General features: G+C 69.2%; 50 protein-coding genes and 1 tRNA gene. 18 read left to right on the top strand and 33 right to left on the bottom strand.

Annotated elements, in window-relative coordinates:
- From QAR72_RS09765 to pcaD, 7 genes are all read right to left on the bottom strand, one after another.
- Positions 1–436, bottom strand: a 436-nt coding sequence (locus QAR72_RS09765) for a LysR family transcriptional regulator (RefSeq protein WP_304617183.1), incomplete at its 3' end; no start/stop codon positions are given.
- A 41-nt stretch (positions 437–477) separates the two neighbouring features.
- Positions 478–1,812 carry a lyase family protein gene (locus QAR72_RS09760; protein WP_304617182.1) on the bottom strand — a complete coding sequence of 445 codons (1,335 nt, stop codon included), beginning with the start codon at positions 1,810–1,812 and terminating at the stop codon, positions 478–480.
- Positions 1,809–2,651, bottom strand: a complete 843-nt coding sequence (locus tag QAR72_RS09755) for a 3-keto-5-aminohexanoate cleavage protein (protein ID WP_304617181.1) — start codon at positions 2,649–2,651, stop codon at positions 1,809–1,811. The genes QAR72_RS09760 and QAR72_RS09755 overlap by 4 nt, the downstream gene beginning before the upstream one ends.
- Entirely contained in the window at positions 2,644–3,201 is a 558-nt protein-coding gene (gene pcaG / locus QAR72_RS09750; protein WP_304617180.1) for a protocatechuate 3,4-dioxygenase subunit alpha, read from the bottom strand. The genes QAR72_RS09755 and pcaG overlap by 8 nt, the downstream gene beginning before the upstream one ends.
- A complete protein-coding gene (pcaH, locus tag QAR72_RS09745; RefSeq protein WP_304617179.1) occupies positions 3,201–3,914 on the bottom strand; it encodes a protocatechuate 3,4-dioxygenase subunit beta in 714 nt (237 codons plus the stop codon). The genes pcaG and pcaH overlap by 1 nt, the downstream gene beginning before the upstream one ends.
- Positions 3,911–4,306: a 4-carboxymuconolactone decarboxylase gene (gene pcaC / locus QAR72_RS09740; RefSeq protein WP_304617178.1), complete on the bottom strand. Its 396-nt coding sequence runs from the start codon at positions 4,304–4,306 to the stop codon at positions 3,911–3,913. The genes pcaH and pcaC overlap by 4 nt, the downstream gene beginning before the upstream one ends.
- Positions 4,303–5,076, bottom strand: a complete 774-nt coding sequence (gene pcaD / locus QAR72_RS09735) for a 3-oxoadipate enol-lactonase (protein ID WP_304617177.1) — start codon at positions 5,074–5,076, stop codon at positions 4,303–4,305. Before pcaD ends, pcaC begins: the two co-directional genes overlap by 4 nt.
- 83 nt (positions 5,077–5,159) lie before the next feature.
- Here pcaD and QAR72_RS09730 point away from each other — a divergent pair, with 83 nt between their 5' ends.
- Entirely contained in the window at positions 5,160–6,053 is an 894-nt protein-coding gene (locus QAR72_RS09730; RefSeq protein WP_304617176.1) for a LysR substrate-binding domain-containing protein, read from the top strand.
- Positions 6,054–6,074: 21 nt separating this feature from the next.
- Here QAR72_RS09730 and QAR72_RS09725 read toward each other — a convergent pair whose 3' ends face one another.
- The 4 genes from QAR72_RS09725 to dctP form a co-directional block, all read right to left on the bottom strand.
- Positions 6,075–6,908, bottom strand: coding sequence for a shikimate dehydrogenase family protein (locus QAR72_RS09725; protein ID WP_304617175.1), 834 nt, complete (start codon positions 6,906–6,908; stop codon positions 6,075–6,077).
- A gap of 22 nt (positions 6,909–6,930) precedes the next feature.
- Positions 6,931–8,226, bottom strand: a complete 1,296-nt coding sequence (locus tag QAR72_RS09720) for a TRAP transporter large permease (RefSeq protein ID WP_304617185.1) — start codon at positions 8,224–8,226, stop codon at positions 6,931–6,933.
- On the bottom strand, positions 8,208–8,783 hold the full coding sequence (locus QAR72_RS09715) for a TRAP transporter small permease (RefSeq protein WP_304617174.1): 576 nt from the start codon (positions 8,781–8,783) through the stop codon (positions 8,208–8,210). The genes QAR72_RS09720 and QAR72_RS09715 overlap by 19 nt, the downstream gene beginning before the upstream one ends.
- Before the next feature lie 66 nt (positions 8,784–8,849).
- Positions 8,850–9,851, bottom strand: a complete 1,002-nt coding sequence (gene dctP, locus QAR72_RS09710; protein ID WP_304617173.1) for a TRAP transporter substrate-binding protein DctP — start codon at positions 9,849–9,851, stop codon at positions 8,850–8,852.
- Positions 9,852–10,028: 177 nt separating this feature from the next.
- On the opposite strand from dctP, the gene QAR72_RS09705 reads away from it, so the two are divergent.
- Genes QAR72_RS09705 through QAR72_RS09675 form a run of 7 tightly spaced genes read left to right on the top strand, consistent with a single transcriptional unit; the run spans position 10,029 to position 15,067 of the window.
- Positions 10,029–10,730, top strand: coding sequence for a GntR family transcriptional regulator (locus QAR72_RS09705; protein ID WP_304617172.1), 702 nt, complete (start codon positions 10,029–10,031; stop codon positions 10,728–10,730).
- Positions 10,727–11,521, top strand: a complete 795-nt coding sequence (locus QAR72_RS09700; RefSeq protein WP_304617171.1) for a sugar phosphate isomerase/epimerase family protein — start codon at positions 10,727–10,729, stop codon at positions 11,519–11,521. Before QAR72_RS09705 ends, QAR72_RS09700 begins: the two co-directional genes overlap by 4 nt.
- Positions 11,518–11,964, top strand: a complete 447-nt coding sequence (gene aroQ / locus QAR72_RS09695) for a type II 3-dehydroquinate dehydratase (RefSeq protein WP_304617170.1) — start codon at positions 11,518–11,520, stop codon at positions 11,962–11,964. Before QAR72_RS09700 ends, aroQ begins: the two co-directional genes overlap by 4 nt.
- On the top strand, positions 11,961–12,854 hold the full coding sequence (locus tag QAR72_RS09690; RefSeq protein WP_304617169.1) for a dioxygenase family protein: 894 nt from the start codon (positions 11,961–11,963) through the stop codon (positions 12,852–12,854). Before aroQ ends, QAR72_RS09690 begins: the two co-directional genes overlap by 4 nt.
- Positions 12,855–12,861: 7 nt before the next feature.
- Positions 12,862–13,644: a 2-oxo-hept-4-ene-1,7-dioate hydratase gene (gene hpaH, locus QAR72_RS09685; RefSeq protein WP_304617168.1), complete on the top strand. Its 783-nt coding sequence runs from the start codon at positions 12,862–12,864 to the stop codon at positions 13,642–13,644.
- Positions 13,645–13,679: 35 nt separating this feature from the next.
- Positions 13,680–14,441 carry an HpcH/HpaI aldolase family protein gene (locus QAR72_RS09680; protein ID WP_304617167.1) on the top strand — a complete coding sequence of 254 codons (762 nt, stop codon included), beginning with the start codon at positions 13,680–13,682 and terminating at the stop codon, positions 14,439–14,441.
- Entirely contained in the window at positions 14,432–15,067 is a 636-nt protein-coding gene (locus QAR72_RS09675; protein WP_304617166.1) for a transporter substrate-binding domain-containing protein, read from the top strand. Before QAR72_RS09680 ends, QAR72_RS09675 begins: the two co-directional genes overlap by 10 nt.
- A 10-nt stretch (positions 15,068–15,077) precedes the next feature.
- Here QAR72_RS09675 and QAR72_RS09670 read toward each other — a convergent pair whose 3' ends face one another.
- The 3 genes from QAR72_RS09670 to QAR72_RS09660 are packed head-to-tail and all read right to left on the bottom strand — an operon-like array spanning position 15,078 to position 17,239.
- Positions 15,078–16,451 carry an FAD/NAD(P)-binding protein gene (locus tag QAR72_RS09670; protein WP_304617165.1) on the bottom strand — a complete coding sequence of 458 codons (1,374 nt, stop codon included), beginning with the start codon at positions 16,449–16,451 and terminating at the stop codon, positions 15,078–15,080.
- A gap of 30 nt (positions 16,452–16,481) precedes the next feature.
- On the bottom strand, positions 16,482–16,619 hold the full coding sequence (locus QAR72_RS09665) for a hypothetical protein (protein ID WP_304617164.1): 138 nt from the start codon (positions 16,617–16,619) through the stop codon (positions 16,482–16,484).
- A gap of 26 nt (positions 16,620–16,645) precedes the next feature.
- The gene (locus tag QAR72_RS09660) at positions 16,646–17,239 is read right to left on the bottom strand and encodes an RBBP9/YdeN family alpha/beta hydrolase (protein ID WP_304617163.1); all 594 of its coding nucleotides are present in this window, start codon (positions 17,237–17,239) and stop codon (positions 16,646–16,648) included.
- 209 nt (positions 17,240–17,448) lie between these two features.
- Between QAR72_RS09660 and chrA the strand changes: the two genes are divergently transcribed.
- Positions 17,449–18,816: a chromate efflux transporter gene (gene chrA, locus QAR72_RS09655; RefSeq protein ID WP_304617162.1), complete on the top strand. Its 1,368-nt coding sequence runs from the start codon at positions 17,449–17,451 to the stop codon at positions 18,814–18,816.
- 49 nt (positions 18,817–18,865) lie between these two features.
- Here chrA and QAR72_RS09650 read toward each other — a convergent pair whose 3' ends face one another.
- On the bottom strand, positions 18,866–20,125 hold the full coding sequence (locus tag QAR72_RS09650) for a hypothetical protein (RefSeq protein WP_304617161.1): 1,260 nt from the start codon (positions 20,123–20,125) through the stop codon (positions 18,866–18,868).
- 177 nt (positions 20,126–20,302) lie between these two features.
- Here QAR72_RS09650 and QAR72_RS09645 point away from each other — a divergent pair, with 177 nt between their 5' ends.
- On the top strand, positions 20,303–21,364 hold the full coding sequence (locus QAR72_RS09645) for a DUF2332 domain-containing protein (RefSeq protein ID WP_304617160.1): 1,062 nt from the start codon (positions 20,303–20,305) through the stop codon (positions 21,362–21,364).
- 96 nt (positions 21,365–21,460) lie between these two features.
- Complete coding sequence (locus QAR72_RS09640) at positions 21,461–22,480, top strand: nucleotidyltransferase family protein (RefSeq protein ID WP_304617159.1); 1,020 nt, start codon at positions 21,461–21,463, stop codon at positions 22,478–22,480.
- A gap of 628 nt (positions 22,481–23,108) precedes the next feature.
- Here QAR72_RS09640 and QAR72_RS09635 read toward each other — a convergent pair.
- The 6 genes from QAR72_RS09635 to QAR72_RS09610 all read right to left on the bottom strand — a co-directional run bounded on the left by QAR72_RS09635 (position 23,109) and on the right by QAR72_RS09610 (position 29,428).
- Positions 23,109–23,312 (bottom strand): hypothetical protein, encoded by a 204-nt coding sequence (locus tag QAR72_RS09635; RefSeq protein WP_304617158.1) that lies wholly within the window; start codon positions 23,310–23,312, stop codon positions 23,109–23,111.
- 149 nt (positions 23,313–23,461) lie between these two features.
- Positions 23,462–24,865, bottom strand: coding sequence for an aldehyde dehydrogenase family protein (locus tag QAR72_RS09630; RefSeq protein ID WP_304617157.1), 1,404 nt, complete (start codon positions 24,863–24,865; stop codon positions 23,462–23,464).
- Between the two features lie 160 nt (positions 24,866–25,025).
- Complete coding sequence (locus QAR72_RS09625; RefSeq protein WP_304617156.1) at positions 25,026–25,844, bottom strand: hypothetical protein; 819 nt, start codon at positions 25,842–25,844, stop codon at positions 25,026–25,028.
- Positions 25,841–27,415: an acyl-CoA synthetase gene (locus QAR72_RS09620; RefSeq protein ID WP_304617155.1), complete on the bottom strand. Its 1,575-nt coding sequence runs from the start codon at positions 27,413–27,415 to the stop codon at positions 25,841–25,843. Before QAR72_RS09620 ends, QAR72_RS09625 begins: the two co-directional genes overlap by 4 nt.
- On the bottom strand, positions 27,412–28,581 hold the full coding sequence (locus tag QAR72_RS09615) for an acetyl-CoA acetyltransferase (RefSeq protein ID WP_304617154.1): 1,170 nt from the start codon (positions 28,579–28,581) through the stop codon (positions 27,412–27,414). The genes QAR72_RS09620 and QAR72_RS09615 overlap by 4 nt, the downstream gene beginning before the upstream one ends.
- Before the next feature lie 25 nt (positions 28,582–28,606).
- Positions 28,607–29,428 (bottom strand): IclR family transcriptional regulator, encoded by an 822-nt coding sequence (locus tag QAR72_RS09610; protein ID WP_304617153.1) that lies wholly within the window; start codon positions 29,426–29,428, stop codon positions 28,607–28,609.
- 135 nt (positions 29,429–29,563) lie between these two features.
- Here QAR72_RS09610 and QAR72_RS09605 point away from each other — a divergent pair, with 135 nt between their 5' ends.
- From QAR72_RS09605 to QAR72_RS09590, 4 genes are all read left to right on the top strand, one after another.
- Entirely contained in the window at positions 29,564–30,571 is a 1,008-nt protein-coding gene (locus QAR72_RS09605; RefSeq protein WP_304617152.1) for a DctP family TRAP transporter solute-binding subunit, read from the top strand.
- A gap of 152 nt (positions 30,572–30,723) precedes the next feature.
- Entirely contained in the window at positions 30,724–31,200 is a 477-nt protein-coding gene (locus QAR72_RS09600) for a TRAP transporter small permease (RefSeq protein ID WP_304617151.1), read from the top strand.
- Positions 31,193–32,518 (top strand): TRAP transporter large permease, encoded by a 1,326-nt coding sequence (locus tag QAR72_RS09595; RefSeq protein WP_304617150.1) that lies wholly within the window; start codon positions 31,193–31,195, stop codon positions 32,516–32,518. The genes QAR72_RS09600 and QAR72_RS09595 overlap by 8 nt, the downstream gene beginning before the upstream one ends.
- Before the next feature lie 16 nt (positions 32,519–32,534).
- Entirely contained in the window at positions 32,535–33,290 is a 756-nt protein-coding gene (locus QAR72_RS09590; protein ID WP_304617149.1) for an SDR family NAD(P)-dependent oxidoreductase, read from the top strand.
- Positions 33,291–33,468: 178 nt separating this feature from the next.
- Here QAR72_RS09590 and QAR72_RS09585 read toward each other — a convergent pair whose 3' ends face one another.
- The 4 genes from QAR72_RS09585 to QAR72_RS09570 all read right to left on the bottom strand — a co-directional run bounded on the left by QAR72_RS09585 (position 33,469) and on the right by QAR72_RS09570 (position 37,380).
- Positions 33,469–34,644 (bottom strand): DUF1501 domain-containing protein, encoded by a 1,176-nt coding sequence (locus QAR72_RS09585; protein ID WP_304617148.1) that lies wholly within the window; start codon positions 34,642–34,644, stop codon positions 33,469–33,471.
- Positions 34,645–34,648: 4 nt separating this feature from the next.
- Positions 34,649–36,019 carry a DUF1800 domain-containing protein gene (locus QAR72_RS09580; protein WP_304617147.1) on the bottom strand — a complete coding sequence of 457 codons (1,371 nt, stop codon included), beginning with the start codon at positions 36,017–36,019 and terminating at the stop codon, positions 34,649–34,651.
- 61 nt (positions 36,020–36,080) lie between these two features.
- Positions 36,081–36,992: a LysR family transcriptional regulator gene (locus QAR72_RS09575; RefSeq protein ID WP_304617146.1), complete on the bottom strand. Its 912-nt coding sequence runs from the start codon at positions 36,990–36,992 to the stop codon at positions 36,081–36,083.
- Between the two features lie 121 nt (positions 36,993–37,113).
- Positions 37,114–37,380: a hypothetical protein gene (locus tag QAR72_RS09570; protein WP_304617145.1), complete on the bottom strand. Its 267-nt coding sequence runs from the start codon at positions 37,378–37,380 to the stop codon at positions 37,114–37,116.
- A gap of 204 nt (positions 37,381–37,584) precedes the next feature.
- On the opposite strand from QAR72_RS09570, the gene QAR72_RS09565 reads away from it, so the two are divergent.
- On the top strand, positions 37,585–38,706 hold the full coding sequence (locus tag QAR72_RS09565) for an alpha/beta hydrolase (protein ID WP_304617144.1): 1,122 nt from the start codon (positions 37,585–37,587) through the stop codon (positions 38,704–38,706).
- A 112-nt stretch (positions 38,707–38,818) separates the two neighbouring features.
- Positions 38,819–39,850: an MBL fold metallo-hydrolase gene (locus tag QAR72_RS09560; protein ID WP_304617143.1), complete on the top strand. Its 1,032-nt coding sequence runs from the start codon at positions 38,819–38,821 to the stop codon at positions 39,848–39,850.
- 41 nt (positions 39,851–39,891) lie between these two features.
- Here the strand turns inward: QAR72_RS09560 and QAR72_RS09555 are convergent, their stop codons facing one another.
- The 7 genes from QAR72_RS09555 to QAR72_RS09525 all read right to left on the bottom strand — a co-directional run bounded on the left by QAR72_RS09555 (position 39,892) and on the right by QAR72_RS09525 (position 49,887).
- On the bottom strand, positions 39,892–41,889 hold the full coding sequence (locus QAR72_RS09555) for a TonB-dependent receptor plug domain-containing protein (RefSeq protein ID WP_304617142.1): 1,998 nt from the start codon (positions 41,887–41,889) through the stop codon (positions 39,892–39,894).
- Between the two features lie 159 nt (positions 41,890–42,048).
- Positions 42,049–42,810: an ABC transporter permease gene (locus tag QAR72_RS09550; RefSeq protein WP_304617141.1), complete on the bottom strand. Its 762-nt coding sequence runs from the start codon at positions 42,808–42,810 to the stop codon at positions 42,049–42,051.
- Positions 42,807–43,595, bottom strand: a complete 789-nt coding sequence (locus QAR72_RS09545) for an ABC transporter ATP-binding protein (RefSeq protein WP_304617140.1) — start codon at positions 43,593–43,595, stop codon at positions 42,807–42,809. The genes QAR72_RS09550 and QAR72_RS09545 overlap by 4 nt, the downstream gene beginning before the upstream one ends.
- 6 nt (positions 43,596–43,601) lie before the next feature.
- Positions 43,602–44,606 (bottom strand): ABC transporter substrate-binding protein, encoded by a 1,005-nt coding sequence (locus QAR72_RS09540; protein WP_304617139.1) that lies wholly within the window; start codon positions 44,604–44,606, stop codon positions 43,602–43,604.
- 110 nt (positions 44,607–44,716) lie between these two features.
- Complete coding sequence (locus QAR72_RS09535; RefSeq protein WP_304617138.1) at positions 44,717–46,486, bottom strand: acetate/propionate family kinase; 1,770 nt, start codon at positions 46,484–46,486, stop codon at positions 44,717–44,719.
- The gene (locus tag QAR72_RS09530) at positions 46,483–49,113 is read right to left on the bottom strand and encodes a cation-translocating P-type ATPase (protein WP_304617137.1); all 2,631 of its coding nucleotides are present in this window, start codon (positions 49,111–49,113) and stop codon (positions 46,483–46,485) included. The genes QAR72_RS09535 and QAR72_RS09530 overlap by 4 nt, the downstream gene beginning before the upstream one ends.
- A gap of 9 nt (positions 49,114–49,122) precedes the next feature.
- A complete protein-coding gene (locus tag QAR72_RS09525) occupies positions 49,123–49,887 on the bottom strand; it encodes an SDR family NAD(P)-dependent oxidoreductase (RefSeq protein WP_331497651.1) in 765 nt (254 codons plus the stop codon).
- Between the two features lie 236 nt (positions 49,888–50,123).
- Here QAR72_RS09525 and QAR72_RS09520 point away from each other — a divergent pair.
- Positions 50,124–50,213, top strand: a tRNA-Ser gene (locus QAR72_RS09520).
- A gap of 130 nt (positions 50,214–50,343) precedes the next feature.
- On the opposite strand, the gene QAR72_RS09515 is transcribed toward QAR72_RS09520, so the two are convergent.
- Positions 50,344–50,857 (bottom strand): hypothetical protein (locus QAR72_RS09515; RefSeq protein ID WP_304617136.1); only part of this gene is annotated, 514 nt, incomplete at its 5' end.

Raw genomic sequence — 50,857 nt, 5'->3', positions numbered from 1 at the left:
TCTCGCCGCGCTCCAGCAGCAGATAGTCCAGCGTCTCCTCGATCTTCAGGATGTCCAGCTCGATCCCCAGATCCGGCAGGCGCTGGCGCAGGCCGCGGATCACGCGGGCGGTGATGAACTGCGCGATCGAGGGGGCCGAGGCGAAGGATAGCGTGAATTCCTGCCCCTTGCGCAGCGCCTCGACGGCGGCGTTCAGGTTGTCGATCTGCTTGTGGACCTGCTGGATCATCGCAAAGATCGCATGGGCCTCGGCGGCGGGCACGAAGACGCCCGCGCGCCGTTCGAACAGGCGCACGCCAAGGCCCTGTTCGGTATGCTTGATCAGCCGGCTGACACCCGGCGCCGAGACATGCAGCAGGGCCGCCGCGCCCTGGATCGTCCCGGCGATCATGACGGCGCGGATGACCTCGACCTGGCGGAGCGTCAGTTCCTTCATTCCGGCAGTCTAGAAAGCCGCGCGACATGTTGCCAGTGGCCTCAGGCCGACGGCGGGCGGCCGCCCCGGCCGGTGCCGGCGGCCTGCCGGAAGGCGCGGGCCTCATCGGGCGCGGTGCCCAGCATGCGCCGGTGCAAGGCCCTGCGCCAGTCGATGCCGGGCCATTCGGCCTCGGCCAAGGTCAGAAGCTCGCGCCCCTCGGCCAGGGCGAGGCGGCTCAGCGCGCCGATGCGCGACGCGGCGCGGTCGCGCGGCAGCAGACCGGCCTCGGTCACGGCGAAGGTCAGCGCCTCGGCATGGATCGTGCCGTGACCGGCCTCAAGATCGGCGGCCATGGCCAGAGGATCGGGCGACAGCCGGGCCAACACCTCGGACGCGCGCAGCAGCATCGCCCCGATGCCGAGGGCCAGCTGCGGCAGGACCAGCCATTCGGTGAACCAGGCCGCCCCGTCCCGCTGCTGGCGATGCGCGCCGGTCCCCTGCAGCACGGCGGCCGCGCCGAGCGTCGCCCGCGACAGCGCCGCCAGCGCCGAGGGGCCGACCGGGTTCTGCTTCTGGGGCATGGTCGAGGAGCCGCCCGCGCCCTCGATCCGCACGAGGGCGAGGCCCGATTGCGTCATCAGCAGCAGGTCCTCGGCCAGCTTCCCCAGGGAGGCGGCCAGCCCCGCGGCCCAACCCGCCAGCGCCACCACTCCCGCGCGGTCGCTGTGCCAGCTGCGGCCGGGATCGGACAGGTCCAGCGCCTCGGCCAGGGCGGCGCGAACCTCCGGCCCCCCCGGCCCCATGGCCGAGAGCGTCCCCGCCGCCCCGGACAGCGAGACGCGCAAGAGCCGGGGGCGCAGCGCCTCCAGCGCCTGTGTGTGGTCCAGAAGCGGCCAGCCCCAGCCCGCCGCCACCGCGCCGAAGCTGGTCGGCACCGCGACCTGCGCATAGGTCCGTGCGGCCATCGGCAGATCGGCATGCTCGTCCGCCAGCCGGGCCAGCGCTGCCGTGAGAGCCGCCAGCCGCCCCTCCCACAGGGACAGCATGTCCCGCAGCCGCAGGGCCAGCGCGGTGTCGACGATGTCCTGGCTCGTCGCGCCCCAATGCAGATACTGCGCCGCCTCGCCGCCGATCGCCGCGCGCATCGCCTTGACGAGGCCCGGCACCGGCACGCCGTCCTTGGCCGCCGCCTCGGACAGGCTGTCGGGCGTGATGGTCAGCGCGGCGCAGGCGGCGGCGATCTCGCGCGCCGCGGCAGTGGGGATCAGACCGAGCCGCCCCTGCACCTCGGCCAGCGCCGCCTCGACGCGGATCATCGCGGCGATCTCGGCCTCGGGGGACAGAAGCGCCTGGATCTCGGGATCGCCGAAAAGGCCCGCATGCAGCGGGTTCATGCGGCGACCGGCTGCTTCAGCCCCAGGATCGCGCGCGCCTGCTGCCATGTCGCGACGGGCCGGCCGTTCCGCGCGCAGATCTCGGCCGCGCGCGTCACCAGCGCCGCGTTCGAGGGCGCAAGCGTGTCGCGGTCGAGGCGCACGTTGTCCTCCAGTCCCGTGCGCGCATGGCCGCCCGCGCCGATGGCCCATTCGTTCAGCGTCAGCTGATGCGCGCCGATCCCGGCGGCGCACCAGGGCGCGTCCTCGCCGAAGAGCCGTTTCACCGTGCGGATGTAGTAGTCGAAGACGTCGCGGTCGACCGGCATCGCGTTCTTCACCCCCATCACGAATTGCACATAGGGACGCGTCTTCAGCCGCCCGTCCTTCCACATCGCATGGGCCTGAAGGATGTGGCTGAGGTCAAAAGCCTCGATCTCGGGCATCACGCCATGGCTCGCCATCTCGGCCGCCAGCCAGTCCACGAGGTCGGGCGCGTTCTCGTAGACCCGCGTCGGGAAGTTGTTCGACCCGACCGCGAGGCTCGCCATGTCCGGCGACAGCCGCAGCATCCCGCCGCGCTCCTTGCCGGCACCGGACCGGCCGCCGGTCGAGAGCTGCACGATCATGCCGGGGCAATGCTGGCGGATGCCGTCCAGCAGGCGCGCGAAGCGTTCGGGGTCGGAGGTCGGGCGCCCCTCGTCGTCGCGGACATGGGCGTGGACGATGCTGGCGCCGGCCTCGAAGGCCTCGTGGGTGGATTCGATCTGCTCGGCGATGGTGATCGGGACGGCGGGGTTGTTCGCCTTGGTCGGCAGGCTGCCGGTGATGGCGACGCAGAGGATGCAGGGATCAGACATCGAGGAACACCGTCTCTTTCTCGCCTTGCAGATGGATGTCGAAATCGTAGCTGCCCTTCCCGCCGGTGGCGATGAGGGTCGCGCGGCGATGGGGCTGCTCGATCAGGTTCAGGACCGGGTCGGCGGAATTGTCCGCGTCGGGGAAGTACATCCGCGTCTGAAGGCCCACGTTGATCCCCCGCGCGACCAGCCACAGCGACAGATGCGGCGCTTGCCGGCCGTTGGCACCGGGGCGGATCGTGTTCAGCGTGAAGACGCCCGTCTCGAAGTCAGGGACCACGCGGAACCAGCCGCGGAAGCCCTCGGCGCCGTCCGCGTAGCGGCCCGAGGCATCCGCCTGCCAGACCTCGATCAGCACGTCCTTGACCGGCGCGCCCATGCCGTCGATCACGCGGCCGGTGACGGTGATCCGCTCGCCCGGCACGTCCTCGGAGACCGGATCGAAGCCCAGTTCATGCTCGTAGATGTCGAAGCCCGCCGCCGCCGGGGCGAGGCCGATATGGACATAGGGCCCCGCCGTCTGCGAGGGCGTTTCCTTCAGGTAATCCATCAATTCCCCTCCGGCCGGTTCTCGAAGAAGGTCGAGCGGCGGCCCCTCAGCACGATGTCGAAGCGGTAGGCGAGGCAGTCGAGCGGCTTTGCCTCGTTCAGGTCCAGCGGCGCGATCAGCGCCTCGATGGCGCGGGGGTCGGGGATCGACTTCACGATGGGGCAATGGGCGATCAGCGGGTCGCCCTCGAAATACATTTGGGTGATGAGGCGCTGCGCGAAGCTGTGCCCGAAGACCGACACATGGATATGCGCGGGCCGCCAGTTGTTCACCCAGTTGCGCCAGGGATAGGCACCGGGCTTGATGGTGCGGAAGGCATAGCGGCCGTCGGCGTCCGTCAGGGTCCGCCCGCAGCCGCCGAAATTCGGGTCGATCGCGGCCAGATACTGGTCCTTCTTGTGGCGGTAGCGCCCGCCCGCATTGGCCTGCCAGATCTCGACCAGCGTGTGCGGCACGGGGCGGCGGTTCTCGTCCAGCACGCGGCCGTGGACGATGATCCGCTCGCCCACCGGATCGCCGCCCTTCGCGTAGTTCGTGATCAGGTCGTTGTCGCCCGGCGCGATGTCGGAATGGCCGAAACGGGGGCCGCTGAGTTCGGACGCCGTCGCCTCCAGCGACAGCATCGCCTGGCGCGGGCTGCGCGCGACCGAGGTCTTGTAGTCGGGCGCCAGCGCCGGCGGGTGCCAGGTCCGGTCGCGTTGATAGAGGGTCATTCGGCGCCTCCTTCGGCTGTCGCGTCGGCCTCGGCGAAGATCTCCTTGGCCAGCTTGATCGCATGGTTGGCGCGGGGCACGCCCGCATAGATGGCGACGTGCAGAAGCGCCTCCATCACGTCGTCGCGGCTGGCCCCGGTGTTCGGGATCGCGCGCAGATGCAGCGCCAGCTCGCCGTCGTTGCCCAGACCCGCCAGCAGCGCGATGGTCATCATCGACCGCTCGCGGTCCGAGATCGTGCCCCGCGACCAGACATGGCCCCAGGCCGCGTCGGTGATGAGCGCCTGGAAGGGCGCGTCGAAGGGCGTCTCGGCGGCCTGCGCGCGGGCGACATGGGCGGCGCCCAGGATGCGGCGGCGGGTGGCGGTGCCGGTCTCGGACAGCTGGCTCATGCGTGCCTTTCCAGAAAGGGGATGAGGAGGGCGACCATCGCGGCCGGGGTCTCGACGCAGGGAAGATGCCCGGCGCCGGGGATCAGGTGGTACTCCGCGCCGGCGATTAGCCCGGCCGTGGCGCGGACGAGGTCGGGCGGCGAGGCGCCGTCCTCGGCGCCCGCGATGACCAGCGCGGGCAGGCGCAGCGCGCGCGTCGCCTCGGTCTGGTCGCCCGAGGCCAGCGCGCGGCAGGCGGCGGTGTAGCCGGGCGCGGCGGTGCGGGCCAGCATGTTGCGCCAGAGCGCGAGGTCCGGCGAAGCGCGGAAGGGGGCGGCGAACCACCGCTCCATCACCGCATCGGCGATGGATTCGGTGCCGCCCGCCTCGACCGCCGCGATGCGCTGGTTCCAGCTTTCGGCCGTGCCCAGCTTGGCGGCGCTGTTCGACAGGACCAGCGCGCGCGCCAGATCGGGGCGCGCGGCCGCGACCGCCTGCGCGATCAGCCCGCCGATCGAGCAGCCGACCAGCGTGACCGGCGCGCCCGCTGCCTCGATCACGGCGACCGCATCGGCGGCGTGATCGGCGATGCTGGTCCCGTCCCACAGGTCCGACAGCCCATGCCCCTGCTTGTCGTAGCGGATCACGCGGAAGCCCCGCAGATGCGGCATCAGCCCGTCCCAAAGCCGCAGGTCGGTGCCGAGCGAGTTCAGCATCAGCAGCCTCGGGGCATCGGCGGGACCGTCGATGCGGATATGCAGCGCGCCGCCGGGGCGCATCAGGGCTTGCATGGGCTCTCCTCCTGTCCATAACCTATCACGGGTAAAATGCGCCCGATAATGCAAAATACGCCGCCATCCATAACCACACGATCATGCATCCTGCCATCAAGCTGCGCCATCTGCGCGCCTTCCTCGACATCGCGGCCAGCGGCAGCCTGACGGCGGCGGCCCGCGCGCAGGGGATCACCCAGCCCGCCCTCAGCCGCAGCCTGGCCGAGCTGGAGGACCTGCTGGGCGCGCCCCTGTTCCTGCGCCAGGGCCGCCGGCTGCATCTGACCGAGGCGGGCGCGCAGTTCCGCGAGACCGCCTCGCGCGCGCTGCAGATGCTGGATGCGGGCGCGGCGGCCCTGCGGCCCGGCGCCGCGGCGGGACGGCTGCGCGTGGGCGTGCTGCCGACGGCGGCGGGGCAGCTGTTCCCGCGCGTCGCGCTGGCCTTTGCCGAGCGCGCGCCGCAGATCACGCTGGCGGTCGAGACGGGGCCGCATTCGCATCTGCTGGCGCTGCTGCGCGCGGGCGAGATCGACCTGATGATCGGCCGCCTGCCCGAGGCGCAGGACATGGCGGGCCTGCGCTTCGATCACCTCTACGAGGACCGGATCGCGCTGGTCTCGCGCGCGGGTCATCCGCGGATCGGCCAGCCGGCCGAGGCGGCGCTGGCGGCCTGCCCGCTGATCCTGCCGCCGCAATCCGCGCTGATCCGCCGCGCGGTCGAGGATTACCTGCTGGCCCGCAACCTGCGCGCCGCCCCGATGATCGAGACCGCCGCGCTGGCGGTGGGGCGGGGCGTGGTGGCCGGCTCGGACGCGCTGTGGTTCATCTCGCATGGCGTCGTCGCGGACGAGCTGGCGCGGGGCGTGCTGGTCGAATGGCCGACCGGGGCGGCCTCGCTTTCGGGGGCGGTGGGGCTGACGCTGCGGCAGGCCGCGCCGCCCAATGCGGCGCTGGACCTGCTGCTGACCCTGACCCGGCATCTGGCGCGGGCCTGAGATCGGTCAGGGCGCCGCCGGTCAGTAGCGGATCTGCGCCACCTCGCGCAGTTCTTCGGCGGTCGTGGTGCGAAAGCCGAAGAATTCCAGATAGGCCGGGATCTGTTCGAACAGCATGTCGGTGCCGACCTGAAAGGCGCAGCCGCGTTCGCGCGCGGCGGCGAGGAAGGGCGTGATCTCGTGCTTCATCACCACCTCTCCGACGAACGTCGTGGACGCGATGCGGCCGACATCCATCGGCAGCGGGTCGCCCTCGGCCATGCCGAGCGGCGTCGCGTTCACCACCACGTCGAACCCGTCCGGATCGTTCGAGCCGGTCTTGACGATCAGCGCCGGGTAATGCTGGCGCAGCCGGGCGGCCAAGGCTTCGGCCGTCGCCGCGTTGAAATCGTGGACCGCCAGTTCGCGCAGCCCCGCCGCCGCCAGCGAGGCCGCGATGGCCGAACCCACGCCGCCCGCGCCGACGACCAGCGCCCGCGCGCCCCTCAGCCGGACGCCCTTCCTCAGTGCGCCGCGCACGAAGCCCTCGCCGTCGAACATGTCGCCGATCAGCCGCCCGTCCGGGGCCAGCCGGATCGCGTTGCATGATCCCGCAACGCGGGCGGTCTTGCTGGCCTCGTCCAAGAGCGCCATCGTCGTGACCTTGTGCGGCATCGTCACCAGCGCGCCGCGGATGTTCGACAGGCGAAAGACCAGCCGCAGGAAGTCCGGGTAATCCTCAGCCCGGCAGCCCATCGGCACAACGACGGCGTCGATGCGGTGGCGGGCGAAGTAGGGGTTGTAGATCATGGGCGCGCGGAAGGATTCCGTCGGAAAGCCGAGATGCGCGATAAGCTGGGTCTTGCCAGAGATCACGGGGATTGTCCTTGTCAGAGGGTCAGCCGGCATAGCCGAAGAGGCGCGGCAGGAAGAGCACGATGTCCGGCACCAGGATCATCACCACCAGCGCGCCGATCAGCACGGCCAGGAAGGGCAGCACCTCGATGATGATGTCGCGCAGCGGGATGCCGGTCACGGCGTTGATGACGAAAAGAAGGATGCCGTAGGGCGGCGTGATCAGGCCGATCATGCAATTGACCACGATCACCACGCCGAAATGCACCAGGTCGATCCCCAGCAGGTTGCAGGTCGGGATGAAAAGCGGGACGATCACCAGGATGATCGTCGTTGCGTCCAGCAGGCAGCCCAGCAGCAGGATCAGCACGTTGACCGCCAGCAGGAACATCAGCGGCGAGACGTTCACATCGACCAGATAGGCCGCCAGCGCCGAGGGGATGTTCTCGGACGCGACGATGTAGTTCAGGATCAGCGCCGCTCCGATGACGATGCCGACCGCGGCCGAGGACCGGGCGCTGTCCACGAGGATCCGGTAGAGCGTCGTCAGCTTCAGCGCGCGGTAGAAGAAGACCGACAGCAGCAGCGCATAGGCGGCGGCGACGGCGGCGGCCTCGGTCGGCGTGGTGACGCCGCCGTAGATGCCATAGAGCAGGATCGCGGGCATCAGCAGCGCCGGGAAGGCGCGGCCGGTGACACGCGGCAGATCGCGCATCGGCACGGGCGGCTCGGTCAGGAAGCCCCGGCGATGGGCGCTGAACCAGTTCATCATCATCAGGACCGCGCCCATGAACAGGCCCGGCAGGATGCCCGCCATGAACAGCGCCCCGATCGAGGCGTTCGAGACCAGCGCATAAAGCACCATCGGGATCGAGGGCGGGATGATCGGCCCGATCGTGGCCGAGGCCGCCGTCAGCGCGGCGGCATAGCCCGCGGGAAAGCGGCCATCCTTGCGCATCATGTCGATGATGATGCGCCCGATCCCCGCCGCATCCGCCACCGCCGATCCGGACATGCCCGAGAAAATCAGCGAGGACATGACGTTCACATGCCCCAGCCCGCCCTTGAAGCGGCCCACGGTCGCGACGCAGAAGCCCAGCAGACGTTCCGAGATCGTGCCCGCGTTCATGATGTTCGCGGCGACGATGAACAGCGGCACGGCCAGCAGCAGGAAGCTCTGATAGATCCCGTCCACCAGCACCCGCCCGACGATGCCGGGCGACGAGCCCACGGCCAGCATGTAGGCGATCGATGCCACGATGATCGCATAGGCGATGGGCATCCCGATCCCGGCGATGAAGAACAGCGTGCCGATCAGGATCAGAAGCTCGACGCTGATGCCCGGTCCTCCGGTGCCTGGGCCAGTTCGGGCGGCAGCACATGGATCTCGCGGTCGGCGCCGTGGCGCAGCACCTCCCAGGCCCGCCAGAGATAGCGCAGCCCGACCGCGCCGAGGAAAAGGAAGTAGATCGAATAGATCGGGAACATGTTGACCGGCAGCGTGGCCGAACTGCGCATCCGCAGCAGCCGCATCCGGTCATAGGTCGGCATGATCGAGATCCACAGCGCGGCGACAATGATCACCGCGCCGGTGATGGCCAGCACCGTCCGGGCACGCCGGCCCACCGTGTTGTAGATGATGTCGAAGGTCACGTGGTCGTTGTCGCGCACGACGAAGGAATTGCCCCAGAAGATCGTCCAGAGCCACAGGACCAAGATGAATTCCACCGTCCAGCCGAATTGCGCGGTGTTGATCGGCCCGAAGATCGCCGTGAACCAGCCCGACCCCGTCGCGTAACGGATGAAGATCTGCAGGATGAAGGTGCAGAAGATCGCCGCCATCATCAGCGCGGCGACGCCCTCGGCGCCGTGCCGCAACCACCGTCCCAGTGCCATGGCCTGACCCTCCTGCTGCCCCTGCATCGGGGCGGCGCCGCCCGGTGCCGCGCCGCCCCGCCCCCGTCAGTTGCCGAGCGCGTTGACTGCGTCGAGCACGCCCTCGGGCCAGGCTGCGCTGAAGTCGCTGTCCAGATAGGCAGCCTGCACCGTCTCGCGGAAGGCGGCGACATCGGGCTCATAGACCGTCATGCCGTGGCCCTGCAGGGTGGCGACGGCCTCTTCCTCCTTGGCCAGCTGCGCGGCGCGGCCGCTGTCGGCGGCGGCCTGGGCGGCGGCGGTGATCGCCTCTTGCTGCTCGACGGGCAGGCCGTCGAACAGCTCGGCCGAGATGGCGATGAAGTTCCAATCCACCAGATGCGAGGTCAGCACGATCTGGTTCGTCACCTCGTAGAACTTGGAATCGACCACGGTCGGCAGCGGGTTCTCCTGCCCGTCGATGGCGCCGGTCTGAAGGCCCATATAGACCTCGGAGAAGGCCATCGGCGTGGGATTCGCGCCAAGCGCGCGGCCCAGGAACTGCCATGCATCCGTGCCCGGCATCCGCAGGTTCACGCCCGCCAGATCGGCCGGGGTCTGCACGTTCAGCTGGTCCTGCGTCTGGCGCAGGTTCACCTGCCGGCGGCCCAGATACATCGGCGCAAGCAGGCGAACGCCCAGCTCGTTCTGGACGCGCTGGCGGAAGGGATCCATCAGCGGATCGTTGAAGACGGCGACCTGATGCTCGGCGTCCTGCAGCACATAGCCCGCCGCGAAGATAGACCATTCCGGGAAGAAGGTCGCCAGCTCCTGCGCCGAGGTGATCGACATTTCCAGATCGCCCGAGGCGATTGCCTCAAGCTCGGATCCCTGAGCAAAGAGCGTGGCGTTCCAGTGCGGCTGGAAATCGGCGAAATCCGCGACGGCGGGACCGAAGACTTCGGTCATGGCGACGGCGCGCTGGTCGGTCTCCGAATTCACGGCCGACAGGCGCAGCGTGACGCGGTCCTGCGCCAGCGCGGCCGAGCCGGTGACGGCCAGCGCGGCCGTGGCCGCCAGCAGGGCGCGGCGGGTGATCTGAAAGCGCATCTTGGTCCTCCCCTCATGTTGCGGCCCGCCGGAGGGCGGCGCCGAATCCTCCAGCTTCAGTGCTAGGGCAGTTTCACCGCCACGTCCACATAAAATCGATTTCTTGTATTAAAGTGGTTTTGCCTACTTTACATCGATAAGACCTTGGCGCTATCGATAGGGCGACAGGAGGGGGTCATGGCCGTACTGGATCTGCACAAGCCTGCGGGCAAGGCGACGATCGCCGACAGGATCGAGGCGGATCTGCGCGCGGACATCCTGCACGGGCGGCTGGCGCCGGGATCGCGGCTGAACCTCGACAGCCTGCGCGGCAAGATGGATGTCGGCCTCTCGCCCCTGCGCGAGGCGGTGACGCGGCTGGTCGCGGAAGGGCTGATCGAGGTCGCCGCGCAGAAGGGCTACACCGTCACCCCGATCTCGCTGGCCAATCTGAACGAGGTCTCGGCCCTCAGGATCGAGCTGGAACCTTATGCGCTGCGCAGGTCCATCGAGAATGGCGGCCTGGACTGGGAGGCCGAGGTGATGGGCGCGCTGCACCGCCTGAACCGGACCGAGCGCATCCCGGACGACCCCGCCAGCCTGGCGGATTGGGAGGCCGCGAACAACGCCTTTCACCTGGCGCTGATCCGGCGCTGCGACATGCCGCTGCTGCTCAAGATCCATCATTCGCTGGTCAGCATGAACGACCGCTACCGGCACATCTATCTCAAGGCCGCGCGGGTCCAGCGCGAGGTGATCGACGAGCACACCGCCATCGCCGAGGCCGCCGTGGCGCGGCAGGCCGACCGCGCCGCCGCCCTGCTGACCGGCCATATCGAGCGGTCCACGAACAACCTGCGCCGCCTGATCGCCGCCGACCTGCCGCCGGAGGCGACATGACGCGCCCGCTCGGCCTTGGCCATTTCACCTTCCTGACGCTGCCGCCGGACGAACTGGTGCGGCTGGCGCGCGCCGCGGGCTTCGGCTTCGTCGGCCTGCGCTTTCACCCGGTCGCGCCGGGTCAGCTGCACTGGTTGCCCGACCCGGCGGGTCTGCGCGAGTTGCGGCAGGTCATGGCGGGCGAGGGCATCGGCCTTCACGACATCGAGACGGTGGTGGTCGACGCCGCCTTTGACCCCGAGGCGCTGATCCCCGCGCTGGATGCGGCGGCGGCCCTGGGCGCGCGGCGCGTCAATGCCTGCGCCGACCGTTTCGACGCGCTGCCGGACCGCTTCGCGCGGCTCTGCCATCTGGCGGGCGAGCGGGGGCTGGGCGTGGACGTCGAACCCATGGCCTGGCGCGGGATCGACACGCCCGCCGCCTGCCTCGACCTGATCGCGCAAAGCGGGGCGGCGAATGCCGGCTATCTGGTCGATACGCTGCACCATGTCCGCTGCGGGGGCACCCCGGCCGATCTTGCCGCGACGGACCCCGCGCGCATCGTCTCGGCGCAGCTTTGCGACGCGCCCGCCGTGCCGCCCGAGGGCACCGAGGCCCGCATCGCCGAGGCGCGCGGCCGGCGCCTGATCCCGGGCGAGGGCGGGCTGCCGCTGGCCGACCTGATCGCCGCTCTGCCGCCGCAGACGGTCCTGTCGGTCGAGCTGCCCTCGGACGATCCGCGCCCGCCGCTGGAGCGTGCCCGCGCGATCCACCGGGCGACCACCGCGCTGCTGGAAAGGATGCCGGCATGAACACGATCCTCGTCCTGAACGGGCCGAACCTGAACCTGCTGGGCCAGCGCCAGCCCGAGACCTATGGCTACGAGACGCTTGAGGACGTCGCCCGCCTGTGCGAGGCCGCCTGCGCCGAGGGCTTCACCGTCCGCATGCTGCAGTCGAACCACGAGGGGCAGATCATCGACTGGATCCACGAGGCGCGCGGCACGGCCGTGGGCATCGTCATCAACCCGGGCGCCTTCACGCATACCTCGATCGCGATCCTCGACGCGCTGAACACCTATGATCCCCCGGTGATCGAGGTCCATATCAGCCAGGTCCACAAGCGCGAGGCCTTCCGCCACCATTCCTATGTCTCGCACCGCGCCGATGGCGTGATCGCGGGCCTTGGCCTTGAAGGCTACGCCGCCGCCATCCGCCGCATCTGCCAGATCGCCGCCAAGGGAGCGCCCGCATGACGATCATCGCCGACGAGGCCGCCGTCACCCCCGCCGTGCTGAAGGTGATGGCGCAGACCACCGATCCGCGCCTGCGCGAGATCATGACCAGTCTCGTCACCCATCTGCACGCCTTTGTGCGCGAGGTGCGGCTGACGGAATCCGAGTTCCAGCAGGCGACCCGCATCCTGAACACGATGGGCCAGCAGACGAACGACAGGCACAACGAATTCGTGCTGATGTCCGGCTCGCTCGGCGTCTCGACGCTGGTCTGCCTGCTGAACAACGGCGATCACGGCGCGACCGAGACGACGCAATCGCTGCTGGGCCCGTTCTGGCGCATGAACCACCCGCTGACCGAGAATGGCGGTTCGATCCTGCGCTCGCCCACGCCGGGGCCGCGGCTTTACGGCTGCTTTACCTTCGTGGATCAGCAGGGCGCGCCCATCGAGGGGCTGGAGGTCGATATCTGGCACGCCTCGCCCGTGGGACTCTACGAGAACCAGGATGAGAGCCAGGCAGATTACAACCTGCGCGGCAAGTTCCTGACCGGTCCCGATGGCGTGGTGCGCTTCACCTCGGTCAAACCGATCGGCTATCCCATCCCCACGGACACGACGGTCGGCACGCTGCTGAAGGCGCAGGAGCGTCACCCCTACCGGCCCGCCCATGTCCATGTCCTGGCCCACAAGCCGGGATTCAAGACGCTGATCAACCAGACCTATGTGGACGAGACGGATTACCGGACCTCGGACGTCCAGTTCGGCGTGACCAAGGCCCTGATCGGCACGCTGGAGAAGCACACCGAACCGCATCCCACGGATGGCGACATCGGCGAATGGTTCAGCCTGACGCACAGGCTGACGCTGGAGCCGGGCGAGTCGCGCCTGCCCATCCCCCCCATCAAGTGAGACCCCCATGCTGAGCGAGACGGAACGACAGGCGGCCGCAGACGCCATCCTTCAGGCCGAGCGGACGCGCCAGGTCTGCCCCCAGCCCTCGAAGACCTGGCCCGCCATGACGCTGGAGGACGCCTATGACGTCCAGCGCCGATGGGCCGAGGCGCGCGTTGCAGCGGGCGCCCGGATCGTCGGCCGCAAGATCGGCTTGACCAGCCGCGCGATGCAGCAGGCCTCGAAGATCACCGAGCCGGATTACGGGGTCATCCTTGACGACGCGCTCTTCCATGACGGCGCGCGGATCAAGGCCGGCACCTTCATCAAGCCCCGGCTCGAGGTCGAGCTGGCCTTCATCATGGGCGAGGACCTGTCGGGCGCGGGCTGCCAGGTCCATGACGTCCTGCGCGCGACCGAGTTCGTCCAGCCCGCGCTGGAGATCATCGATTACCGCACCGAGGTGCCGCGCCAGATCGTGGACACGATCGCCGACAACGCGGCCTTCGGCGCCATCGTGCTGGGCGGGCGGACGGTGCGGCCCTTCGACGTCGACCTGCGGTGGGTCGGCGCGACGCTGTCGCAGAACGGCGTGATCGAGGAAAGCGGCGTCTCGGCCGCGGTGATGGGCCACCCGGCGGCGGGGCTGGCCTGGCTGGTGAACAAGCTCGCGCCCTTGGGCGGCGGGCTGAAGAAGGGCGACATCGTGCTGGGCGGGTCCTTCACGCGGCCGGTCGATATCTCGTCCGGCGACGTGATCTTCGCCGATTTCGGCCCGCTCGGCGCCATCGGCGTCGCCTTCGACTGATGCCCTCCCCAGAACCCCCGACCGGAGCAACCCTGATGGACCTGCCCAAGAACAGCTTCAAGGCCGCCCTGCGCGAGGGCCGCGTCCAGATCGGGATCTGGAGTTCCCTTGCCGATCCGTCGGTGGCCGAGCTTCTGGCCGGATGCGGCTACGAATGGATGATGTTCGACACCGAGCATTCGCCCTTTGGCGCGCCCGAGGTCGTCTCGCTTCTGCGCGCGGTGGCGCCCTATCCGGTCTCGGCGGTGGTGCGGCCCGGCTGGAACAACGCGGTCGAGATCAAGAAGCTGCTGGATGCCGGCGCGCAGACGCTGCTGATCCCCTATATCCAGAACGCAGGCGAAGCGCGCGCCGCCGTCTCGGCCGTGACCTATCCGCCCAAGGGCACGCGCGGCGTCGCGGGCATCACCCGCGCCACGCGCTACGGGGCGGTCGCGAACTACGCCGAGCGTGCCAGTGACGAGATCTGCCTGCTCTTGCAGGTCGAGACGCGCGAAGCGCTGGACAATCTGGACGAGATCGCCTCAACCCCGGGCGTGGACGGCATCTTCTTCGGCCCGGCGGATCTGGCCGCCAGCCTCGGCCATCCCGGCAAGCCCTCGCATCCCGAGGTGAAGGAGGCCATTTTGGACGGCATCCGGCGGCTCGCCGCGCGGGGCATCCCGGCCGGCATCCTGTCGCTGGATCAGGCCTTCCTGCAGGAGGCCAAGGCCGCGGGCGCCATCTTCATCGCCGTCGACGTGGATAGCGGCCTTTTGCGCCGCGCCGCGCTCGCGCGCCGCGGGGAATGGGCGTGACGGATGCCGGGGCGCTGCGCGCGGCGGTGAACCTGAACAACACGGCGCTCGTGCAGAAGACGGGCGAGGCCTATACGGGCCTTGCGCCGGACATCGCCCGCCGCATCGCCGCCGCGGCGGGTCTGCCGCTGCGTTTCGTGGATCACCCAAGCGCCCGCGCCGTGGTCGAGGCCGCGCCCGAGGGCTGGGACATCGCCTTTCTGGCAATCGACCCGTCGCGCGCCGACCGGCTGGCCTTCAGCAGGCCCTATCACCGGGTCGAGGCGACGTTCCTGATCCGCGACGATCTGCCCGCGACCTCTTGCGCCGGGATCGTGGCGGGCGGGCACCGGATCGTCAGCGCGCGGGGCGCGGCCTATCACGCCTGGCTGGCGGCGAACGTCCCCGAGGCACGGCTGATCGTCGCGGAATCGCCCGCCGAAGCGACGCGGCGCTTTCTGGAGGGGCAGGGCGATGCCCTTGCCGGCATCAGGGACACGCTGGCCGGCGCCGCGATCCCCGGCAGCCGCGTGCTGGCCGACCTGTTCGCCAGCATCAGTCAGGCCGTCGCGGTCCCCGTCGGGCGGACGGCCCTGCTGCCGACCATCGACGCGGTCCTTGAAGGGTTCTCGGGCAGCGCGGCCTGACCGGCGCGGGCTATCCGGGGACGTGCAGGCGGGTCAGCTCGTCGGCCAGGCCCTGCGCCTGCTGGCGGATGTCGGGGATGGCGGTGATCTCCCAGAAGGCCGCGCGCGAGGCGGGGCCGATGGCGCGGATCCGGGGATTCGGCCGCCCCGAAGCGTCGATCAGCGCGCAATCGGGGGCCACGTCCAGCCCCAGCCGCAAGGGGTCGATCCGCGCGCGGCCGCTGGTCAGCAGGTCGGCGACCAAGGGCGTGGCGTGGATTTCCGGGTCGCGCCGGATGCCGCGGCAATCGATGATGCGCGACGTGACCAGCGACAGGGTCCGGGCAGTGCCGCGCGGACGCCACAGGGCGTGAAGCACCGCCCCCTCGCGGTTGGCGCCGATGAAGCTGCCGGCAAGCTGGCGCATCCGGCCCGTCCGCAGCGCAAGGTTGATCGGCGCGGCGCTTTCGGGAGGCAGGCGGTGGCGATGCACCTCCCACCAGGGGGCGGCGTGGCGCAGGAAGCGGGCGCGGTCGGGCACCGGCATGGCGCGCCACAAGGCGGCCAGATGCGGGCGCACCCCGTCCACGGCGTCGCGCCATGTGCCGCCCTGCGCCTCGGACCGGGCGGCGAGCTCGCGCAGCCATGACAGGATGAAGCTGACCGGGGCGCCCAGGGGAACCTCGGCGCGGCTGACGGGCAGGGGCGTGGCGGGGCCGTGGATGCGGGGCAACAGGGCGCGCCGCGAGATGGCGACGATCTCGCCGCGATGGCCGCTTTCCAGCAGGCTGATGGCCTGATCGACCATCGACAGACCCGAGCCGACGATGACGACGCGCCCGCCTGCGGGCGGCGGCGGGGCGGATTGCCAGGCGCCGTGGACCAGCCCGTCGGGATCGGGTTCGGGCAAAGCGTGGCCGGTGGCCAGCACCGCCGCCGAGGCCGGGATCACCTGCCCGTCGTCAAGATGCGCCGCAACGCCCGCGCGCAGGCTGGTCAGGCGGATGCAGGTCGCCCGAAGACATCGCAGCCGGCCATCGGCCGACAGAGGCGCCAGCAGGTCCGTCATATAGGCGCCATAGGTCGCCCGGCTGACGAAACACTCGCCCGTCGCCGCCACGCCCCGTCCGGCCAGCCAGCGGCGGAAATGGTCGGGATCGTCGGGAAAGGCGCTCATGTTCGCCACGCGGGTGTTCAGCAGGTGGCGCGGATCGGTGGTGGAATAGGCCACGCCGCAGCCCAGCATGTGGCGCCCCTCGATCACGGTCACGCGCAGGGGTGTCCGGGGGTCGCGCAGCAGATGCGCGGCCAGCAGCACGCCGCTGGCCCCGCCTCCGACGATGACGATATGGGGCAGGTGGCCCGGTTGCGGGGCAAAGGGGTCGGCCAGAACGTCGATCTTCACGGGATCCTCCGGGGGCTGGAAGGTTGGGCTCTAGAGGGCGGCGATGAGGACCCCCGCCCAGAGCAGAAGGTTCACGACGATCGCCACGGGGACGAGCGGGTCGGGCCGGGCCTCGCGGCGGCGGCGTTCAAGCAGGCGCAGATGGGCCTCGGTGGTGGGATCGAACATGGCTGGCTCCTTTCTGGCAGCCGGGATCAGGCGATATGGGTCGCGCGGCGCAGGCGCATCGTGCGCGAGGGCGGGCAGGTGCGCGCGATCAGGTCGTCGCGCAGCTCCTTGCCGCGCGGCCAGGGGCCGAAGCCCGCGTCAGCATTGATGTGGCCGGCATGGCCCAGATCGTAGAGATCGGCCCCCCAGCCCGCCGCAAGGCTGCGCGCCTGGTCGAACCCCATCCAGGGATCGTTGCGGCTGGCGACCACCGTCGTGGGCACGTCGAAACGCCCGCGGGGCAGGTCGCCAAACGGCCGGGTGCGCGGCGAGACGACCGGATCGGCGGGCGCCACCAGCAGCGCGGCGCGCACCGGCAGGTCGGGCCAGCGCGTCAGAAGATGCGCGATCGTCACCGCCCCGAGCGAATGGCCGACCAGCACGCAGCCCGGATGGCGCAGCACCTTCGTGGCCAGCATCGCCTGCCACAATTCGCGGACAGGTCGGGCCGGATCGCCCATTTCCAGCAGGATGGCCGAGGGATCGGTCCGCGCCCACCAATTCTGCCAATGCGGCGCGGGCGATCCGTCGAGGCCCGGAACGATCAGGGTTGCGGGCGATGGGCTGAGCGAGCGAATCATGATGGCCTCCCTTATCTACGATAATACTACAATGTTTGTCGTGTATTTTTGTTCCAAAGACCCTGTGCCGGGGGGAATGCTGTTCTACCGTGTGATGAAGTGGCGGGCGGGCGGCGCAACCGGGCGGCGATCCAGTCCGCCGTGGGATCTTGCAACGCCCGGGCGCGTCTTTTACGCCTGGGTCGTGGGAATAGCCCGAGGACGACCGAATGAACGACCGCCCCTATCCCACCCTGGCCGAGGCGACGCGCGTCTGGGCGCGGATCGGCCTGCTCAGCTTTGGCGGGCCGGCCGGCCAGATCGCGCTGATGCACCGCATCCTGGTCGAGGAAAACCGCTGGCTGGGCGAAAAGCGGTTCCTGCACGCGCTGAACTACTGCATGCTGCTGCCCGGGCCCGAGGCGATGCAGCTGGCCGTCTATATCGGCTGGCTGATGCACCGCACGATCGGCGGCGTCATCGCGGGGCTGCTTTTCGTGCTGCCCGGCGTCGTGTCGATCATGGCGCTGTCCTGGATTTATGCGATCTGGGGCGATGCCGGGCCGGTCGAGGCGCTGTTCTTCGGGCTCAAGGCCGCCGTGCTGGCCATCGTGGTGCAGGCGGTGATCCGCATCGGCAGCCGGGCGCTGCGGAACGGCGCGATGCTGGGGATCGCGGCGGCCTCGTTCGTGGCGATCTTCGTCTTCGGCGTGCCCTTTCCGATCATCATCCTGACGGCGGGCCTGATCGGCTTTGTCGGGGCGCGGGCGGACCTGCCCGCCTTCCGGGGCGGCGGCGGTCACGGCAAGGTCGGCGACAGGCAGGTCGCGGATGCCGACACGCTGCTGGGCGAGGAGACACCCGATCATGCCCGCGTGAACCTGCCCTGGGCGCTGCGCCTGTCGGCGGTCGTGCTGGCGCTTTGGCTGGTGCCGGTCGGCGCGCTGCTGCTGGTGCTGGGCCCGCAGAACGTCTTTTCGCAGATCGCAGGCTTCTTCAGCGTGATGGCGGTGGTGACCTTCGGCGGCGCCTATGCCGTCCTCGCCTATGTCGCGCAGGAGGCGGTGCAGAATTTCGGCTGGCTCGCCCCGGGCGAGATGCTGGACGGGCTGGGTATGGCCGAGACGACGCCTGGCCCGCTGATCATGGTGACGCAATTCGTGGGCTTCATGGCCGCGCTGCGCGATGCGGGCGGTCTGCCGCCGCTGCTGGCGGGCACGCTTGGCGGGCTGCTGACGACCTGGGTGACGTTCGTGCCGTGCTTTCTGTGGATCTTCCTCGGCGCGCCCTTCATCGAAAGGCTGCGCGACAACCGGATTGTCGCGTCGGCCCTGACCGCGATCACGGCGGCGGTGGTGGGGGTGATCCTGAACCTGGCGCTGTGGTTCGGGCTGCATGTGCTGTTCGGCACGCTGCGCCCGGTCGGCGGGCTTGCGCTGGAGGTACCGGTCTGGTCGACGCTTGACCCCTGGGCGGCACTGCTGACCCTTGCCGCGCTGGTCGCGGTGCTGCGTTTTCGCCTGTCCCCGGTCACGGTTCTGGCCGCCTGCGCAGTGGCCGGGCTCGTCCTGCGCCTGAGCGGAATGGCAGCGGCCTGAACGCCCGGCGCAAAGGGGGCGCCCGACCCTGGGGCCGGGCGCGCCCGTGTCAGTGCACGACGCCGCTGCCGCCGACGACCGCGATGTTGTAGGGCATGCCCTCGACCTCGATCGTGCCGCGATCGGACAGGTCCGCCGTGGCGATGCGGCGCACCAGACCCGCATTCGGATCGGTGATCACGACCTCATCCCCAGCCAGGGCGATGCGCGGGCGCGGATCGCTCCAGTGGCCGTCCATCGAATAGGGCTCGGTCACGCGGGACGATTGCTCGATCTCGGCCGACAGCATGTTGATCCGGTGCAGGCTGCCATCCTCGGTCAGCACGAAGGCATGGGCGGGCCGGGCCGGGTCCAGCGCGAAATCGACCCGCCGGAAGGGCAGGGCGATGCGCGTGAAATGCGGCTCGTCCACCGGGTCGATCACCACCACCCCGTCGGGGCCGTGATTGCCCAGGAACATCTGGATCGCGTTCGAGCCGAGGATCGTCCCCGTCGTCACGTCCTGCGGCAGATCGGCCGGGTAATCCAGCATGCGGAATTGCGGCCCGTCGGGGCCGGCGGTGGCCGTCAGCACACCCTCGCGGCATCCCGCGGCCAGATAGGCGCCCGAGAATGCCTCGCCATGGATCGCGGTGCAGGTGGCCAGTTCGCCGGTCGCATTGCCCTCGGCGTCGAAGGCCTGCAGCCCCAGCCGGGGGACCGAGGCATCGGCGGGCACCTCTTCGTCCGAGGCGACGGTGGACAGCCAGCTTCCGCCCAGGGGCGCGACGAAGCCGTGATGCGCGCGCGCCTGCGCAAAGCGCCGCGGCGCGACCTCGCCCCGCGCCAGGGCGGCGCCGTCCAGAACCTCGGCATAGCCGCCGCGGTCGTAATTGATGACGATCTTGCCGTCATGATCCACCAGGTGGAAGGGGCGCGGGCCGGTCAGGCTGGCCTCGACGGCCGCGGGATCGCTGATCGAGATGTCGGCATGATCGCCGTGATCCTGAAACGAGATGCCGCTTGCGAGGAAATGCACCGCATCGTCATCCGATTGCACCGCCGCGACCACCGTGCCGCCCGCGACCGGGAACAGCTTGGGCTGGCCAGTGACCTCGAAGCTCCAGCGGTTCTCGGGCTCGCCCAGGTCGATGACGGTGACGCGGCCCTCGGCGTGATCCCCCACGAACAGGCGGAACAGCGTCACGTCGCCATGGTCGTGGTCGTGGTCATGGGCATGGTCGCCGCTGCCATGGGCCAGCGCAGCACCTGCCGGAACATGGGCCAGCATCAGGGCCAGCATGCCGGCTCCGGTCAGGGTTCTGATCATCGTGTCTCTCCTTGCGTTGATGTCGGCTCGGGCGGCGGCAGGGAAGGGCCGCGCCACGCAGGCAAGAGCGTAATAGTATAACATTTGCACGCCGCGCAAGCGGGTTCGGCCCTGCGGATTGTCATCCTGCGCGATCAGGCCCAGGATCGGGCTGCACCGGGAACGGGGGATGCAGAGATGAGCCACCACATCCGCGAGGCCTTTCGGGAACAGGGCCGGGCCTGCGACAGGCTGGGTTCGCCCTTCATGGCCCGGCTGATGCCGCTGGTCGGGCAGAGGCTCGACCCCGGAACGGCGGTCGGCGCGCGCTGCCTGTCATGGCCCGGCGTGCCGGGGCCGACCGGGGATTCGCTGCCGCTTCGGCTTGCCGGCGCGCTGCACGGGCTGGTCCTTGACGGCAGCGCGCCGTCTCTGGCAGCCGTCTATCCCCCGGCCGAGGCGACAGATGACGCGCTGTGGCAGGCGGTGGACGGCGCGCTGCGGCATCACGAGGCACGCATCCTCGCATGGCTGGAACGCGCGCCGCAGACGAACGAGGTCAGGCGGGCGGCGGCCGTCATCGCGGGGATCTGGTGGGCCCTTGGGCAGGTCGGGCCTCGGCCGGTCGTTCTGTCGGAACTGGGCGCAAGCGCGGGGCTGAACCTGGAACTGGGCCGTTTCGCGGTCATGCTGGAGGATGTGCGTCACGGGCCGGCGGATGCGGTCGTGACGCTGCAACCGGATTGGCGCGGCGCCGCGCGACCCGATCCAAGCCCCGTGAGGGTGGCGGATCGGCGCGGGGTGGACCTGTCTCCGCTGGATGTCTCGGACCTTGTGGATGCGCTGCGGCTTCAGGCCTATCTGTGGCCCGACCAGCCCGAGCGTCTGGCCCGCACGCGCGCCGCCATGACGCTGGTCGCCGCGCCCCCGGATGCGGGCGACGCCGCCCCCTGGCTGGAGGCGCGGCTTGCCGCCGCAAGGCCCGGGATGCTGCATGTGGTCTACACCACCATCGCGGCGCAGTATTTTCCGGCGGCGACGCAGGCCCGGATCGCGGCCAGCCTGTCCCAGGCGGGCGCCCTGGCCCGCGCCGACGCGCCGATCCTGCATCTGGCGCTGGAGGCCGATCACGATGCCCCCGGCGCGGGCCTGACCGCGACGCTGTGGCGCGGCGGCGCCCCCGTCCGGATGCTGCTGGGCCGCGCGGATTTCCACGGCGCATGGATCGACTGGTCGCCGCGAACCGACGCCCCAATCTAGGCGCCGCGTCGCATGTGCATCAGGGAATAATTCGCTGCACACTTGCCCGATGTGCAGCAAATTGTTATTTGATGCACATGCCGGTGCGGAGGGGTCATGAAAATCACATCGCATTCCCGCGCGGCGCAGGTCGCCTATCAGGACCTGCTGCGGCTGCATCTTGACGAAAGCGCCTCGGGCCTGATCGGCAGCGTGGAAGAGCGCACGCGCGGCGGGCGGGTCTATCTTTACGACAAGTTCCGCATCGGGACCGAGATGAAAAGCCGCTATCTGGGCGAGGGCACGCCCGAATTGCGCGCCCGGCTGGCCCGCGCCGCCGCGCTGAAGGCCGAGGCCGAGGCGCGCCGCGAGACCATGGCCCGTCTGGCGCGCGTCCTGCGGGCCGAGGGTTTCGTGGCGACCGACCGCGATACGGGCTCACTGCTTCTGGCCTTTGCGCGGGCGGGGGTCTTTCGGCTGGGCGGCACGCTGGTCGGCACGGCGGCCTATGCGCTCTATCAGGGCGAGCTGGGCGTGCGGTTCGACAGCGATGAGCTGGCGCAGACCGGCGATATCGACTTTGCCAGCTTCGAGCGCCTGTCCGTCGCCCTGGGCGACACCGTCGAGGAGAATCCCGGCGAGATCCTGCAATCGCTAAAATTCGACCCCGTGCCGGGCGTGCATGACCGGCAGGTCTGGAAATGGCGCCAGACCCGAGGCGAGGCGATGGTCGAGTTCCTGACCCCCGCCTTTGGCGCAGAAGAGGTCAAGCCGCTGCCCGCCCTCGGCGTCAGCGCGCAGGGGCTGAACTATCTGAACTACCTGATCGCCGACCCGATTCCGGCGCTGGCGCTCTATCGGTCGGGCATCTTGGTGCAGATCCCCCGGCCCGAGCGTTTCGCGATCCACAAGCTGATCGTGGCCAGCCGCCGCCGCGACGGCCCGGACCGGGCGAAAGCCCGCAAGGACCGCGCACAGGCCGCGCATCTTGTGGCGATCCTCGCGCAGGACCGTCCCGACGATCTGCATGACGCGCTGGAGGATGCCCGCGCCCGCGGCCCGCGCTGGCGCGAGCGGCTGGAGGCGAGCCTGTCGGTCCTGCCGGAAACCGCCGCGGTTCTGGAGGGCCTGCGCTGATCGGCGGGGCGGGGCACTGACACATCCGCCGCTGGCGCCGGTGCCCTTCCCGCGATCGCCGGGCGGCGGATGCCTAGGGCATCCTTTGGCATACATTTAACTCAGCCTCGGCGCGTGAACTGACGAGGTCAGCGACTACACAGTGCTGCGCTCTCGACGCCAGCCTGCCGAAGGCCGAAGCGTCGCACGTCGACTGGGGCCATGACGTTGCCTTGGAGAGGAGTCGATACCGGCATAACGCACTGCGTTTGGGGTTAGAGGTCACAATACGGCAAGGCCATCAGGCACGGCGTTCTATGTCAATCGCAAGGCTCAAGCGCCGCCTCCACAGGAAGGCAGTATCTTTCAATAGTCGAGATTATGTAACAAACCGTCCGCCAGTATTGCTTTCCAACAGCGCTGGCATCAGATGGCCAAGCTGGCGTAAAGGCCGCTGGCTATGTTCTTCAGCTCGGCCCGGTCAGCGTTGAGCGCGCAACTCGCTGCGCAACATGAAACACAGGTTATGGCTGCTTATCGCAGGCATCAGGATGTTGAGCTTGCAGTCCTTGGCTTTTCCGGTGCGCTGATCGTTGAAACCGCTATAGGCGCTGTTCAGCCGGCCGCCCAGCACCTGATCGATGGCCGATCAGGTCAAACCTGCAGAAATCCGCGCGATCTCGAACCCGCCCCGGCCGATGGGCGCCAGCTGACCCAGATCGCCGCCGCCGGAATTGCTGACCTCGTGGAAGGGCTTCAGGTAGTCGTGCGGATGGACAAGAAGCATCTCGTCCATCGTGACCGGGGTCGAGTCGGGAAAGCCCACGACGCATTCACCAGATTGAGAAGCCATCTCCCGAAAGCAAGGTGTGGGCGCCGTATGAGCCGGCGGGGGGGCTGCACCCAGCCTCCGATCGGGATGAACAGCGCCTGAACCCCGGTCGATGCCAGAAGGTCCGCTCGACCGTGCAGAAACCCGTCTCGGCCATGTGATCCGCCCCCTTACCCGAAGACCGCCTGCAGGTCCGTATATTCGGCCAGTCCCTCCTCGCCGAACTCGACGCCCAGACCCGATTGCTTGACCCCGCCAAAAGGCACGTCCGGGCGGATCGCGCCATGCGCGTTGATCCAGACCGAGCCGCATTCCAGGCGCAGCGCCAGCGCCCGCGCGGCTTCGGGATCGCCCGTCCAGATCGAGCCGCCCAGCCCGTTCGGGCTGTCATTGGCGGCGCGGATCGCCTCGTCAAGGTCGTGATAGCGGATCACCGGCAGGGCGGGACCGAACTGTTCCTGATCGACCAGGGGATCGCCGTTCTGCAGGCCCGCGATGATCGTCGGCGGGAAGAACAGCCCCTCGCCGGGTGCGCCGCCCAGAAGCACGCGACCCTTGGCGGCCGCGTCGGCGACCAGATGCGACAGCTTGTCGAACTGCATCCGGTTCTGCACCGGCCCGAGGATCGAGCCTTCGTCCAGCCCCGGCCCCACCGGGATCTGCCGCGCAAAGGCCACCAGCGCGTCGCAGACCGCGTCGTGGATGCTGTCATGGACATAGAGACGCTTCATCGCGGCGCAGGTCTGGCCGTTGTTGATGAAGGCGCCCCAGAACAGGCCCTCGGCAATGGCGGCGGGGTCGGCATCGGGCAGCACGATGCCCGCATCGTTGCCGCCCATCTCCAGCGTCAGGCGCTTCATCGTGGGGGCGGCGGCCTGCATCACCTTCTGGCCCGTCGCGCAAGAGCCGGTGAACACGATCTTGCGGATATCGGGATGGGCGGCCATCGCCGCGCCCAGATTGACGTCGCGGTCGTCGCCGGTCACGATGTTGACCACGCCCGGCGGCAGCAGGCCGTTCATCAGCTGAACCAGCCGCAGCGTCGCCAGCGGCGTCAGCGGCGAGGGCTTGATGACCACGGTATTGCCGCTGCGCAGGGCGGGCAGGATGTGCCAGACCGCGATCATCACCGGAAAGTTCCACGGCGTGATCGAGCCGACGACGCCAAGCGGCTTGCGGTACAGGACCACCCGGCCCGAAGCGTCGTCCTGAATGACCTTGGGCGCCAGAGGGAGTTCTGCCGTGGCAGCGGCCCAGGCCTGCGCGCCGCCCAGTTCCCAACGCGAGCCCAGCCCGTTCAGCGGCTTGCCCTGCTCGCGTGTCAGGATCTGCGCCAGTTCCTCGGCATGGTCGCCCAGGGCGCGCGCGATCGCGCGGCAGGCCTGCTGCCGGTCGGCATCCGGGGTCCGCGCCCAGCCCGGAAAGGCTTCCCTGGCGGCGGCGACCGCGCGGTCCAGATCGGCCAGATCCGCATTCGGCGCATCGCCCGCGATCCCGCCGGTGGCGGGGTCGTGGACGGCGAAGCTGGCGCGCACAGGATGGGGCGCCCCGTTGATGGTGATGTCGAAAGCCATGTCGTTTCCTCCCGCTGCAGGCGCGGGCTGGGCTCCTCCGCCCTGCTGCGCGCCATCCGCAACAGGTTAGCGCGCGGGGCAGGCCGGCTCTTGGCGGATCACGCCAAAGGATTGGCGGATTGCGCCCGGCCCTGCCCGCGGCGGCCGGAGAGCGCCGTCATCACCCCGGCAGCACCAGCAGCTCGGCCGTGACGCAGACCGCGTTGCGCCCGGCGCTCAGGCGGCCCCGGCGCAGGGCGCCGTCCATGCCCGTCGCCACGATGTCCAGACGCACCGCCCCTGCCGCGACCGCGCCGCTGTCGATCACGAATTCCGCGGCGTCGCCATCGACCGGCGGCCCGTCCTCGAACCGGCCGCCGACAAGGCTGCCCAGCCCCTCGATGCGGGCCGGGCCAAGGTCAAGCCCTGCCAGAGCCGTCACCAGATCCTCGTTCGGCCTGACCCGGCAAAGGGCCGCGTTCGGCGCGGACAGGTCCAGCGCCACGGGCGCGAAAAGCGCAAAGCCCGTTTCGGGATCATCGCGCCGTTCCAGCAGCGCGCCCGCGATCCCCCAGCCCGACACGACCGCATCGGCGGCAAGGATGCTGTCCTCGCCCTGAAGATGCCCGATGCCCGTCTGGCCGTCCCCGCCTGTCCAGAGGCCATGGCAATGGCCGAAGGGCGCGGTCCCGTCGCGGCCCAGATGGATGCCGCCCAGAGTGATGCGCCCGGCCTTCATCCGGTGCGGCGCGCTGAACCAGGCCACGCGGCCATCGCCCGGCGCGGGGGCCGGGACGACCCAGACCAGAGGCGCAAGCGCGACGCCCTCCAGCCGCAGATAACCGGCGGCGAAACCCGCCTCGGCCAGGGCTTGGGCCACAGCCCGGTTCAGCGGCAGGCCCGCCCGCAGGCGCAGGCGCAGGGCTTCGACCCGGCAGGGCACGGTCTCGATCCGGGGTCCGGCGACCGGCCCGGGATGGGTCAGGCGCCGCAGGGTCATGCGGCGGGCCACTCGCCCCGGGCGATCAGTTCCTCGCGCACCATCTTGCGGGTGATCTTGCCATAGGCCGATTTCGGCAGCGCCTCCCACAGCACGACCCGGCGCGGCAGCTTGTAGCGGGCGATCCGGCCCTCCAGCCAGGCCAGCACCGCCTGCGGGTCCGGCTGCGCGCCCTTGCGCGGCACGCAGACGGCCAGCCCGGTTTCGCCCCAGACCGGATCGGGCGCGCCCAGCACCAGAACCTCGGCCAGGTCGGGATGGGTCAGCAGCTTCTCCTCGATCTCGCGCGGATAGATGTTCGAGCCGCCCGAAATATACATGTCCGAGGCCCGGCCGGTCAGATACAGGAACCCCTCGGCATCCAGATGCCCCAGATCGCCCGTCAGGAACCAGCCGTTGCGAAAGGACTTGCCGTTCGCGTCCGGGTTGTCGTGATAGCCCGCAAAGACCGCCGGACCGATCACCGCGATCTCGCCGGTTTCGCCCGGCGGCAATTCGCGCCCTTCGGCATCCTGGATCTGGACCTGCATCCCGGTGCGGGCAAAGCCGCAGGTGCCGATCCGCATGGCGGCATCGTCCGCCGAATGCAGCGCGGGCGGCAGGACCGTGATGTTGCCCGTCACCTCGCCCAGACCGAAATACTGGACCAGCACCGGTCCCAGCTTGTCCAGCGCGCGGACCTGATCGGCCCGATACATCGGCGCGCCCGCATAGATGACGTGGCGCAGGCTGGCATGGTCGAAGCGGTCCACCGCCTGATGCTCGACCAGCAGCTTCACGATGGTTGGCACGGTGAACATGTTGGTGACGCGATGCGCCTCGACCAGCGCCCAGATCTCGGCCGGATCGAAGCGCTCGCCCGCCGGCAGGATCGTCGGCACGCCGCGCGCGACCTGCGCCAGCTGGTGGATGCCCGCCCCGTGCGAGAGCGGCGCCACCACCAGCGAGGCATCGTCCTCGGTCGTGCCGGGCATCAGGTCGCAAAGATGGTTCGTGACGACAAAGGCCATCTGCCCATGCGTCAGCACCGCCGCCTTGGGGCGCCCCGTCGTGCCCGAGGTGAAGAAGAACCAGCAGGGATCATCGCGCCCGACCTCGGCCTCGGGGGGCATGGCGCCCGCGTGGCGGGCGATCAGCGTGTCGTAATCGGTGCCGAAGCTGCTGGCGCCGATCGAGATGATCCCCTCGACCGTTCCGGCGCAGGATGCGGCGTGGTCCGCGAACTCGGCCCCGCAGAGCAGCAGCCTCGCCCCCGACGAGGCCGCCAGATAGGCCAGATCATCCGGCGCGCCGCGAAAGTTCGCGGGCACCCAGACCGCCCCGACCCGCCAGCAGGCGAACATCGCCTCGAACATCTCGAGGCAGTTGGCGGACTGCACCAGCAGCCGGTCACCCTTGCACAGCCCGTAATCCGCGACCAGCGCCTGTGCGAAGGCCCCGGCGCGGGCCTGCATCCCGGCCCAGGAGGTCCGCGCCTCGCCCCGGATGAAGCCGGGGCGGTCCGGGAACCTGCGCGCGTTCTGCGTCAGGAAATGGCAGAGGTTCATCACCCGCGTCGAGACAGGCATCATCGCGCCCGCTCCAGGATCGAGACGTAGTTGGCGACCGCAGCCCCGCCCATGTTGAACACCCCCGCCATCGTGGCGCCGGGCAGCTGCATCTCGCCCGCCTCGCCGGCCAGCTGCATCGCGGCCATGACATGCATCGAAACCCCCGTTGCGCCGATGGGATGACCCTTGGACTTGAGGCCCCCCGACAGGTTCACCGGCAGCCGCCCGCCCCGCGCGGTTACCCCCTCGCGGATGACGCGATGGCCCTGCCCCGGCTCGGCCAGGCCCATCGCCTCGTATTCCAGCATCTCGGCGATGGTGAAGCAGTCATGGCTTTCCACCAGCGACAGGTCGTCCAGCGTCACGCCCCCCGCCTCCAGCGCCTGCCGCCAGGCAAGGCGCGCGCCGCGGAACTCCAGCACGTCGCGGCGCGACAGGGCCATGATGTCGCTGGCCTGCGCGCGGGCGCGAAAGGCGATGGCCCGCCGCATCCCCATCGCCGTCTCGGCATCCGCCAGCACCAGCGCCGCCGCCCCGTCCGAGATCAGCGAACAGTCCGACCGCCTGAGCGGCCCCGCCACGCGCGGGTTCTTCTCGCTGATCGTGTTGCAGAAGGCGGTGCCCAGATCCTTGCGCATATGGGCATAGGGGTTGGCCATCCCGTTGGCGTGGTTCTTGGAGGCGATCATCGCCAGCGCCTCGGACTGATCGCCGTGGCGCTGGAAATAGCTGCCTGCGATCTGCCCGAACAGGCCCGCGAAACCCGCCTCGACCCCGGCTTCCTCGCGGCGGTAGCTTGCGCCCAGCAGGATGTCGCCCACCTCGGCGGTGGGCATCGCCGTCATCTTCTCGGCGCCCACGACAAGCGCGATCCGCCCCCGCCCCGAGGCGATGAAATCCATCGCCCCGAACAGCGCGGCCGAGCCCGTGGCGCAGGCATTCTCGTAGCGGGTCGCGGGGGTATGGGCGAAGGCCTCGTCGCCCATCGCAACCAGCGCCGCCTGGAAATCCTGCCGCGAAAAGCCGTTGTTGAAGACGCCGACGAAGATGCCGTCGACATCGCCCGCGCCGATCCCGGCATGGTCCAGCGCCGGGCCGATGGCGGCGGCCATCAGCGCCTCGGTGTCCTCGTGGTCGGATTTGCCAAAGACGGTATGCCCCCAGCCCACGATCATCGGATTTGGCATCGGATTTGGCATCGGGCCTCCCATCTCATCCTCCTTGTCGCGGCGCGGCCTGCGCCAGCTTGCGTTCGATGCGCGCGGCCTCGGCGCGCAGACGTTCCAGCAATTCGGGGCGCCTGTCCTCGCGCATGCGGCTGGCGACGGCGGCCAGCGACAATGCGCCCGCCAGCCGGCCGTCCGGATGACGCAGCGCGACCCCCATGCCCCAGGAATCCTCGAAGACCAGGCCGGGATTGAGCGCGTAGCCCCGCGCCGCCGTCTCGGCCACCAGCGCGGGCAGATGCGGTGCGTAGCGGGGGAAGGACCGCGCCAGCACGGCCTCGTTCGCGGCCATCACATCGGCGCGCTCGCGTTCGGGCAGGGCGGCCAGCATCGCCAGAGAGCCCGCCCCCACCCCAAGCGGATGCGACTGGCCGGGCACCAGCGCATGGGTGCGGATCGGAAAGGCGCCGTCCTCGCGCAGAAGGCACAGCGAGGATGCGCCGCGGCGCACCGACAGCAGCGCCGCATCGCCCACATCCCGCGCCAGCCGCATGACGCTTTCCCCGGCCAGCCGCGCCAGACCGGGCCGCTGCGCGGCGACATGGCCCAGCACCTGGGCCTGATCGCCCAGATGGTAAAGGCGGCTTTGATCGTCCTGCGCGACCATGCCGGCGCGCATCAGCGCCAGCACAAGCCGCCGGACCGTCGCCTTGTTCAACCCGCTGGACGTGACCAGCCCGGACAGCGAGATCCCCTCGGCACTATGCCGCGCGATCGTCAGCAGCAGCATCAGGGCGCGGTCCACGCTTTGCGTGCCGCTTGGGCCGTCATGGTCCATATCGTGGACCTGTTGTCGCTCGGCACACATGATCCCGCCCCTCCCGGACCGAAGATGATGAGAAGAGCGGCGAAATGGCAAGAATATTCTTGCAATGGGGTCGCGGATGAAACCATCATGTGGACCAATGCTGCAGAGGGGCGGCAGATCTGGGAGGATCCAAGGATGAGCTTCATGAAACTTGGCCGCTTCGCGCTGGCCACGGCGCTGGCGACCACGATCGGTCTGGCCGCGGCTGCGGCCGAAACGCTGCGCCTGTCGCACAATACCGGCGACGGCACGACCTGGCACAAGGGCGCCGAGAAATTCGGCGAGCTTCTGGCCGAACGTTCGGGCGGCGCGATGCAGGTGCGGGTCTTTCCGAACGCCCAGCTGGCGGGGGGCGACCAGATGCGTCAGGCCGACATGGTCGGGCGCGGCGCGCTTGACCTTGTGGTGACATCGGCCATCAACGTGACGCCCCTCGTCCCCGAGATGGCGGTCTTCTCGCTGCCCTATCTCTATGCGAATTACGATCAGGTCGATGCGACCACCGCCGAGGGCGGGCCTGCGGGGCGACTGGCCGAGATCCTCGAGGAAAAGGGCATCATGGTCCTGGCCTGGGGCGAGAACGGCTTTCGCGAAGTCACGAACAACGTGCGCCCGATCACCTCGCCCGAGGACATGCGCGGGCTGAACATGCGCGTCGCCGGTCCGATGTATATCGACGTGATGAACGCGCTCGGCGCGAATCCGCAGCAGATGCAGTGGACCGAGACCATGACCGCGCTGCAGCAGGGCGTTGTGGACGGGCAGGAAAACCCGATCGGCGCGGTGATCATCCCGCAGCAGGTCTTCGAGGTGCAGAAATACCTGACCACCTGGCATTATTCCTACGACCCGATCTTCCTGGGCATCTCCAAGGCGAAATGGGACAGCTACGACGCCGAGACGCAGCAGATGCTGCGCGAGACGGCGGCCGAGGCCATGGACTATCAGCGCCAGATCACGCGCGAGGGCACCGCGACCGGCATCGACTTCCTGCGCGAGCGCGGGATGGAGGTTCATGAGCCCACCGAAGAGGAACTGGCCGCCTTCCGTGCCGCGACCCAGCCTGCCTTCGATCAATGGGCGGAACGGGTCGGCAGCGATCTGGTGCAGTCCTTCCAGGATGCCATCGCCTCGGTGAACTGACGCGAAGCCCACCCAGTCCTTGCGGAATGCGGCGCGCCCCGGCCTGCCGCGTTCCGCAAGGCCAGACGACAGGGCGCGGGGCCGCGCCTTGCGACATCCACCCCGGGCGGCGCGGCCAAGGCCCGCGACCGCCTGTCAGATGCGAGGCCGCGATGCTTGCCTTCCTCATGCGCGAGGCTGAAAAGCTGGTCTGCGCGGTCCTGTTCCTCGGCATGACGCTGCTGGGCTTCGTCAATGTCGTGGTCCGCTACGGCACCAGCTATTCCTTCGCCTCGAGCGAGGAATTGCTGACCAACGGCTTTCTTCTGCTGACGGTGTTCGGCGCGGCCATCGCGGCCCGGCAGGGCCAGCATCTGGCCGTGACGGCGGTGATCGACCTTCTGCCGCGCGGATTGCGGCTGGCGGTCGTCGCCCTGTCGGTGCTGCTGTCGGTGGCGCTGCTGCTGGGGTCGGCCTGGCTGGCCTGGCAGTCGCTGGCGACGCTCTATGCCAACGGCTTGCGATCCTATGCGCTTGGCATCCCGGCCTGGTATTATCAGGCGGCGGTGCCCTTTGCCTTCATCCTGATCGCGCTGCGCTTCGTCCAGCACGCCATCACCGAATTCCGGGCGGCGGCATCCCATGATTGACCTGGTCTCCGCGCCCGGCCCCGGCACGCAGATGGTGCTGCTGTTCTTCCTGCTGCTGGCGCTGCGGGTGCCGGTCGCCTTTGCGCTCGGCCTGTCGTCGCTTTACGCGATGTGGCGGATCGGGTTCGGCCTTGATCTGGCGGGCGACCTGATCACGGCAGGCGTGGCGCGCTATTCGCTGCTGGCGATCCCGTTCTTCATCCTGGCGGGGGCGCTGATGGGCAGCACCGGCATCGCCGAGCGGATGATCCGCTTCTTCCGCGTCCTTGTCGGCGGACTGCCCGGCGGGATGGGCGTCGTCGGCACGGTGGTCTGCCTGTTCTGGGGTGCGGTCAGCGGGTCCGGCCCGGCCTCGGTCGCGGCCATCGGCCCGATGATCATCAAGGGGATGGAGGAGGACGGCTATTCCCGCGCCCATGCGGCCGGTCTGGTCTGCGCGGGGGCGGCGCTGTCGATCGTCATCCCGCCCTCGATCGGTCTGGTGCTCTACGGCGTCATCGCCGAGGTCTCGATCTCGCAGCTTTTCATCGCCGCGATCCTGCCCGGACTGTTCATGGGGCTGACCATGATCGCCGTCCTGCCCTTCATCGCGCCGGGGGGCCATCACCGCGCCCTGGCCGCGCTGAGCCCCGAACCCTATGCCGGACGCCCCTATGGCGCGCGGCTCTGGCACAGCTTCAAGGACAGTTTCTGGGGGCTGATGACGCCCGTGGTGATCCTTGGCGGCATCTATTCCGGCATCTTCACGCCGACCGAGGCGGCCCTGGTCGCCACGGTCTACGCCCTGCTGGTCGGCGGCCTCGTCTATCGCAGCCTGACTCTGCGCAGCCTCTACGAAACGCTGGCCGATGCCGCATCCTCGTCGGCCACGGTCATGCTGGTCGTGGCCTATGCCGCGCTCTTCGGCTGGGTCATCACGGTCGAGGATCTGGTCGGCACCTATTCCAGCGGCCTGCTGGGCATCAGCGACAATCCGTGGGTCATCCTGCTGGTCATCATGCTGATCCTGCTGATCGCGGGCATGTTCATGGATGCGATCACGGTCATGTTCATCACCCTGCCCATCGTCCTGCCGGTGATGCGGACGCTTGGCTGGGACCCTGTCTGGTTCGGCGTCCTCGTGATGGTGAACCTTGCCATCGGGCTGATCACGCCTCCGGTCGGGATCAACCTCTATGTCGCGGCGAATGTGGCGCGCATCTCGATCGAGCGTGTGGCACGGGGGGCGCTGCCCTTCCTGCTTGCGACGCTGGTCGGGCTGGGCATCATCGCAGCCTTCCCCTCCATGTCGCTGCTGCTGGTCCAGTGGCTGCGCTGAGCGAAAGACCCCGACCATGACCACGAAAACCGCCATCGTCACCGGCGCCGCGCGCGGCATCGGCCTTGCCACCACCCGGCTGCTGCTGTCGCAGGGCTGGCAGGTCGCCATGATCGACCTGGATGCCGAGGCGCTGGAGGAAGCGGCCTTGCCGCTGCAGGGCGTGCTGGCCGTCCCCTGCGACATCTCGGACGAGGCGCAGATCGCCGCCATGACCGCCCGCGTCGCGGCATGGGCGGGCCGCATCGACGGGCTGGTGAACAATGCCGGCGTGGCCGATTTCCGCCCGCTGGAACAGACGGACCTTGCCACATGGCGCCGGATCATGGCGACCAATCTCGACGGCGTGTTCCTGACCTCGCAGGCCGTTATCCCGCATCTGAAGCAGACGCGCGGCGCGATCGTCAACATCGCCTCGATCTCGGGGCTGCGCGCCTCGACGCTGCGCGTGGCCTATGGCACGTCCAAGGCCGCCGTGATCCACCTGACGCGCCAGCAGGCGGTGGAACTGGGCGAGCACGGCATCCGCGCCAATTGCGTCGCCCCCGGCCCGGTCGACACCAAGCTGGCGCTGGCCGTCCACAGCCCCGCGATCCGCGCCGCCTATCACGACGCCATCGCGCTGAACCGCTACGGCACCGAGGCCGAGATCGCCGAAGCCATCACCTTTCTGCTGTCGGACCGTGCCTCCTACATCACCGGGCAGGTTCTGGCCGCCGATGGCGGGTTCGAGGCCGCAGGCGTCGGCCTGCCCGCGCTGAGGCAGGGCTGACGGTCTTGAGGCTCGGGCACGTCGCACATCAGGGCTGAACAGGGAAGGCCGTTTCGGCCGGGCGGCTCTGCTTCCGTCATTAGCTTGCGCGGCTTGGTCGGTTAATGGCTATTAATTTGGCGCCTAGCCTCGTTTTCGAGGCAGTCACAAGTTGCGGTAACCAAGGCAAAGGGGCAGGTCAGGCCAGCAGCTTCGGGTCGGGACCCATGTCGAGGCCGGGGAAGATCGCCCCTTCCAAGGTGGTTTTGGGGATGCCGAACTTCGCATGCATGGCCCAGGCCGCATAGGCGCGGATGTCGCGCATGGGCATCAGATCGCGCCCGTCATAGAGATCCCCCTGCCCCAGTCCGGGCCACTCGCCCAGAGCGCGGCCGCCGCGCACGGCGCCGCCTGCGACCAGCATCGCGCCTCCGGTGCCGTGATCGGTCCCGGCCGAGCCGTTTTCATGGGCGGTGCGTCCGAATTCGGTCATGGCGAGGATGGTGGTGCGGTCCCAGTTCGGGCCGAGATCGTCGCGCAGGGTCAGGATCGTCTCGGAGAGGCGCCCGAGGGCGCGGCGCATCGATCCGGCCTGTCCCGCATGCGTGTCCCAGCCCGCCAGCGAGAAGCTGGCGATGCGGGTCTGGCCGTTCAGCCGGTTGGCCGCGAAACGGGCGAGTTCCAGATGCTCGTCGACCGGATCGCCGCCGCGCAGCTCGTCCGGAAGGCCCGCAACGATGCGGAGCGCCTGTGCGCTGGCCTCGCGGAAGACCGGGTCGTCGTGGTGGATGCGTTCCAGCAGCAACTGCCCCTGAGGGCTGAGATCCATATTGGCGCGCGGCGTCCAGCTGGCCGTGGGGGCCGGGCCCTGAAGGATGCGCATCTGTGACAGGCCGACCGAATAGGCGGTCTCGGAATCCTGTCCCGGTATGGCCTGGAGCAGCCGGTTCAGCCAGCCGTCGCGGCGGGACTGTGCCTCGACATCGGTGCCGGTTCCGGCCTCGAGCATGTCCTGCCCGTCGAAATGACTGCGCTTGTCGCGGTATGGGGTCGAGACGGCCGGCGCGAAGCCCATCTGCCCGGCCCGCCACAGCGGCAGCAGATCGGCGAGACCCGGATGCAGCGCGAAGAAGCCGTCGAGATCGGTCGCGCCATGATCGGGGCCAAGCGACAGCGTGCGGCGCAGCCCCGGCAGGTTGCGGTCGCCATAGGGCTGGAAGGCGTCCAGCCCGTCCATTGCGCCGCGCAGGATGATGACGACGAGGCGGTTCTCGCCCGGGGCGGCGGCGAAGGTGGCCGTGGACAGAAGCGGATGCGCCGCAACCGAGCATCCCATCAGCAGGCCGGTCTTGAGGAACAGGCGGCGGGTCGGCATCGGATCACCTCCGGTTGAAATCGGTCGAGGCCAGGACCAGCGCGATCCCCTCGCGCTGGCTTTCGGCGCGGGGAATCGCCCAGGCCAGCACCTCGGACAGGGTGTCGCCAAGCGCTGTGTGCATGAAGTCGCGCGCATCGGGCAGCGGATCGACCAGCCGCGCCGGCTGCTTCAGAGCCCAGGTGATCCGCATGGCAAGCCCCTGCGGGCTGGCCCAGGCCTGCGCCTCTTCGGGCCAGCCGTCGGGGCCGGGCGGTCTGGCGAAGGGCTGGCCCATCACCTGAAGCGGTTGCAGCAGGATCGTGGCCCTGTCCCGGGGCGGCAAAGCGCGCAGCGTCGCCCCATCGACGCCCAGGCTGCGAAGGCTGCCGACGAGGAACTCGAAAGGTTGCCGCATCTTGGCGCGGAAATGTGTTTCCAGTTCGGGCGCCTCGGCCAGCGCCAGGTTCATCGCGGCAAGATCGCCGCCGCTATCGGCGAAGGTGGTGGCCAGACGATCGACCAGCGCGGGCGGCGGATCGTCGGCGACGAAATGCACGGCCAGCTTGCGTGCCAGATGGCGGGCCGTGGCAGGATGCGCGGCCAGATCCTCGATCACGGCGCGGATGTCGCCGATCTGGGGGCGTTCGCCGCCATAGCTGTTGCCCAGCACCGTCTCGGCCCCCGGCTCGGCGCGGGCAGGTCGGAACACGCCGGGCTGGCGCGGATCATAGGTCAGACCGGTCAGCAGCCGCGCCAGTTCCTCGATGTCGGACTGGCTGTAATCCGCGCCGACACCAAGGCTGTGCAGTTCGAGCATTTCGCGCGCAAGGTTCTCGTTCAGGCCCATCGGCTTGTCCGGGGCCCGCATCGCGGCAACGGAATTGGGGCCGACCGAACGGGCCTGATCCAGATAGCGCAGCATCGCAGGGTGGGTCTCGGCGGCGAACATCATGTCGACGAAGCGGCCCGTGACATGGGGACGGATCGCGTCGTTGACGAAGGCCGCCGCCATCAGGTTGTCATAGAGCGCACCGCCCCCCACGGTGAAGTGGTTGGCCCAGAACCAGACCAGCCGTTCGCCAAAGCCCGAGGGATCGTCCACCGCGCGGGCGAAGCGGTCGGCCAGCGCAGCCTCGAACATGCCGCGCATGCGCTGGCGGTGCTGGCGGTCGGGCTTACGGGTGGCGTCGTCGCCCTGTCCCTGTCGGGCCTCGCGCGACAGGATCCGGCCCTCCTGGTGCCATTCGCGGACCTGATCCTGCGACAAAGCCGCGGGATCGGGCGCCGCCAGCGCGGCCGAGGCGGCCATCGCGGCCGGATCGCCGGGCCCTGCCCCGCGCGGGGACAGGCCGAAGCCCAGGCGGATGGCGGCAAGCTGTGCGTAATCCGGCATGGTCAATTCTCGCAATCATGCTGCGCGCGCAGCATGCCACAGGGCGGGCCACGCTGTCAGGTCACGCTTTCGGCAAGTCGGGCGGGGCATCGGCATCAAGTCGCAGATCGCCGATGAAATCCAGAAAGGCGGCCAGTGCCGCGCTGACATTCTTGCGGCTGGAATAGAGCACGTTCACCGGCACGCGCGGAAATTCGTAATCCGGCATGACGGGCAGCAGCAGGCCCTGGCGCAGATCATCCTCGACATGGAATCGCGGCGTCAGGGCGACCCCCTGCCCGTTCAGCGCCATCAGGCGCAGCAATTCGGTGTTGTTGCTGGAAAAGATCGGGTTGATCTTGTGATAGGACACCTCGCCGTTGATGCTGAGCGGCCAGGTATTGCTGCCGCGCAGGTTCGAATAATGCAGGCAGGCGTGGTCGCGCAATTCGGCGGGATGGGCGGGCGCGCCGTGCTCGCGGATATAGGCGGGCGAGGCGACCATCAGCGTCGGCACGTCATGCAGGCGCCGGGCGTGAAGCGCGCTGTCATCCAAGGGGCCGATCCGGATGATCGCGTCGAAGCCGTCGCGGACAAGGTCGGAGCGGCTGTCATCCAGCACCGTTTCCAGCCGGATCTCGGGGAATTCGCGCATGAAACGCAGCAGGTGCGGCTGGAACACGTTCAGCATGTACTGGACCGGCGCGCTCAGCTTCAGGGGCCCCGAGGGGCGCTGAGTCGAGGCGCGCACGCCCTCGGCGGCGGCGTCGAGGCGCGCCAGGATGTCCGCGATCTCGGCATAGAAGGCAGTTCCGGCGGCATTGGGCTTGACCGCCCGGGTCGTCCGCATCAGCAGGCGCGCGCCCAGATCTGCCTCGAGATCCGAGATGAGCTTGCTGCACATCGCCTTGGACAAGCGCAGGCGGCGCGCGGCGGCGGTGAAGCTGCCTTCTTCGACGATTGCCACAAAGGCGCGCAGGGCCTTGATATCCAACGGGAACTCCGATCACGCGGCACGGGTTCGGGCCGCTGGCGCGAGAATACATCAAAAGACCGCCGGCCTTTCAAGGCGCGGCGGTCTCGAAGCGGGCCGGGACCCGGCGGGCTTGGGGTGGTTATTCGCCCTTGCCCTGATCCCAGGTGCCGGTGCCGTTGCCGGCCAGCGTCACCTGGATCAGCGCATCGGCCTTAAGGCCCGCACGGCGCAGTTCCTTGGCGGTAAGCACGCTGTCGGCACGCACTTCGACCAGCTTGGCCGGGGCGCTGGTGCTGATCGTGGCCGGTTCGGGGCGTTCGTTCCGCGCGAAATCGGCCGAGGGGCTGGCCGCATGGGCCGCACCGGCGATGGACAGGGCGCCAAGGGCGAGAGCGAGGGTCTTCATGATATCTTTCCTTTCATGTCGTTAAGCCGTCATCGGCTTGTGTGAGGCTGAGATAGGCCGCCCTGCCCGCCGCCATTAGGCCCGAAGCGTCGACATCTTTGTTCGCCAAACACGAACAATGCGGCCACCAGGCGGCGCGGAAAGGTCGACCCGCGCGCGCGACGGGCGTCTTGCGCGGCGGCGGGCTTTGCGTATCGTCGCGCCATGTTTTTCCTGACCCCTGCCCGCCTGACTGCGCCCAAAGCGCCGCGGCGCCTGCCGCGCGCCGCATTGCTGGCTGCCGCGATGGTCTTGTCGGCCTGTGCGCCGCGCGCCGAATGGTCGCTGATGAATCCTTCAGCGCCGGGGGCCGATTCGGGCGGTGCGCAGTTCGAGGTGCTGGCCGTCACGACGCGAGCAAGGCTTGCGCCGGACGCGAACATCTTCACCGCGGCGCGCAGCGCGGTGCCGGGCCATGCGCTGTTCGCCATCGCTGCCGCGCCGGGCCGCGCCTCCGGCCAGATCATGCCGCCAGCCCTTGTGGTCGAACGGCAGGCCATCCTGACTTCGCGCGCGGCGCTGCTGGACCGGTTGGCCGCGCGGCCCGACATGACCGATGTCGGGCTGTTCGTGCATGGCTACAACATGAACTTTCCCGAAAGCCTGCTGCGGACCGCGCAGCTTGCGGCGGATGATGTGCTGCCCGGCGCGCCGGTCCTGTTCGCCTGGCCCTCCGAGGCGCGGATGCAGGGCTATCTGCACGACCGCGATTCGGTCACGGCGTCGCGCGATGCGCTGGCCGATCTGCTGACCGATCTGGCGCGCGACCGGCGGCTTGGACGGATCGATGTGCTGGCGCATTCCATGGGCGCATGGCTGACGGTCGAGGCGCTGCGGCAATTGCGTCTGGCGGGGCGGACGGATGTGCTGGGGCAATTGTCGGTGACACTGGCGGCACCGGACATCGATGTCGATGTCTTCGCGGCCCAGATGGCCGTGATCGGGCCGATGCGCCAGCCGATGAAGATCTTGGTCGCGCCGGATGACCGGGCGCTGATCCTGTCCTCGCGCATCAGTGGCGAGAGGGTGCGTCTGGGGATGATGGATGTGGCCGACCCGCGCGTCGGGCGGATCGCGGCTGCCTACAACATCGCCGTCATCGACATTTCCGAGATGCAGGCGACCGATGGGTTGCGCCATGATCGCTATGCCGGACTGGGCTCCGCCGCGTCGCCGCGAACGCAAGTGAACGACCTGCGCCGCGCGGGTGCCTATGTCGTCACGGCGGTCGGCGGCCTGGTCGCGGCGCCTTTCGACGTGCTGGAAGGCGCGCTGTCACCGGACTGAAGGCCCGGCTCGCGGCTTCGTGAAGGCGCGGGCGCACCGAAAGGGCGCGCCGCCCCGTTTCTGGCGCAGGGCCCTTGGCCCGCAGCCTCGACCATCAGCAAGGAGCGAAGCCATGTCCATCACCGACGACAAGAGCAGACCGACCTATCCCGCGCGGCGGCGCGTGCTGGTCTCGGGTGCGCTTGGGGCGGCGGGTCTGTTGACCCTGCCCGTGATCCTGCCCCCGCAGGCCCAGGCCAGCCAGACCGAGGCCATGCCCGCCGATGACGGCCCGCTGGCACCCGGCTGGAGGCGCTTTCGCTTCGGAGAGGCGGTCGTAACCGTCATCGCGGACGGCGTCCGGCCCGGCCCGGGCCCCCATCCCACCTTTGGCAGCGATCAGGAGGCCGAGGCCGTCGGCGACCTGATGGAGGCCAACGACCTGCCGCGTGAGCGCACGGCCAGCTTCTTCAACGTGGTCGTGGTCCAAACGGGCGGCAGCACGGTGCTGATCGACACGGGTTTCGGCGCGGGCGGGCGCGAGAACGGCATGGGCCGTCTGACCGCGCGGCTGCGTGCGGCCGGGATCGCGCCCGATCAGATCGATCTCGTTGCGCTGACCCATTGCCACGGAGACCATATCGGCGGCCTGATGGAGGACGGCGCCCCCGCCTTTGCCAATGCGCGCCTTGCCGTGGGCGAGGCCGAGCTGGCCTTCTGGACCTCGGACGAGGCCCGGGCCGGAGAGCGTGCGGGCAATGCGCAGGCCGTTGCCGACCTGGTCCTGCCCTTCGACGACAGCCCGACCCTGCTGGCCGATGGCGACGAGGTCGTGCCGGGCATCACCGCCCGCGCGGCCTTTGGCCATACGCCCGGCCAGTTGGCCTACGAGGTCGCGGGCGGCGCGCGGAACCTGCTGATCGCGGGGGATGTGTTCCACCATCCGGTGATCTCGTTCCAGCGGCCCGACTGGCGGGTGCAGTTCGACATGGATCACGAGGCCGCCGCCGCCACCCGCAGCGCGCTGGCCCTGCGTGCCGCCGATGAGGGGATGGCGGTGATGGCCTATCACCTGCCCTTTCCGGGGCTGGGCTACGTGATCCGCGACGGCGAGACCTTCCGCTATCTGCCGGAAAGCGTCCAGAACCTGACCGACACGCTGTAAGGCAGCCCGGCCCGGCCCTGCAGAGGGCCGGGCCTTTGCGGTCAGAACCGCATCGAGGCCGTCAGGCTGATCGTGCGGCCCGGCTCGAACAGCGGCGAGATGCTGTCGAAATCCGCGCCATAGGTCGCGCGGTCGGAATAGCGCTTGTCCAGCAGATTCGCGACCTCGGCCCGGATCGTCACGTCGGGCTGTTGCGGCGGCACATATTCGACGAACAGGTCCACGACGCCGTAGCCGGGCAGCGGCAATTCGCCCTCGGCCCCGGTATGCGTGTAGCGCTGCGCGGCCTGCACGCTGCCGCCGAAGGTGAAGGCGCTGCCTGCCGGATTGTGCTGAACCTCCAGCGCAAGGACCCCGCCAAGCGGGGTGCCGTAATCCTGCGCGGTGAAGCTGCTCGCCGTGGCGCCGTTCACCCGGACGCGGCTCTTGGAATAGCTGGCGCGCAGGAAGCCCTGCTGCCAGTCATAGGTCGCGCCGAGATTGAAGCCCCGGCTGTCGAAATCGAAGTTCTGCGCCACGCCGCGCACGACGTTGCGGGCATCGTCGACCTCGGTCGCGAACAACTCGCCATCCACCCGCAGCGCGCCCGCATCGTAATCGAAACCGAGCGTCGCGTTGCGCGACCGTGCCGCGCGCAGGCCGGCATAGCTGCTGAACGTGTCAAAGATGAAATTGTCTTCCAGCACAATGCCACCGAAGACGGTCGAGACCCCGGCCCGCAGACGCAGCGTGTCGGTCGCCTGCCATGCGACAGCGGCGTTCCCGCTGGCGCCCGACACGTCCAGCGCGGTCCCGTCCACGCCGGTGAAGTCCTGCCAGTCCTGCCGCAGCCCGAACGAGGTCGAGATCGTCTCGGTCGGTTCCAGCCGCGCCTGGGCGTAGATGCCGGTATTCCTGGCCGTCTCGGTCAGGCCGGGCGTCGCCTCGTCGGAATAGGTGCTGCTGCGGGAATAGCGGTCGATCCCCACCGTGACCGTATCGCGGTCACTGAGGTGAAAGCGGTTCTCGATCTTGCCGTTGCGGTTCTGCGACCGGCCGAGGCTGCGGTCAATCCCCGCGAAATCGGGCTGATCGACGCCGATCGTCACACGCGAGCGGCCGATGGACAGGGTCGGGTCCCAGATCCCCTCGGCCTGGGTGTTGCGATAGGTCAGCGCGACCGTGTCGCGGGTCGTGTCATAGCGGCGCAGCGGCGTATAGGGGCGCCCGCCGACGACATCGCCGATATTGGCGCGCGAGCGGCGCAGCGTGTCGTCACGCATCCTCTGGCCGGACAGCTCGACCCGGTGGCCCTGATCGGATTCGTAGGCCAGCTTGCCAAGCGAGGAGTGCAGATCCGCCGCCGTCCCCGCCAGGACCGACCCGCCGCCGACCTTGTAATCGTCACCCGTCGCGGATTTCAGATAGCCCAGCCATTCAAGGCCCTGATGCTGGCCCGCCAGCGTCAGCGACCGGCTGAAGGTGCGCCCGTTACCGGCATAGGACAGCCGCGCATTTCCGCCGATGGCCGCCCCGTCGCGCAGGATGTCGGATGCCCCCACGGTTTCCATGACCACGGCCCCCGCCAGCGCGTTCGGCCCGGCATCGGCGGCGGCGATCCCGGCATCGACGCGGACGAATTTCATCAGCCCCGGATCGAAGGCATTGGCCGAGACGTGGTGAAAGATCCGGTTGTTCTGCGAGACGCCGTCAACCGTCACGGCCAGGTTCAGCATATCCACGCCGTTGACAAAGATCTTCTGCGCCACCGGGATCGCGCCCCCGACCGAGACCGAGGCGATCCCCTGGAACAGGTCGCGCAGATTGCCCATCCGCGCCCGGTCCAGTTCGGCATCTGCGACGTATTTGCTGGTGGCGCGGTCGGCTGCGTTCCCGTCGATGTCGCGGGCGCGCATGATGATCGGGTCCAGAAGGATCGGCTGCGTCGCGTCCTGGGCAAGGACGTCGCCCGCGATCAGGCCGCCAAGGGCCGCGCCGCACAGGATCTGCGTCAGCAGCGCGCCCTGACGGGCGCGGAATGATTTTCTGAGGATGCGCATGGAGACCTCTGTCGTGCGCTGCCGGTGGATGACGTTGGCTGGACAAGGGTCGTGGCTGAGCGGGGCTCTAGCACCCCTCCCGAAGTCGTGCAACGCTCTTTGCGTGCTGTGCAGGTTGGGAACGCGCGGCGACGGGGGGCGTGGCCCCCGTCGGGCGGTTCAGCCCGGCGCGCGGTCGGCCCAGCCCGCGAAGATGCGTTCCAGCGCGACCACGATGTAGTAGAGAACGATCCCAAGGAACGCCAAGGCGATCAGCACGGCGAACATCAGCGGATAATCCGAATTGGTCCGCCCGCTGTCGAACAGCGCACCAAGGCCCCGGCCATGAGGCGAGACGATCTCCATCAGGTTGGTGCCGATGAAGGCCAGCGTGACGGCGACTTTCAGTGCGCCGAAGAATTCGGGCAAGGTCTTGGGCAGCGCGATCTTCCAGAAGATCGTCAGCTTCGACGCGCCGAGCGAGCGCAGGATGTCGCGATATTCCGGCTCGAGCGTCGAAAGGCCGATCGACACCGAGACGGCGATCGGAAAGAAGCTGATCAGAAAGGCGATCAGCACCGTGTTGAAATCGTGCTGGCCCACGAACATCAGCGCGATGATCGGCACGACCGTCGCCTTGGGGATGGCGTTGAAGCCCACCAGCAGCGGATAGAGCGCGTCGCGCATGGTGCGGGAAAAGCCCATCACGACGCCGAGCGCGGTGCCGAAGATCACCGCGAGGATCAGCCCCGCCACGGTGCGCCACAGCGTCTGCCAGCCCATCTCCAGGAACAGCCAGCGAAAGCGCCAATAGGCCTGCGGCAGATCCGATGGCGCCGCCATCTTGTAGCGCGGCCAGCCGTTGATCCAGACCAGCGCCTCCCAGAAGGCCAGGAACAGCGCGATGGCGACCAGCGGGACGGCGATCTTGCGGATGTTCATGCATGGACCTCGGCGCGGCCCTGCGCGATCTGGATCTGGTGGCGCAGCACGTTCAGCCGCTCTGCCGCGTCGGGTGTGTAGAGGTCGTCCAGAACGCGGCCTGTCCCGCCCGGCACCTGCATCCGGTATTGCGCCGTCGCCGGGCGACCCGACAGCACGACGACCTCGTCGGCCAGAAAGATCGATTCCCGCAGATCATGGGTGATCAGCAAGGTCGTGAAGGGCTCTTCGCGGCGCAGGGCGTGCATGGTCTGCCACAGATCCTCGCGGGTGAAGGCGTCCAGCGCGCCGAAGGGTTCATCCAGGATCAGCACCTCGGGCTTGTGGACGATGGCCCGGCAGAGCGAGGCGCGCTGCCGCATCCCGCCCGACAGTTCCGACGGACGCTTGGACTCGAACCCTTCCAGCCCGACAAGGGCCAGCAATTCGCGCGCCCGCGCCTCGCGGTCGCGGCGCGGCATGCGCGGCGCCACGATCTCGAGCGGCAGGATCACGTTGTCGAGGATGCTGCGCCATTCCAGCAGGACCGGGTTCTGGAAGGCCATGCCGACCGTGTTGCGCGGCCCCCGGACAGGTTCGCCATGCAGGAAGACCTGCCCCTGATCAGGCTTCATCAGCCCCGCGATCAGCCGCGTCAGCGTGGACTTGCCGCAACCCGACGGCCCCACGACCGCGCAGAACGCGCCCGTGGGGATGGCCAGCGACAGATCGTTCAGGACCGGAAGCGGGCCATGCGGGGTCCGGTAGGCATGGGTGACATGCCTGATCTCGACCGTGTTTTCCATGCGCGCTTATTGCATCGACAGGCTGCCATCCTGCGGCAGCCAGGCATCGCTGAAGTAAAGCGCGGTGTCGGGTTCGTTCTGGAATTCGTAGGTCAGCTTGATCTGCTCGACCGCGTTGGCCAGACGGTCCGGGTCGATATTGCCCATGCCGTTTTTCATGACCCAGTCGGTCATCACGTTGGTTTCCATCGCCAGCGTCAGACGCTCCAGCTCCAGCGCGGCATCCATGCCGGGATTGCGGCTGGCCAGCGCCTGGATGGCGGCTTCGGGATCGGCGGCGGTGGCCTTCCAGCCGCCGGCAACCGCGCGCAGGAAGCCCGTCACGGCCTCGGGGTTGGCTTCGGCGAAATCCGTGTTGACGATTACCGCATTGCCATAGAGGTCCACGCCGTGATCGGCCATCAGGATGACCGAGATGTCCTCGGAATCAACGCCAAGCCGCTTGGTGTTCAGATACGAGGTGAAGGAGAAGCCGGTGACCGCCGCCACCTTGCCCTCGGCCAGCATCGGCTCGCGGGTGGGGAAGCCCACGGGTTCGATGGTGATCTGGTCCATGTCCAGATCGTTCTCGGCGGCGAAGATGGGGAATTGCGCCCAGGCACCGTCAGGGGGCGGCGCGCCCAGAACCTTGCCCATCAGGTCGGCGGGCGCCTCGACGCCGAGCGATTTGCGCCCGATCACGGCAAAGGCGGGCTTGTCATAGACCATCATCGCCGCGATGACCGGCGCGCCGGGGTTCTGGTCAAGGAACCGGATCAGGCTGTTCAGATCCGCGAAACCCACCGGAAAGGCGCCCGTTGCCACCTTCGGGATCGCGTCGAGCGACCCCTCGCCGGCAGTCACCTCGACCGACAGCCCCTCTGCCGCGAAGAGGCCTTGGTCGATGGCCACGAAATAGGGCGCGGACGGGCCCTCGAACCGCCAGTCCAAGGCAAAGGGCATCGACGTCTCGGCTAGGGCGGCCCCTGCGGGCAGCAGCATCGCGGCAAGGATCAGCGGGCGGTGGAACATGGCGGCAACCTTCCTGTTGGACGTTTTGCCGTTACCGTGGGCAGACCTGGCGGTAGCGTCAAGCGGAACGCCGCCCATTAGCCGCGCCGGGCCGACCGATTGCCTGAAAATCAGGCAACGGGCCGGGCATGGACGTCCTGCACCAGCGCCCCCTCGGCCCCGCCTGCGATGCCTGCGGCGTTCGCCTCGTCCGTGTCGATATGCATCTCGGTCACGACCTGGGGCGAGACGCGGACCAGCGTCCGGCCAAAGACCAAGCCGCGCGATCCGCCGCCCTGAACCTCGACATCCACCATGTCGCCATCGGCCAGTCCCATCGCGGCAGCGTCGGCGGGGTTCGTGTGGATATGGCGCGCGGCGACGATCAGACCGTCGCTGTCCAGCACCCCGGCAGGCCCGATCAGCCGCACCCTGGGCGTGCCGTCCAGCTGCCCGCTGTCGCGGACCGGCGCGTCGAGGCCAAGCGCAAAACTGTCGGTGCGAGACACCTCGATCTGGACGCGCGGGCGCAGGGGGCCGAGGATCGCGACACGCTCAAGCCGGCCCTTGGGCCCTTCCAGCGCGATGCGTTCGGCGGCGACCCAGTTGCCGGGCTGGCGCAGGGGCGCGGCCTCGGTCAGGCGGTAGCCGGGACCGAACAGCGCCGCGACGGCATCGGCGGTCAGGTGGACATGGCGACCCGAGACCGCCACCGGAATGGCGCGCGGCAACGGGCGCGGACGGGCCAGCAGTTCGCGCAGTTCGCGCGCGATCATCAGCTGCTCGGCGGTTTCGGTCACGATCACGGCGACGCGGCTGCCCTGCGCCTGGATCTGCGGCGCCTTCAGGTCCGTCAGGTCGGGCGCGCGGTTCAGGTCGTCGTCCAGCATCAGGCCCAGAAAGCCCATCCCGTCGCAGATCCGCCGCCGCATCGAGGCCGAGTTCTCGCCGATCCCGCCGGTAAAGACGACCGCATCCAGCCCGCCCATCGCCGCCGCATAGGCGCCGATATACTTGCGCGCGCGATAGGCATAGAGGTTGATCGCCAATTGGGCATCCGCATCGCCCGAGGCCGCGCGATCCTCGACATCGCGCATGTCGGAACTGCCCGCCAGCGCCTTGAGCCCGCTTTCGGCGTAAAGCGCGGCTTCGATGGCGGAGATGTCCAGCCCAAGCTGGCGGTGCAGGAAGCCGAAGGCGCCAGGGTCCACATCGCCCGACCGCGTGCCCATGACCAGCCCCTCCAGCGGGGTCATCCCCATCGAACTGTCCATGCTGGCCCCGAACTGCACGGCGCAGGCGCTGGCGCCATTGCCCAGATGCACGCTGACGATGCGCAGATCGGTCAGGGGGCGGCCAAGCGCCTCGGCCGCGCGATGGGCCACGTATTTGTGCGAGGTGCCGTGAAAGCCGTAGCGCCGCAACCCCGCCGCGCGCCACGCGGCAGGCACGGCATAGGTCGTCGCGCGGGCCGGGTTCGTCAGGTGGAAGCTGGTATCGAAGACCGCCACCTGCGGCAGGTCGGGCCAGAGGCTGCGGGCCAGGTGCATCGCCTGAAGCATGGCCGGGTTGTGCAGGGGCGCCAGCGGCGTCTGAGCCTCGATCGCGGCGATCACGGTCTCGTCGATCAGGGCGGGGCCGGTGAAATCCGGGCCGCCATGGGCAAAGCGGTGCCCGACCGCGTCGATGGCCGCGTGGCCGCGTTCGGCGAGCACGCCCGGCACGGCGGCGATGGCGGCGGCCAGATCGCCGTGGGGCGCCCGGCCCCTGTGGCCGTCGATGGCGACATCGCAGCCGCCCTCGCGGAAGCGGTCGAAGCTGCCCTTGAGGATCTGGCGGTCCCCGTCGAACAGGCCGAATTTCAGGCTGGAACTGCCTGCATTGAAGACCAGAACCCTCATGCGATCCCCTCGGGTTTGCGCTTCCACCATGCGGCGGCGCGCTTGTCGAATTCCAGCACCGCCAGCAGCAGCACCCCCACCGCCGCGCAGGCGGCCAACTGCCCCGGCCCAAGCGGCGCCGTCGCGAACAGCGCCTGCAGGGGCGGTGCATAGGTCAGCAAGGCCTGCAAGCCCACGACCACGGCCAGCGCGATCAGCACCGCCGGCGTGCCGCGGACCCCCTCGACGGTGGCCGACAGGCCGTGGCGGTAGCGGACCGAGAACAGGTAGAACACTTCCATCGCGACCAGCGTGTTCAGCGCCATGGTCCGCGCCGTGTCGAGATCGGCGCCCATCGCCTGGGCTGCGGCGAACTGGCCGAAGATGCCCATCGAGAACAGGACCGAGACCAGCATCACCCGCCACAGGATGAAGCGCGACAGGATCGGCGCGTTCGCGGGGCGCGGTGGGCGCGCCATGACCCCGCGCTCGGGCGGCTCGAAGGCCAGGGCCATGGCCAGCGCGACCGAACTGAGCATGTTCACCCACAGGATCTGCAGGGGCGTGATGGGCAGCATCAGCCCGAACAGGATCGCGATGATCAGGCTCATGCTTTCGCCGCCATTCACCGGCAGCAGGAAGGCGATCACCTTCTTGAGGTTGTCATGGACCGTCCGCCCCTGCCGCACCGCTTCGGCGATCGAGGCGAAATTGTCGTCGGCAAGCACCAGATCCGAGGCTTCGCGCGCGGCCTGCGAGCCCTTCTGCCCCATCGCGATGCCCGCATCGGCGCGCTTCAGCGCGGGCGCGTCGTTCACCCCGTCGCCGGTCATCGCCACCACGGCACCGGGCGCCTGAAGCGCCGTAACCAGCCGCAGCTTGTGTTCGGGGCTGGTGCGGGCGAAGATGTCGGTCGCTTGTGCGGCGCCGATCAGCACGTCGTCGTCCAGCGCATCGATCTGCGCCCCGGTCAGCACGCGGTCGCAGCGGCGCAGGCCGATCTGGCGGCCGATGGCGGCGGCGGTCCCGGCATGATCGCCCGTGATCATCTTGACCGCGATGCCGGCCCGGTGGCAATCGGCGACGGCGCGGATCGCCTCGGGGCGGGGCGGGTCGATCAGGCCGACCAGACCGACCAGAACCAGCCCCCCGGCCAGATCGTCATGCGACAGCCCCGACCCCGCATGCGGCTTCTGCGCCAAGGCCAGCACCCGCATCCCGTCCGAGGCGATGGCATCCGCCCGGCTTTTCCATTCCGCCGCATCAAATGCGCCGGTCGCGCCCAACACGCTGTCGCAGCGGTCCAGAATGGCCTCGGGGGCGCCCTTCGCCAGCACCATCCCGTCATGCAGCACCGCCATGTAGCGATAGCGCGCGTCAAAGGGGATGGCCGCGTCAGGCACGGGCCGGTCACGCCATGGCGCGCCCAGCTTGCCCGCCAGCGCCAGCAGCGCGCCCTCCATCGGGTCGCCCTCGACCCGCCAGCCGCCTTCGTCGCGCAGTTCCGCCGTGTTGCAGAGCGCCGCGATCCGGCCAAGGGCGGGCTCGGCCGGGCCGTTCACCGCACCCTCGGGCGCATAGCCCTGCCCTTCGATCCCTGCCTCGCCGGCGCTGGTGACGATGCGGGTCACGACCATCTCGTTGCGGGTCAGCGTGCCGGTCTTGTCCGAGCAGATGACCGAGATCGCGCCAAGCGTTTCGATCGAGGGAAGCCGGCGGATGATCGCGTTTCGCGCCGCCATCCGCTGAACGCCGATGGCCAACGTGACGGTCAGGACGGCGGGCAGGCCCTCGGGGATGGCGGCGACGATCAGGCCGACCACGACCATGAAGCTGTCGGCAAAGGCCATGCTGCGCCCCAGTACGGTGAAGGCCAGCACCCCGGCCGCCACCGCCAGCACGAAGCCCGTCAGGACACGGGCAAAACGGTGCATCTGCGCGATCAGAGGCGTGGTCAGGACCTCGACCGCCTGCATCATGCCGCTGATGCGCCCGATCTCGGTCTCGGCGCCGGTCGCGGTGACGATGCCGGTTGCCGTGCCCTCGACCACCATCGTGCCGCTGAAGGCCATCGACCGGCGGTCGCCAAGCGCCGCATCAGGGGCGGCGGGCGCGGTGTCCTTGCGGACGGGCAACGACTCCCCCGTCAGCATGGCCTCTTCGACGGTCAGGCCCGCGACCTCGATCAGGCGCAGATCGGCGGGAACGCGGTCGCCCGCCTCGATCAGGACGATGTCGCCCGGCACCAGCGCCGCCGCGTCGATCCCCTGCCGCACTCCGTCCCGCAGGACCGAGGCGCGGGGCGCCAGCATGTCGCGCAAGGCCTCCAGCGCCTGTTCGGCCCGGCCCTCCTGCACGAAGCCGATGACGGCATTGACCAGCACCACCGCCAGGATGACGCCCGTGTCGATCCAGTGGCCAAGCAGCGCCGTGATCGCCGCCGCGACGATCAGGACGACGATCAGCAGGTTGTTGAACTGCCGCGCCAGCCGCATGACGACCGAAGGACGCGGCGGCTCCGGCAGGCGGTTCGGCCCGTGCCGCGCCACTCGTTCGGCGGCCTCGGCGCTGCTCAGCCCGCCGCGCCCGCTGTCAAGGGCGCGCAGGACATCGGGCGCGGTTTGCGCCCATGGCTTGTGCTGGTCCATCGCGATCCCCTACGGCGCGGTGTAGCCGCCATCGACCAGATGATAGCTGCCGGTGATGAAACTTGCGCGACCCGACAGCAGGAACAGCGTCAGCGCCGAGACCTCGGCCGGCGTGCCGATCCGCCCCATCGGATGCAGCGCGGCCAGCCCCTGCATCATCTCGGGCGACAGGTTGGCCGACAGAAGCGGCGTGTCGATGAAGGCCGGCCCGACCGCGTTCACCCGGACGCCCTGCGCCGCATATTCCATCGCCGCCGTCCGCGTCAGCCCCAGCAGCGCATGCTTGGCCGCGACATAGGGCGCCGCATTGGCAAAACCGACCGAGCCCAGGATCGAGGACATGTTGACGATCGAGCCACCCCCCGCGCGCAGCATGGCCGGGATCTGCCAGCGCATGCCGTAGAAGACGCCGTTCAGGTTGACATCGATGACCCGCCGCCAGTCATCGGCGGGATACTCGCCGGTGGGCAGACTCCGCCCCCCGATCCCGGCATTGTTCACCGCCATGTGCAGCCCGCCCCATTGCGCCTCGGCGCAGGCAACGGCCTCTTTCAGGGCCGCCTCGTCGGTGACATCGGCGGCAAAGCTGCGCGCCGTGCCCCCCGCCTCGGCGATCTCGGCGGTGACGTGGTCGCAGGCCGCGCCATCCAGGTCGCTGACCAGGACTGAGGCCCCCGAAGCCCCCAGTTCCAGCGCGATGTCGCGCCCGATCCCCGAGGCCGCCCCTGTCACAAGCGCGATCCTGCCGTTGAAATCAAATCGGATATCGGTCATGGCACGTCTCCTGCTGTCATCATCCGCAGTATCCGGGTCGCCGCCACGCAGGACCGGCGCCGTCTGTCGCGCCGGACGGGCTGCGTGCCGATCTGCACGGCTCGGGCGTCCCGTCCCGCCGATCCTTGCACCCGTCTGAGGACGGCGCAAGCCAAACCGGACGGTTTGCGATCTGGTGTGAACAGGCCGCCAGAAAGCACTTGTTCGCCTCCGGCAATCTCCCTATACGGGTCGGCGGAGACGTGGCCGAGTGGTCGAAGGCACACCCCTGCTAAGGGTGCAGGCCCGAAAGGGTCTCGAGGGTTCGAATCCCTTCGTCTCCGCCACTTCCCTTTTCCAAGTTGTTGAAATTGCGGTATTTCCTGGTCTCGACCGGCTGCGGGGTAGCGACCGGGGTAGCATTGCGTCTTTTTGAGCGCCTGATCCCTCGCCACTCCAGACAGGTATTTGGACCAGCTAGTGAACGCCGGGGTCAGGATGATCGTCCTGATCGGCGTCTAGTTCCACCGTGATGCCCTCCTTTTTCAACCGTGACTGCACAACCTCTCTGAGCCGGTCCATCGACAGCAGGCGAGGCACGCCGCCCCGCGTCAGGAAGGCAGCCACGGTGATCTCGGGGTGTCTCGCCGACAGCGCCTTGATCCGCTCCAGGGTCCGGGCGCTCGGGGTCGCCAGCGCGCCGAGGCATTGTGGTGTCAGGACGACCACCACGTCCGTTTGCGTGGCCACAGCCGGACCGGAGCCCACGAAGTCCTTCCAGAGCGCAGCTGCCCGCTGGCGCAGAGAGGGGTCCTCGGCAAGGCAGACCGGCCTGCATCCCCGCAGCCTTGCGGCCATGTGAGAACGCAGCGCCTCCGCGGTTCCGGCGAGCGGCGTTGCGGGGCCGCCGGGGCGTGGCCTCGGCCAGGCCATCTCCTCCGGGCCGCTGATCCAGCGCTTCGCCTGTGCCAATGCCCGCGCAAAGCTCCGC

Source organism: Paracoccus sp. (in: a-proteobacteria) (assembly GCF_030604785.1).
GTDB lineage: Bacteria > Pseudomonadota > Alphaproteobacteria > Rhodobacterales > Rhodobacteraceae > Paracoccus.
The sequence above is the reverse complement of the archived record's forward strand: the minus strand, read 5'-3'. Positions and strand labels throughout refer to the sequence as shown.

Excerpts from the sequence above, each read along its gene's own strand:
- QAR72_RS09760 (WP_304617182.1), bottom strand. The coding sequence starts at position 1,812 with ATGAACCCGCTGCATGCGGGCCTTTTCGGCGATCCCGAGATCCAGGCG.
- QAR72_RS09755 (WP_304617181.1), bottom strand. The coding sequence starts at position 2,651 with ATGTCTGATCCCTGCATCCTCTGCGTCGCCATCACCGGCAGCCTGCCG.
- pcaG (WP_304617180.1), bottom strand. The coding sequence starts at position 3,201 with ATGGATTACCTGAAGGAAACGCCCTCGCAGACGGCGGGGCCCTATGTC.
- pcaH (WP_304617179.1), bottom strand. The coding sequence starts at position 3,914 with ATGACCCTCTATCAACGCGACCGGACCTGGCACCCGCCGGCGCTGGCG.
- pcaC (WP_304617178.1), bottom strand. The coding sequence starts at position 4,306 with ATGAGCCAGCTGTCCGAGACCGGCACCGCCACCCGCCGCCGCATCCTG.
- pcaD (WP_304617177.1), bottom strand. The coding sequence starts at position 5,076 with ATGCAAGCCCTGATGCGCCCCGGCGGCGCGCTGCATATCCGCATCGAC.
- QAR72_RS09730 (WP_304617176.1), top strand. The coding sequence starts at position 5,160 with ATGCATCCTGCCATCAAGCTGCGCCATCTGCGCGCCTTCCTCGACATC.
- QAR72_RS09715 (WP_304617174.1), bottom strand. The coding sequence starts at position 8,783 with ATGGCACTGGGACGGTGGTTGCGGCACGGCGCCGAGGGCGTCGCCGCG.
- dctP (WP_304617173.1), bottom strand. The coding sequence starts at position 9,851 with ATGCGCTTTCAGATCACCCGCCGCGCCCTGCTGGCGGCCACGGCCGCG.
- QAR72_RS09705 (WP_304617172.1), top strand. The coding sequence starts at position 10,029 with ATGGCCGTACTGGATCTGCACAAGCCTGCGGGCAAGGCGACGATCGCC.
- QAR72_RS09700 (WP_304617171.1), top strand. The coding sequence starts at position 10,727 with ATGACGCGCCCGCTCGGCCTTGGCCATTTCACCTTCCTGACGCTGCCG.
- aroQ (WP_304617170.1), top strand. The coding sequence starts at position 11,518 with ATGAACACGATCCTCGTCCTGAACGGGCCGAACCTGAACCTGCTGGGC.
- QAR72_RS09690 (WP_304617169.1), top strand. The coding sequence starts at position 11,961 with ATGACGATCATCGCCGACGAGGCCGCCGTCACCCCCGCCGTGCTGAAG.
- hpaH (WP_304617168.1), top strand. The coding sequence starts at position 12,862 with ATGCTGAGCGAGACGGAACGACAGGCGGCCGCAGACGCCATCCTTCAG.
- QAR72_RS09680 (WP_304617167.1), top strand. The coding sequence starts at position 13,680 with ATGGACCTGCCCAAGAACAGCTTCAAGGCCGCCCTGCGCGAGGGCCGC.
- QAR72_RS09675 (WP_304617166.1), top strand. The coding sequence starts at position 14,432 with ATGGGCGTGACGGATGCCGGGGCGCTGCGCGCGGCGGTGAACCTGAAC.
- QAR72_RS09665 (WP_304617164.1), bottom strand. The coding sequence starts at position 16,619 with ATGTTCGATCCCACCACCGAGGCCCATCTGCGCCTGCTTGAACGCCGC.
- QAR72_RS09660 (WP_304617163.1), bottom strand. The coding sequence starts at position 17,239 with ATGATTCGCTCGCTCAGCCCATCGCCCGCAACCCTGATCGTTCCGGGC.
- chrA (WP_304617162.1), top strand. The coding sequence starts at position 17,449 with ATGAACGACCGCCCCTATCCCACCCTGGCCGAGGCGACGCGCGTCTGG.
- QAR72_RS09650 (WP_304617161.1), bottom strand. The coding sequence starts at position 20,125 with ATGATCAGAACCCTGACCGGAGCCGGCATGCTGGCCCTGATGCTGGCC.
- QAR72_RS09645 (WP_304617160.1), top strand. The coding sequence starts at position 20,303 with ATGAGCCACCACATCCGCGAGGCCTTTCGGGAACAGGGCCGGGCCTGC.
- QAR72_RS09640 (WP_304617159.1), top strand. The coding sequence starts at position 21,461 with ATGAAAATCACATCGCATTCCCGCGCGGCGCAGGTCGCCTATCAGGAC.
- QAR72_RS09635 (WP_304617158.1), bottom strand. The coding sequence starts at position 23,312 with ATGGCTTCTCAATCTGGTGAATGCGTCGTGGGCTTTCCCGACTCGACC.
- QAR72_RS09630 (WP_304617157.1), bottom strand. The coding sequence starts at position 24,865 with ATGGCTTTCGACATCACCATCAACGGGGCGCCCCATCCTGTGCGCGCC.
- QAR72_RS09625 (WP_304617156.1), bottom strand. The coding sequence starts at position 25,844 with ATGACCCTGCGGCGCCTGACCCATCCCGGGCCGGTCGCCGGACCCCGG.
- QAR72_RS09620 (WP_304617155.1), bottom strand. The coding sequence starts at position 27,415 with ATGATGCCTGTCTCGACGCGGGTGATGAACCTCTGCCATTTCCTGACG.
- QAR72_RS09615 (WP_304617154.1), bottom strand. The coding sequence starts at position 28,581 with ATGCCAAATCCGATGATCGTGGGCTGGGGGCATACCGTCTTTGGCAAA.
- QAR72_RS09610 (WP_304617153.1), bottom strand. The coding sequence starts at position 29,428 with ATGTGTGCCGAGCGACAACAGGTCCACGATATGGACCATGACGGCCCA.
- QAR72_RS09605 (WP_304617152.1), top strand. The coding sequence starts at position 29,564 with ATGAGCTTCATGAAACTTGGCCGCTTCGCGCTGGCCACGGCGCTGGCG.
- QAR72_RS09600 (WP_304617151.1), top strand. The coding sequence starts at position 30,724 with ATGCTTGCCTTCCTCATGCGCGAGGCTGAAAAGCTGGTCTGCGCGGTC.
- QAR72_RS09595 (WP_304617150.1), top strand. The coding sequence starts at position 31,193 with ATGATTGACCTGGTCTCCGCGCCCGGCCCCGGCACGCAGATGGTGCTG.
- QAR72_RS09590 (WP_304617149.1), top strand. The coding sequence starts at position 32,535 with ATGACCACGAAAACCGCCATCGTCACCGGCGCCGCGCGCGGCATCGGC.
- QAR72_RS09585 (WP_304617148.1), bottom strand. The coding sequence starts at position 34,644 with ATGCCGACCCGCCGCCTGTTCCTCAAGACCGGCCTGCTGATGGGATGC.
- QAR72_RS09580 (WP_304617147.1), bottom strand. The coding sequence starts at position 36,019 with ATGCCGGATTACGCACAGCTTGCCGCCATCCGCCTGGGCTTCGGCCTG.
- QAR72_RS09570 (WP_304617145.1), bottom strand. The coding sequence starts at position 37,380 with ATGAAGACCCTCGCTCTCGCCCTTGGCGCCCTGTCCATCGCCGGTGCG.
- QAR72_RS09565 (WP_304617144.1), top strand. The coding sequence starts at position 37,585 with ATGTTTTTCCTGACCCCTGCCCGCCTGACTGCGCCCAAAGCGCCGCGG.
- QAR72_RS09560 (WP_304617143.1), top strand. The coding sequence starts at position 38,819 with ATGTCCATCACCGACGACAAGAGCAGACCGACCTATCCCGCGCGGCGG.
- QAR72_RS09555 (WP_304617142.1), bottom strand. The coding sequence starts at position 41,889 with ATGCGCATCCTCAGAAAATCATTCCGCGCCCGTCAGGGCGCGCTGCTG.
- QAR72_RS09550 (WP_304617141.1), bottom strand. The coding sequence starts at position 42,810 with ATGAACATCCGCAAGATCGCCGTCCCGCTGGTCGCCATCGCGCTGTTC.
- QAR72_RS09545 (WP_304617140.1), bottom strand. The coding sequence starts at position 43,595 with ATGGAAAACACGGTCGAGATCAGGCATGTCACCCATGCCTACCGGACC.
- QAR72_RS09540 (WP_304617139.1), bottom strand. The coding sequence starts at position 44,606 with ATGTTCCACCGCCCGCTGATCCTTGCCGCGATGCTGCTGCCCGCAGGG.
- QAR72_RS09535 (WP_304617138.1), bottom strand. The coding sequence starts at position 46,486 with ATGAGGGTTCTGGTCTTCAATGCAGGCAGTTCCAGCCTGAAATTCGGC.
- QAR72_RS09530 (WP_304617137.1), bottom strand. The coding sequence starts at position 49,113 with ATGGACCAGCACAAGCCATGGGCGCAAACCGCGCCCGATGTCCTGCGC.
- QAR72_RS09525 (WP_331497651.1), bottom strand. The coding sequence starts at position 49,887 with ATGACCGATATCCGATTTGATTTCAACGGCAGGATCGCGCTTGTGACA.